Below are 53,368 nucleotides of genomic sequence, written 5' to 3' on the forward strand. Positions count from 1 at the left end.
TGGGGCTTTGCATCCCTGAAACTAGGAATCTCCGATTCCGTAGTTGAAGTATCCCTGAAAGGGACAATTCGCCTAAAGGAAGCGGAGCTTCCAAGACTCATAGGTAAGCGAGCATCTCGCTGTCTGCGAGAAGAAATTCACCTCTGTGAAAAAAGTTCACGTATTGAAGCTTTCAAAAGAATGGAATGTTTTGACTTTCGCGTTAGCGACCGACGCCCGGATGGGTTCGGACAAATTTCTGGAAATTTGGCTGAACGGACGCCGAAAGCGATAACGCTAGGGAGCGGCCCGCCGCAGGCGGGAAACGCCCGGAAATAGCGAACTTTGTGAAAAATTTTTAAATGCGAAGATTTCGTGGAATTTTGTATAAGCCTTAAAATTTTTAGCTCGTCAAATGGAAATGTCGCTCGGTTTGCACTTTCTCTTTGGGCGGGAGAAGGCGTTTTTCATTTCGGAAATTATATTCTAGGCGAAGCGTTCACAGGAAAGGAAAGAGATGAAAAATAGATCGTTTGCGAAACAGGAAATGGAAGAGTCTTCGGCAAAACTGGCGGTTCTTATCGATGCGGATAATGCACAGCCTTCGGTTTTCGAGTATCTGCTTTCGGAAATTGCCAAATACGGCGAAGCGACGGTCAAGCGGATTTACGGGGATTTCACTTCTCCCCAAAGCGCCCAGTGGCGGGCGATTCTCAATGAATTCGCCATCAAGCCGGTTCAGCAATTCGCCTATACCAAAGGGAAGAATGCGACGGACAGCACGATGATTATCGATGCGATGGATTTGATGTACACACGCCGCTTTGACGGTTTTTGCATTGTTTCCAGCGACAGCGATTTTACGAGCATTGCCACCCGGATTCGTGAAGAAGGCCTGCTGGTTTACGGCTTTGGCAAAAAGACGACTCCCGAAGCGTTTAAAAATGCCTGCCATGTATTTGTCGATACGGAAATTTTTGCGCCCTCGAAGCCGGAAAGAAAATCGGCGAATAGAAAGAATTCCGAAAAACACGAATTTTCCCAAACGGGGCCCTCCCTGCCCTCGAAAACCGTTAAAGCTATTGCGACCGCTTTAGAACAATCCAGCGACGATACCGGCTGGTCGCATCTCGGGACTTTCGGCAGCATTTTACTCAAGTTGAAATCGGATTTTGATCCGCGCCAATACGGATTTAAAAAGCTGAGCGAGTTTGTCAAAGGCCGCAGCGATTTGTTTGAAATTCAAGAACGCAAACAGGCAAATTCCGAATCCATTGCTCTCTATTTGCGCCCCAAGAAATAGCGGAAGCATTGCTGTTACAAAAATGAAATTTTTTAGCGTTTGCTTTTTGCGGAAGAAGGCGAAATTTTTTGTAGTCCCCAAAAAAACAAGGGATTTTCAGAAATTCAAATTCTTCTTTTTTTAATTTTGGGACGAATTGCAAAAGAGGAATTTTCATGTTTACCCATAAAACGAAAATTGTCTGCTCCATGGGCCCGACCACTGCCGACGACGCAATCGTTTCCCGCCTGATTCTCGCCGGGATGAATGTTGCCCGGTTTAATTTTTCGCACGGGACTCACGAATCCCATTTGGAAATGATGGATCGGGTGAAGCGGGTTTCATCGGCGTTGAATCGCCCTATCGCGCTGATGCTGGACACGAAAGGTCCCGAAATCCGGACGGGGAATACGGCGAAGAATGCTCCCGTTTTGATTCAAAAAGGCTACAGGGTTTTGGTTTCCGTCGATGGTTGCGAAACGGTGGCGGCGACGGAATCCGAACCGGCGCGGATGTCGGTGTCGTGGACGGATTTGCCCCACCGGGTTCAAAAGGGAAATCGCATTCTGGTGGCCGACGGGCTTTTGGAATTGGATGTGGAAGATTCGGATGGTTCCACGGTTTTTGCGGTTGCCAAAAATTCCGGGGAAATTTCCAGCAAGAAAAATGTGAATCTTGTGGGGCTTCACGCCGGGCTTCCCATCATGAGCGAGCAGGACAAGCTGGACATCAAGTTTGGCGTGGAACAAAACGTGGATTTTATCGCGGCCAGTTTTGTGAGTTACGCCAGTGAGGTTCAGGAAATCCGTCGCTACCTGGAAAGCCTGAATTCCAAAGCGCGGATTATTGCCAAAATCGAAAACGAGGAAGGCCTGAACAACATTCGGGAAATCGCCGAAGCGGCGGACGGCGTCATGATTGCCCGCGGGGATTTGGGAGTGCAGCTGCCCACGGAAAAAATCCCGCTGGCGCAAAAGCATATTATCCGGGTTTGCCGCCAGTTTGGAAAGCCGGTCATTACGGCGACGCAAATGCTGGAATCCATGATTTCTCACCCGCGCCCCACCCGTGCGGAACTGACGGATGTGGCCAATGCGATTTTTGACGGCACGGATGCGGTGATGCTCTCCGGGGAAACCGCCAATGGCAGCTATCCCATTGAAGCGGTGGAGACGATGGTGCGGGTGGCGGTGACGGTGGAATATTCGCCGGAGTATTACAAGAAAATGCGGGAATCTTTTGAAATGGATTTGCGGGGGGACATCAGCCGGATTGTTTCCCAGAACGCTTACCAGACCGCCCGGGATGTGAGTGCCACGGCGATAATCACTCCCACCCTCAGCGGCAATACGGCCCGTATGGTCAGCATGTTTCGACCGGAACAGCCGATTCTGGCGGTGACTCCCCATCAGCAGGTGGAACGCCAGCTGCTTTTGAATTGGGGCATTTTCCCGCTTTTCGCAAAACTGGTGACAGGCTCCGATGACATGGTGCAAAATGCCATTAAGAGTGCCCACGACGCGGGAGCCGTTCGCATTTCCGATAGAATCGTGATGGTTTCCGGTTTTCCGCTGTCGGCTTCCGTGGTGAATACGATTCGCGTCCTGTATGTGGGAAACATCTTGGCTCGGGCGGATTTTGGCGGGGTCGCCAGCGAAGAATTTCCCCGGGCCACGGGAAGGATTTTACGGGCGAACTCGCCGACGGAAGCTTACTTGCTCCAGCGCAAAGAAAGCGACGAGATTCTGCTTTGCCCTACGCTCACCGAAGAATACATTCCGGTTCTTCGCCAGGTGCGAGGCGTTATCGTGGAAGGGGAATGCAAGATTCCGCCGGACGTGCTTTCCATTGTCAATCCCCGCTTGGTGTGGCTTTCGGCGGTGAAAGACGCCATGCGGATGCTGGAACCCGGATTCGCGGTGACCATCGACGGCAAGAGCCTTGTGGTTTATGAAGGACGCTTGTAATTTTCTGGCTACAGACGGCAATTCTCTTTTTTGTTTCGTTTTTCCAAGCTTCTTGAAATCTAACTTCGCATTTTTCAAGGAGCGTGGCGGGGTAGCCTTGACGCAAGTTGGTGATTAGCGATTAGTGATTAGTTCGGCAACCGGTTGCTGAGCCTGTCGAAGGGCAGGGAGCGGTTGGGTGTCGGAACTGATAACTGGGTTCCCCTTGTGAAAGCCCCCCCTCTCGACACTACCATTTCATTCCTCCCTATAAATTCAAAATTTTTCAACTATAAAGCGTGGCGGGGGATAGGGTGAAGGGAAAAGGGGCTGCCCATGAGTCTTAAGAGTTTTACTCTTTTAGACGAATTGTCCCTGGAAGGGAGTCTTTGCAACTTGGAAGCCCCCTTATCCCTTCCGCCCGCTGGCCTACAAGGCATCCCTGAAACTAGGAATCTCTGATTCCGTAGTTGAAGTATCCCTGGAAGGGACAATTCGTCTAAGGGAACAAGTTCCCAAGACTCATGGGGCTTTGCACAATTCGCCTAAAGGAAGCGGAGCTTCCAAGGCTCATGGGCGTAAGCGAGCACCTCGCAGTCTGCGAAAAGAAATTCCCCTTGTGAAAAAGAAATTCACGCTCTGAAAAAAAATTTATTTGAGAGTATTTGGTGGAAGATCGTATATAATTCCCAAAACTTTCTGCGGCAACAAATTTTCACGTACACACGGGGCAAAATTTCTGCGGCGGGTAATTTTCACGTGAAAACGCGCTAAAACCGGTTTGCTTCGACAAGCTCAGCAACCGTGCTTCGACAAGCTCAGTAACCGTCTGTCTCCGTTTGATAAACCCAGGGACCGGTTGGAACTTGAAACTGATAACCGAGTTTCCCCTTGAGAAAAGAAGTTCTCCTTTTTGAAAAAAATCCTAATTGCGAGTATTGGGTGGAGGATTGTCCATCATTCTCGTTTTTTGCGTGAGGGATAGCAGTGGCGAAGCCATTCGGACTCGCGAAGCGAGGCTGAACGGACGCCGGGCTCTGGATTTTTTGATTTGAATTGCCCGGCGATAACGCCATAGCCCGACCCGCCGCAGGCGGGGGACGCCCATTCCGTTTTTGCTTTTTTGCCTTGTGTAAAATCGATGTAAAGTCTGTGAGAAATTTTTTCAAAAGCTGCTCGGACGCTCTTGTTCCGGCGCGTTTTCCCGTTTAATTTTGGGGCATGGATATTTATGTAATCGTTATCGGAATGCTTTTTCTTTTGGCCGTTTTCGATTTGATAAACGGCGTGTCGAACGATGCCTCCAATTTTTTGAATTCGGCGGTGGGCTCCAGGGCTTTCGGTTTCAAGTTTCTGATTGCGATTGCCGCAGCGGGGATTTTAATCGGCGCTTCTTTTTCGAGCGGGATGATGGACGTGGCGCGGCATGGGATTTTTCAGCCGCAGCATTTTACGTTCGCAGAAATTATGGCGATATGCGCGGGTGCTATGCTGACCGATGTGATTTTGCTCGATATTTTTAATATGCTCGGCCTTCCGACTTCGACGACGGTTTCGATGGTCTTTGAACTTTTGGGCGGGACTTTTTCCCTTTCGCTGATCAAGCTGCATCGGGGCGCGGGTGAACTTTCCCTTGGCGACTTGGTCAATTCGGAAAAGGCGCTGTCGGTGATTATCGCCATTTTTACGTCGGTCGCCGTCGCTTTTGTCTTTGGCTGGATTGTCCAGTGGATTTCCCGCGTCGTTTGGACGTTCCGTTATAAACCTCGGGAGAAGTATTTTATCGCCGTATTCGGGGGGATTTCCTTGTCGGCGATTTTCTATTTCGTCCTTTTTCAAGGGCTTAAAGGTTCGGCGATTGCGGTGCCCGAAGTTTTGGCGCAGAACAGGCTTGGTACTTTTCTAGGCAGCTTTCTTGTTTTTGCGGCTTTGTCCGAACTCCTCTTCCTGTTGAAGCGCAACGTGTTCAAGCTGATTGTCGCAGCGGGAACCTTTTCGCTTGCACTCTCCTTTGCCGGGAACGATCTGGTGAATTTTATCGGAGTGCCACTTACCGGGCTTTCCGCTTTTATGGCGTATGCGGATAGCGGGCTTTCGGCGGATCAGGCGATGATGACGGCGCTCTGCGCTTCGGAAAAAAGCCTGTGGTGGATTCTTTCTTTGGCGGGCGTCATTATGGCGGTTTCGCTTGCGACTTCCCGCAAGGCGCGGAATGTGATTCGCACATCGGTTTCGCTTTCGAGCCAGTCTTCTTCGGAGGAATTGTTCGGCACAAGCCCTATCGCCAGGGCTTTCGTCCGTTATGCGGATCTTTTGTCGTCGGTGGTGCGCGGAATCGTCCCGTTTAAAATTCGGAATTTTTTGAACAGGCGCTTGGATGCCCGACGATTGCAGCTCGAAGAAAGCGACGCCGCGTTCGATTTGCTGCGGGCTTCGGTGAATTTGATGCTCGCTAGCATTCTGATTTCGCTCGGCACGTTTTTCAAATTGCCGCTATCGACGACCTATGTGACATTTATGGTCGCTATGGGTTCTTCGCTGGCGGACAAGGCGTGGGGGCGCGAGTCTGCGGTCTATCGCATCACGGGTGTTTTCTCGGTGGTCGGCGGCTGGTTCTTTACGGCGTTTGCGGCGTTCGTGTGCGCCTTCATGGTGAGCGGCATGATTTTTTGGGGTGGCATTCCGGTGGCCTTCCTGCTTTTTGGTCTGGTGGTTTGCATTCTTGTGCGCTCGTCCGTCCGGTATCGAAAAAAAGAGAAAGAAAAGGAGGCGGCTCCCGGAGAATTTCAAACGATTATGGAAGAAAAGGATTCGCAAAAAATTCTGCCGATGGTTCAAGCCTATTATTCTAAAGGCTGGGGCTGGTTCCTCGTGTTTGTGGAAGATTCCGTCCTCGATACGCTGAAAGCTTTGGCAAACGAGGACTTGGAGATGTTGCGCTATGTCCGGCAAAGGATGAAGCAGGAGTATAAGACGCTGCACCGCTTGCGCCACGAAGGATTTGCCTGTTCGCAAAAAATGTTCCACGAAGAAACGCTGGCAAAAAAATTTTTCCTTTACCAGGCGAACGATTTCGCGATGTCTCTCTATTTCAGTTTGGAACGCGTCCATAAGCCGTGCCTGAATCACGTCGATAATCACTTGACGCCTTTGGGAGAATCGCAAAAAAAGGTCCTGCTGGAACTCGCCGAAGAAATGCGCGATGGCATCGAAGATTCCGCCCGCATGATTTTGGAAAACGACTATTCGGATTATGCGGGGTTGCAAAATCGGCTTCGAGCGCTGGGGGCGAAAATCGTCGGCATTCGGAAAACGGCTATGCAGCAAAAGGTGCCTGAAAATCAGATGGTGGCGAGCGTCAATCTGCTTTTTTTGACCGTCCTTTACGAGTGCCGCGCCATTCTCGATGCTACGGGCTATTTAAACAAGTCCTCTAAAAAAATGATGACGGATTTAGTCTAGATTTTTGGAAAACGCATTTTTAAAGGTCGCCCAAAGGATGCTTCGATGATTTGTGTGGTAGAAGACGACAAGAATATCCGGGAAATGGAAGTGTATGCGCTCCAGAGCGCGGGATACGAGGTGGTTTCAGCCTCTTCTGCGGACGAGTTTTTTTCGGTTCTGGAAAAGCGGGTTCTTTCTCTGCTGATACTCGACGTGATGCTTCCCGGAAAGGACGGTTTTGCGATTCTTGAAGCTTTGCGCAGGGACAATCGCACGGCTTCTGTTCCCGTGATGATGGTGACTGCCAAGACGACGGAACTGGACAAAATCCGCGGGCTGGATTCCGGAGCGGACGACTACTTGACCAAGCCTTTTGGCATTATGGAATTTTTGGCTCGTGTGCGCGCATTGTTGCGCCGCGCCGAAAAGCGATTTGAAAATCGGGAATCGGAAGAATCGCGCCGCATTTGTCTGGGCAAAATCGAAATCGACGACTTGCGGCATGTCGTCACGGTGGAAGGCGAACCGGTAGAATTGACTTTCAAGGAATACGAAGTTTTGAAATTGCTTTGTTCCCATCCGGGAATCGTTTTTGGGCGAAACCAGCTGCTGGAAAAATGCTGGGGAATTGACGCCGCTCTGGAATCGAGAACGGTCGATATGCACGTCAAAACGTTGCGAAAAAAACTGGGAAGCGTCGGCGATTACATCAAGACGGTTCGAAACGTCGGTTACAAGGCGGAAAGTGGGGAAAACGGTGAAGGAAAAACTGAGCTTTAGTCTTTTCTATGTCGGGCTTCTTGCCGCCCTCATCGCCATGCTTTTGACGGCGGGCGCATTTCGCACGGGAATTGCGAATCAGGCTGTTCAAGATTTAAAACAGCAGGGAGCGATAGTCGCCAGCGCTTACGGGTTTATCGATTCCGTCGCGGATTTGGAAAAATTGGCGACGCCCTCTTTGCGCATCACATTGATTTCGCCTACGGGAGATGTCCTCTTTGAATCCGACGCCAAGGACAAAACGCTGGACTTGCATCTTTCCCGCGCGGAAGTGCGTGCTGCTTTGCAGAATGGTGAAGGTTCGAGCTACCGTCTTTCCCAGACTTTGGAAACGGGAGTGTATTATTACGCCCGGCTTTTGCCCGACGGCAATGTCTTGCGCCTTTCCGTTCGGAAAAGCATTGCCTTTTCTGTCCTTTCCGATGTCTATCCCAAACTGGCGATTCTCTTGGCTGCGATATTTTTGCTTTCCCTGTTCTTTGCCCATATTCTTTCCCATCGTTTTGTGGAACCGATTCGCCGTCTGGCGGAAAATCCGGATTCGCTCCAGTTTCCGGAAGGGGATTTGCTTTATCGGGAACTCGCTCCGTTTGCGCGGCAGCTCAAGCGGGAAAGGGACAATACGCTGCGGGAAATGTCGCGCCTGAAATTTGAAAGGAACCGTTTTCGCACGCTGATTGAAGAAATGTCCGAAGGCATGATTTTGCTGGATTCCCAAAGCGACGTCGTCCTGGTGAATGGTGTCGCCCGGGAAATGTTCGGCGTCGATGGCGATTTTTCGGGAAAGCCTTTGCGCGCTTTTTCAGAACGCCCGGAACTTCTCAAGGCGGTGGAAAAGGCTTTGAACGGCGTCAAGGAAGATGCGGAAATTCAGCTTGCAGGCAAGGATGTCCGCCTCATCGCCAGCCCTGTTTTGGTCGGCGGCGAAGTTTCGGGTGTGATAGCCATCCTGCTCGATGTCACCGAAAAGAAAAACCTCGCTCTCCTTCGGGAAAGGTTTACAGCCAATGTCTCGCATGAATTGAAAACGCCGCTCACATCGATTGCGGGCTATGCGGAAATGATGGAATCGGGGATGGCGAAAAGCGAGGACATTCCGGAATTCGCCGGGAAAATCCGCAAGGAATCGGCGCGTCTGATTTCCCTCACCAACGATATCCTCAAACTTTCGGAACTGGACGAACTCGACCCGAATGCTCTTCGCCTGGAAAAATGGAACCTGCGGGAAATTGTCGGGGAAGTCGCCTCTGAACTGGAATCTTTGGCGAAAGCGCGGAACATTTCCATAACTCTTCCGCAACGGGATTTTTTCCTGCGGGTGGATAAAAGAAAAATCTTTGAAATGCTGTATAATCTGCTGTCGAATGCGATTCGTTACAATAAGGATTCGGGAAAAGTCGCCGTTTCCTTTGAAGGGAATGCGGTCGTCGTGAGCGACAGCGGCGTGGGGATCTCAGAAGAACATTTGCCGCATATTTTTGAACGCTTTTACCGCGTGGACAAAAGTCGTTCCAAGGAAACGGGCGGCACAGGACTTGGGCTCGCGATTGTCAAGCATATCGCCGAAATTCACCGGGCGAAAATTTCTGTCCATTCCGTTTTCGGCGAGGGAAGCCGCTTTCGGGTCGAGTTTCCCGCGGAATCGGTTTCTGGCTAACCGCCCGTCGTACTATCCGGCGCGTCAGTTTTAAATCGTCCTTCGCATTGCAAAAAACTTTGCAAATATCTTTTTCCCGCTTTTCCACCGGCGAAATTTTTTTTGTATAGATTAGGGGAAACGCGGTCTTATTATGGATAAATTGTCTCCCTTTCAATTTTTAGATTATCGTGAATATCTGACGGCTTTTTTTGAAAGCAAAAAGGCAAAGTCCCCCTGGTATTCCTATAAGGTCTTTGGCGATGGGGTCGGGCTGGATCAGAGCCAGGTTTTTCGGATCCTTCAAAAGAATTTGCACATCTCCAAACGCGCTCTTCCGCGTTTTATCGAATATCTGAAATTAGACGAAAAGGAAGCGCAGTATTTTGAAAAGCTGGTGGAATTCGGGCGCGCTCGCCGGGAATCCGACACCCGGCGGCTATTTGCCGAAGCATTGGCGTTGAAGGGGGCGACCAGTCGGGACCTTAAAGCGGACCAGTATGAATTATACGCCTGCTGGTATCACAGCGCAGTGCGGACGCTGTTGGGCTTTGTTCGCATTCGGGATGACTATGCGGCTTTGGGAGCGATGGTTTCTCCGCCGATTTCCGCCGACGAAGCAAAAAATGCTGTGACTCTGCTCTCCCGTTTGGGGCTGGCTGTGCGGGATGCCGAAGGCTTTTGGAAACTTTCGGATTTGACATTAAGGGCGGGAGGCGCAGCATTGCAGGCGAAACGGGTCCGGGCGTATCAGGCCGAATCGATGAAATTGGCTATGCAGAGTCTGGAAATCCACGATAAATCGAAACGCGACATCAACGTGATGAATATGGCCTTGGACGAATCCGCATTTCGGGATTGTCTTGCTATCTTGGAGAATGCGCGCGACGAAATTCGGGCCCGGGTCGAAAAGGTCCATTCGCCGGATAGGGTCATGCGTTTGGCGACGGCGTTTTTTCCGGTTGCTTTTTCAAAAGAGGTTTCGTCTTCATGAAAAATGCGGCAGTTTATCAAATGTTTTTCCTCTCGCTCTGCTTGGGGCTTTTCTCTTCGTGTTCCGAATCGACGCAGACCAGCGGAGGCATTTGGGACGAAACGCAGAACACTCTCGCCGTCCGCATCCGTTTGGCTTCTGGGGAACCCGCCGTGGCGGCAAAAGTCCGCTTGGTTACGGAAACCGCCATCGTCGAAGACAGTGCCGTTGCCGATGAATCGGGAATCGCCCGGTTAAAGCGCCCTTCGCAGAACGGCTTCATCGAAGTCCAGGAAAAGTCCGGCGTTGCCCGGAATCGGGTTTTGGCAGGGGATTCCCTTTTGACGGATACATTGAAAAAACCGGCGAGTTTGCAGGGAAAACTGGTCGTGCAAACGGCAATGCCTCGGCGGCTCTTTCTGTTTGGAACGTCCTATGCTGCGGAAGTTTCCGAATCGGGCGCATTTCGTTTTGAAAACATTCCGGATGGGGAATACGCCGTACTTTCGGAAGGGGAGTCGGAATATGTTTTTTGGGAAACTCTTGTTGCTGACGGCAATGCTGCCGCGGAAACGGAACTTGTAGAGCCTTCCCCAGACAGTGTTCTCGTCGAAGACTTTGAACGTTCCGTGGCGACAAATCGCTTCGCCGCATTGACGGGGGCAAGCTGGTGGTTTACATCTTCGGATTCTTTGAGCCACGTCGAACCGGAATCGCCAACGGACGCTTTAGTGCGTTCCCCGGAAAGCTTTGAAACTTCGCAGAGTGCCCATTATACATTTGTCGTCGATACGACTTTGGCAGATGCCTTTGCCCTTTGCGGCTTCGATATCGGCGTTTCGTTTTGGCAGGACTCGACTACCTCTTACGATATGTCTCAAACGGACAGCGTTTCGTTTTACATTCGGGGCTCTGGCCACGTCGTCATGCAATTTGCGGGATTAAACGAAGCCGGTGAAGTGGAATCCTGGGACTTTGAATTTGACATTCCTTCTTCCACGGAATGGGTTCGGGTTGCCGTGCCGCCGTCGGGAAATGAAACTTGGGAAAAGATAAAGTCGCGGATGCGGATGATTACTTTCCTTTCGACAAGAAATATGGATTTGTGGCTGGATAAAATCGTTTTTCACGGTGTCTCCGCACAGGATTTGTTCCGGGATTTGCTCGGGCGTTAGTATTTTTTTGGGGGCGGGGGCGAGTCTAAAATAATTCCCGGCGACCCGTCGTGTATGATAGAATCGGTGGAGAGTCTTTGAAAATTCTCCGATAAAGTTCAAATACTTTATTGGCTTGGAAGCGCCTATTTGTAAATCGGAATGATTTTGTGAATTTTTATATTTGAAAGGAAAAGGAGTTTGCAAAAAATGACAAGTATTCATCAAAGAGAGCACCTGCAATCTCAGATTTGGAAAATAGCCAACGAAGTTCGAGGAGCCGTGGATGGCTGGGATTTCAAGCAGTTCGTTTTGGGAACCTTATTCTACCGTTTCATTAGCGAGAATTTTGCGGACTACATAAAAGGCGGCGACGATAGTATTGACTACGCTTCGTTAAAAGACAGCGTGATAACGCCGGAAATCAAAGATGATGCGATAAAGACAAAAGGGTATTTCATCTATCCGAGCCAGCTGTTTGTCAATGTGGTCAAAAATGCCAACACCAATCCGAATCTGAATACAGACTTGAAAGCCATCTTTGATTCCATAGAAAGTTCTGCCAATGGTTATGCCTCTGAAAAGAATATCAAAGGACTGTTTGCCGATTTCGACACCACAAGTACGAGGCTCGGCAATACGGTGGAAAGTAAGAACAGCCGTTTGGCTGCCGTCCTAAAAGGCGTAGAAGGATTGAACTTTGGAAATTTCGAAACGCATGAAATAGACCTTTTCGGCGACGCATACGAGTTTCTGATAAACAATTATGCAGCCAATGCTGGAAAGTCTGGAGGCGAGTTTTTTACTCCGCAGAATGTATCAAAGCTCATTTCCCGGCTTGCCATGCACAGGCAGGAAACCGTCAATAAAATCTACGATCCGGCGGCGGGTTCGGGATCGTTGCTCTTGCAGGCAAAAAAGCAGTTTGAAAATCGCATCATCGAAGATGGATTCTTCGGGCAGGAAATCAATCATACGACATACAATCTGGCTCGTATGAATATGTTCCTGCACAACATCAATTACGATAAATTCAACATCGCGCTTGGCAATACGCTTACCGAGCCGCAATTTGGAGACGAGAAACCTTTTGATGCCATTGTCTCCAACCCGCCCTATTCGGTAAATTGGATTGGCTCGGACGACCCGACGCTCATCAACGACGACCGCTTTGCTCCAGCCGGAGTTCTAGCTCCGAAATCAAAAGCCGATTTCGCCTTTGTTCTCCATGCGTTGCATTATCTTTCCGGAAAAGGTCGTGCTGCCATCGTTTGCTTCCCGGGCATCTTTTATCGCGGCGGTGCAGAGCAGAAAATCCGAAAGTATCTGGTGGATGGCAACTATGTGGAAACGATTATTTCCTTGCCCGCCAATCTTTTTTATGGTACTTCCATAGCGGTGAATATCCTTGTCCTTTCCAAGCACAAAACGGATACGAAAATCCAGTTTATCGACGCAAGCGGTGAAGGATTCTTTACAAAGGAAACCAACAACAATGTGCTGGAAGACAAGCACATCGAGAGAATTATTGATATTTTCGATAAGAAGGAAGATGTAGATTATATCGCGAAATCGGTTGATTATAAAGACGTCGTCGAGAATGATTACAATCTGTCGGTAAGCAGCTATATTGAAGCGGAAGACACTCGCCCGAAAACCGACATCAAGGAACTGAACGAGCAGATTCGCCGCATTGTGGCTCGAGAGAATGAGTTGCGCGCAGAGATAGATAAGATAGTCGCGGAATTGGAGGAGGCGAGGAATGAACAAACTGGATGAATTGCGGTCGAAATTTTCGACCACAAAAGGTCTGTGAAAAGCAGGATGCTACGGCGGAACGAATGTTCGACAAGCTCAGCGACTGAACATTGAGTTTAGGTTAGTGTGTTTCGGCTATGCTTAGTAACCATTCGTCGAACCAGTCGAAATGACCGCAAGGAGATATAGCAAATGAGTAAACTGCAAATCAGAAACAGCACGGTCGATTTTCTTGTCTTTACGCGCGACGCAAAGGAAGAGGGAATTGAAGTGCGTGTGCAGGAGGGCGATGTCTGGCTTACGCAAAAGGCAATCGGCGAACTTTTTGAAGTTGACCGCAGCGTCGTCGCAAAGCATTTGAAGAACATTTTTGAAACAGGCGAATTGCAGGAAAGTGCAACTTGTGCAAATTTTGCACAAGTTGCCGACGACGGCAAAGTAACGGTGGAAATTGCAAAAGCGTTTGCCGAAAGCGAATTTGAAAAATACCGCGTAACGCAAGACCGGCTGTATCAAAGCGATTTTGACAAGATGATGCGGGAAATTTGCGAAAAGGAAACACACCATGGCGAATGAAATAGAATACAAGAAAACGGAAAACCTGCTTGAAGACGCGAAAGTCATTATCGAATCGGCGCAGAAGTTTGCGTATTCTGCCATCAATTTTGCAATTATACAGAGAAACTGGCTCTTGGGAAAACGAATTGCAGAAGAGAACTTGCATGGCGAAAAAAGGGCATCTTACGGAAAGCAAGTCATCAAAAAACTTTCCAAAGAGTTGACGGATTTATACGGCAAAGGATTTGACGCAAGCAATCTTTACAAGTATTTCGATTTTTATCAGACATTCCCGAATTTAGACACACTGCGTCTAAATTCTTTGTCATGGTCGCATTACAGAATCTTGTTGCAAGTGGAAAATGCAGAAGCACGTTCTTGGTATGAAAAAGAGGCGGCGGCGGAAATCTGGAGCACACGCACTTTGCAGCGCAATGTTTCTTCGCAATATTACGAGCGCACATTGCTTTCGCAGCACAAGGAACTTGTAAAAAGTGAAATGCAGGAACTTACCAAACCGTTGCAAAGAAAACTGGAGTTTATCAAAAATCCGGTTGTGACGGAGTTTTTAGGACTTTCGCAAAACAATGATTTTACGGAAAGCAAACTTGAAAGTGCCATCATCTCAAATATTCAGAAGTTTTTAATGGAACTCGGCAAAGGCTATGCGTTCGTTGCACGGCAACAGCACATCCACACCGAAAAAGAAGATTATTACATAGACCTTGTTTTTTACAACTACATTTTGAAGTGCTTTGTCCTTATCGACCTGAAAACATCGAAAATCACCCACCAAGATGTCGGGCAGATGGATATGTATGTGCGGATGTATGACGAGTTGAAACGAAGTGACGGCGACAATCCTACTTTTGGCATAATTCTTTGCTCTGATACAGATGACGATATTGCAAAGTATTCCATTCTGCACGGAAACGAAAAACTTTTTGCTTCAAAATACAAGCTGTATCTTCCTGATGAGGAAAGACTAAAAGCCGAGATAGAAGCGCAGAAAGAAATTTTCAGACTTCAACATAACACGAATAATTAACGGGAGAACAACAAATGAGCCCTTCGGCAAGCTCAGGGAACGACAGACAACCGGGCATTGAGCCGTGTCGAACTAGTCGAGGCATACCAACCACATAAAGGAGAAATGACAATGCAAAATGAAAAGGCGGCAGAATTACAAACAAATTTAAGAAGTAGAATATATACAGTCCGCAATGTGCAGATAATGCTTGACTACGACTTGGCAGAAATTTACGGATATGAAGTCAGGGCGCTCAATCAGCAGGTAAAACGCAATATAAACAGGTTCCCGGAAGACTTTATGTTCCAGCTTACAAAAGATGATGTTGATGCGGTGAAATCACAGATTGTGACATCACGGAAACCCGGATTCTTTGAAGGTCAAGACGGAGGAACAAGAAAACTTCCCAACGCATTTACGGATTTGGGAAAAAATGCTTTGCATTTGAAATACTTGACTCTTCATTGATACCGATGATTTTACAAAATATAGAGGAGAACGACAAATGAGCAAATTGCAAAGAAATCTGCCGGCAGAGGCTGATTTAAACGAGTTGGCAAATAACATAACGTCTTTGGTAACAGGTGCAAAGGCACATCTATTCCAGTCTGTCAATACGACGTTAGTTGAAACCTATTGGAATGTAGGAAAATATATTGTTGAGTTTGAACAGAAAGGAAATGCTAAAGCTAAATACGGAACGGCTTTGTTGTCATCGCTTGCAAAACTGCTGCAAATAACGCTGGGGAAAGGATATAGCCGTCCGAATTTGAACAATATGCGTAAATTCTATTTGCTTTATCCGATTTGTCAGACAGTGTCTGACAAATTAAGCTGGTCGCATATCTGTGAACTTATAACCATAGACGATGATCTGGAACGCTGTTTCTATGAAAAAGAATGTATAGCAGAACAATGGAACGTGAGATCGCTTCGCCGACAAATTGACAGTGCCTTGTATCTTCGGCTGGCGGCAAGCAGGGACAAAGAAGGTGTGTTGCAATTGTCACAAAAAGGACTGGCAATACAACAGCCGGAAGATGTGATAAAAGATACATACACGCTTGAATTTCTCGGATTGCCGGATAAGGAAAAGTATAGTGAGCAGGATTTGGAACAACGTTTGATAGACAACCTCCAAACATTTCTATTGGAGCTTGGCAAGGGGTTTGCTTTTGTAGGCAGGCAATACCCGCTTACAATCGGCAATCGTCACTACCATGTAGACTTGGTCTTCTATCACAGAATTTTAAAGTGCTTTGTCCTTATCGATTTGAAGAAAGATGCAGTCAAGCATCAAGATATTGGGCAGATGAATATGTATATGGGTTACTTTGCCAAAGAAGAAAACACTGCTGGCGATAACCCTCCCATAGGAATTATCTTGAGCCATCTGAAGGATGAACTTCTTGTTGAATATGCCACATACGGAATGGATTCCCAATTGTTCGTGGCGAAGTATGAATTGTATTTACCGAACAAAGAAGAATTGAAAAAATTGGTGGATGATGTTCTGAATCAAAACAAATAAATAGGACAAAATGAAATGAGTAAACTAGATGATTTGATAAAGGAACTTTGCCCGGACCTGCCTGCCGTCTACCTGTCGGACAGACAGGGCAGGCAGGCGGTGTGGAATATCGAAAATCTGCCTTCGGATGAAAATAAATTTTATACATACGTTTTGATTTGTGAAAATGGCTGCCTATACAAGGGCTTTACTAATAATCTAAAAGCGAGATTTAAACGTCATTGCGATGGAGACGGTGCAGAATATACAAAGAAATACAAACCATTGGGAGTTGTTTATTTTGAAAGCTTTGATACGGAAAAAGAAGCCGTTGAAAGGGAAAAATACTTTAAATCCGGATGCGGCAGAGAATGGCTAAAGGGAAAAATAAGCGAGGTAATTTATGAGCGGAACAAATAATTATTTAGAAAAATTATTTCCTGAACTATTAGACGGTGTTGAATATAAAACACTGGGGGAAGTGGCAACTGTAAATCGTGGCGTTCGGGTAACGAGAGATATTCTTAACAAGGAAGGAAAAATACCTGTTTACCAAAACGCACTGACACCTTTAGGATATTTTGATAAATCAAATCGCAAAAAAGATACGACATTTGTAATAAGTGCAGGTGCGGCAGGTCAAATTGGATATTCTGAAATAGATTTTTGGGCTGCGGATGATTGTTTTACATTTGATGATTTAAATGGAGTTTGCTCTAAATATATTTATTACTACTTACAAACAAAACAATTGTATATAGATTCAAATGTTCGGAAAAGTAGTATACCGCGTATTAGTAGAGGTGTATTTAATAAGTTGCAACTCCCTGTGCCGCCTTTGGCGGTGCAAAGTGAAATAGTCCGCGTGCTGGACTGTTTCACTTTGCTTACAGCAGAGCTTACAGCAGAGCTTACAGCAGAGCTTACAGCTCGCAAAAAGCAGTACGAGTACTACCGCGACGCGCTTCTAACGCCGGGCGCGGACACAGGGGAAGCGGCTTCCTCCACCGTCATTGCGAAAAACGGCAGTGCCACCGTCATTGCGAACCCCGAAGGGGTGAAGCAATCTTTGTACGCTCGCTTCGAAAAAGATTGCTTCGCAGCCGCTCGCAATGACGGTAAAGCAGCCGCTCTAATGGGGCGGGATGAAGTAATATGGAAAACGCTGGGAGAGATTGCAACGATTATAAGAGGCGGAAATTTCCAAAAGAAAGATTTTGTTGAAAATGGTTTGCCGTGCATTCATTATGGGCAGATGTACACGCATTTTGGAACTTGGGCAAACAAAACGCTCACCTTTGTTTCAAAAGAAGTTTTTGAAAAATCCAAAAAGGCAGAGCCGAACGACATTGTAATGGCTGTTACGAGTGAAAATGTCGAAGATGTCTGCAAATGCACGGCATGGCTTGGAAACGTGCCGATTGCCGTAAGCGGACACACCGCAATTATTCATCATAATCAGAACGCAAAATACTTGTCATATTATTTTCAAAGTTCCGGTTTCTACACTCAGAAAGTAAAACTTGCACACGGAACAAAAGTAATCGAAGTTACTCCCGATAAACTGAAAGGCATCACAATCCCCATTCCACCTCTCGCCGTGCAGGAACGCATAGTCCATGTTCTCGACAACTTTGACGCCATCTGCTCCGACTTAAAAATCGGGCTTCCCGCGGAAATCGAGGCACGCAAAAAACAATATGAATATTACCGCGATTTGCTTCTGAATTTTGAGCCGCTTGGCACGGTTCTTGCGCAAGCAAGCAAGCAAGCAAGCAAGCAAGCAAGCAGTAATTAGCCTCTATCAGTATGTGTTCGGGTATGCGGTCGTGCAGCTGGGAGATGTGGCGAAATATTCAGACACCCGCATAAAAAATTCCGAGTTACTGCCTTTTACCTATGTAAGCGTAGAAAATCTTTTACAACAAAAACAAGGTGTCGAATTTTCTGATAAAATCCCGGAAGGCAACAATTCAATCGAATACAAAAAGGACGATATTCTGATAGGAAATATTCGTCCTTATCTAAAAAAGATTTGGAAAGCGGATAGAAACGGCGGAACAAATGGAGATGTTTTGACGATACGAATCATTGACGAATGCAAGGACGTAATTACGCCGAACTATTTATACTATCTACTTTCTTCGGATGATTTTTTCAACTATGATATGCAATTTGCAAAAGGCGCAAAAATGCCGAGAGGTTCAAAGGAAGATGTTATGAATTTTGAATTTTCAGTTCCCCCCCTCGCCGAGCAAGAACGCATTGTCAAAATCCTTGACCGTTTCGACTCACTCTGTAACGACATTGCTTCCGGGCTTCCCGCGGAAATCGAGGCACGCAAAAAACAATATGAATATTACAGAGACAAACTGCTCTCGTTCCGCACTTGAGCGGTTTCCCCCTCATTGCGAGCAGTACGTCATTGCGAGGAGCGTCAAAGACATAGCAATTCATACGGACTCTTCGTCATTGCGAGGAGCAAAACAACGAAGCAATCTTGGCTGGCTTCCCGTCCTTGCGAGGCGCGCTAGCACCGTGGCAATCTTGTCAGCAGGAAAGGATTGCTTCACCCTTTCGGGGTTCGCAATGACGAATACCACCAGTCGCCCCGAAGAGTGCTAGCACCTCTCGTCCTTGCGAGGAGCGTCAAAGACATAGCAATTCATACGGACTCTTCGTCCTTGCGAGGCGCAAAGCAACGAAGCAATCTTGGCTGGCTTCCCGTCCTTGCGAGGCGCGATAGCACCGTGGCAATCTTGTCAGCAGGAAAGGATTGCTTCACCCCTTCGGGGTTCGCAATGACGAATACCACCAGTCGCCCCGAAGAGCGCTAGCACCTCTCGTCCTTGCGAGGAGCGTCAAAGACATAGCAATTCATACGGACTCTTCGTCCTTGCGAGGCGCAAAGTAACGAAGCAATCTTGGCTGGCTTCCCGTCCTTGCGAGGAGCAAAGCAACGAAGCAATCTTGGCTGCTTTCAAACGCCAGGCGCAATGGCGGAAAAAATCGCTAAACCTAGCGAAGGTGAACGTCAGAATGGTCTTACATTGCCTATATTGGTACCATTCTAAAAATGTGGGAAACATCAAAAGGAGGAACGAATGAGCAAAAAGTCTTTCGTTTACATTATGACAAATTTTACCAATACCGTATTGTATGTCGGCGTTACAAATGACCTTGTCCGTAGAGCCTATGAGCACAAAAATAAACTGTTTGAGGGATTTACAAAACGCTATAATGTGACAAAGCTTGTGTATTTCGAAATCTTCGATGATATCACGCTGGCCATTCAGCGAGAAAAGCAATTAAAGGCCGGCTCCCGGCAAAAGAAAATCGAATTGATTGAAAAAAACAATGCAGAATGGAAGGATTTATACGAAAGCATTGTTCAATGACGGCAACCCTCAAGAAAGATTGCCGCGCTCCGCTCGCAATGACGAATACCACCAGTCGCACCGAAGAGCGCTAGCACCACTCGTCCTTGCGAGGAGCGTCAAAGACATAGCAATTCATACGGACTCTTCGTCCTTGCGAGGAGCGTCAGCGACACGGCAATCTCACCCGCCCCCCGTCCTTGCGAGGAACGTCAGCGACACGGCAATCTCACCCGCCCCCCGTCATTGCGAGGAGCGTAGCGACGTGGCAATCTTACCCTCAAAAAAAGGATTGCTTCACCCTTTCGGGGTTCGCAATGACGGCAGCATTCAAGAAAGCCGAGATATCAACCGATCGAACAGGAATTCACATTCTTTTTGGGATATTATTGTATCTTTAAAGAAGATGAATTTGTTTTTATTGTCACAAAGGTGAATGATGAGCACAGCAACAAAAGAACCCATAACCGAAGCGTCCGATATAAAAAAACGCCAATCGATATATTCCAAGGCGGGTATTGCTGCTTACAAGAAGGCTCTCTCAAGCGGGGTTCCAGTCTGTTTTACTGAAGGGACTGTTATCTATAAAATGTTCCCGAACGGAAGAAAATTGAATATCGGTCAAGTAAACCCACCGGTGAAACTTGCTCAAAAAAAATTCTCCATATGACAAAGAAGCGTTTTAGAGTATTTGCAGGGCCTAATGGCTCTGGCAAGTCCAGTTTATACGATTTTCTCGTGAAGCAGAAGTATTTCACGGAACGACTAGATGTCAATGCAGATAAGATTGCGAAAGATTTAAGGCTAAAAGGCTTTAATATCAAAGACTGGCCTATTTCATGTAGCATAGATGAATTTCTTGTTTCCGCAGCTCGGAATACACGCCCTGGCAATGGCATAACCATGGATTATATTCAGAAGAAATTGGGACTTGAAAAAGGTCTTTTTACATGGAATGGTAAAAAAGACTACAAAACCATAAATACCGTGGCAGCCTACCTTGTAGATTATCTGACGGCGAAGATGCTTGAAACTGACGGTACTTTTTTCTATGAAACTGTTTTTTCGCATCGGTCAAAATTGCAATTGTTACAAGATGCGAAAAACAAGGGATTCAAAATTTACCTCTACTTTGTATCCACCAAGGATCCGACAATCAACTGGGAACGTGTTAAAAGCCGTGTAAAACAAGGCGGTCACAAAGTTCCCAAGGAAAAGGTCGTCAGCAGATACTATCACTCTCTTGAAAATCTATATCCGGCATTAAAAATTGCAGACCGAGTCTATTTTTTTGACAATTCGGAATCGGGCAAGACTTCCTACTTGAATTTCGCCGAATGCAGGGAGGGCAAGATTTCCTTCACAGAAGAAGTAGTGGAAGTCCCAGAATGGTTTAGCAAATACGTGATTGAAAAGATAAAAGTTGTTTAATTGCTATATTCTCGGTAAAAATTCAGCCATATCGCAGAGGGTTTTGCATGCAGTATAACACCATCGCAGAAACAAACCATTTTATCGTTCTTGACGACTATACCAAACATAGCGAACTGCACGAACCATCTGTTGCATATCAGACCGAAGCGAATCTTGAAAAAGAGTTTATCCAGGATTTGGTCAGTCAAGGCTATGAATACCGCAAGGACATTTCGACTCCCGAAGCTTTGCTCTCGAATGCCCGGATGCAGATTCAGTCCCTTAATGATATGGCGTTTACCGATAAGGAATGGAATCGGTTTGTGGAAGAATATCTGGACAAGCCGGGAGATTCGCTGATTGATAAAACCCGCAAGATTCACGATAACCACATTTACGATTTTGTCTTTGACGATGGGCATATTCAAAACATCTATATCGCCGACAAGCAAAATATTGCCCGAAATAAAGTGCAAGTCATCAACCAGTTTGAGCAAGTTGGAACGCAGGCGAATCGCTACGACGTGACGATTTTGGTGAATGGCTTGCCGCTTGTCCAAGTGGAATTGAAAAAACGCGGCGTCGCTATCCGCGAGGCTTTCAATCAGGTGCATCGTTATAGCAAGGAAAGTTTCAATGCGGAACATTCGCTTTTCAAGTATCTTCAGGTGTTTGTCATTTCAAACGGCACGGACAGCCGCTATTTTGCCAATACCGTGGAGCGCAACAAGAACAGCTTCGACTTCACGATGAACTGGGCAAGGGCTAATAATGCGCCGATAAAAGACCTGAAGGATTTTACGGAAACCTTTTTCCAGAAAAACACGCTGCTGAATGTGATTTTCACCTATTCGGTGTTCGATGTAAACAATACCCTGCTCATCATGCGCCCTTACCAGATTGCCGCGGTGGAGCGGATGCTCTGGAAAATCCAAAGTTCTTTTATGGCAAAAATATGGAGCAAGCCGGAGAGCGGTGGATTTGTTTGGCACACTACAGGTTCCGGAAAAACGCTTACCAGCTTTAAGGCGGCAAGGTTGGCTACACGCTTGGATTTTATCGATAAGGTTTTCTTTGTCGTGGATCGCAAGGATTTGGATTACCAGACGATGAAGGAATACCAGCGGTTTTCGCCCGACAGCGTAAACGGCTCGGAAAGCACGGCGGGTTTAAAACGCAATATCGAAAAAGACGACAACAAGATTATCGTCACCACGATTCAGAAGTTGAACAACCTGATGAAGAGCGAAGACAATTTGCCGGTCTATCAAAAGCAAGTCGTTTTCATTTTCGATGAATGTCATCGCTCCCAATTCGGCGAAGCGCAAAAAAATCTAAAGAAGAAATTCAAAAAATTCTATCAGTTCGGTTTTACGGGAACGCCGATATTTCCGGAGAACGCTCTCGGAGCAGAAACGACAGCCAGCGTGTTTGGCCGTGAATTGCATTCGTATGTTATTACCGATGCCATACGCGACGAGAAAGTGTTGAAGTTCAAGGTCGATTACAATAATGTGCGTCCGCGATTCAAGGATGTTGAAACGGAGCAGGACGAAAAGAAACTAACCGCTGCCGAAAATAAATTGGCCCTGTTGCATCCTGCCCGTATTCAGGAAATTTCACAATACATTCTGCAAAATTTCAGAATCAAGACGCACCGGAACCAAGGCGATAGCAAAGGATTTAACGCCATGTTCGCCGTGAGCAGCGTCGATGCCGCCAAATGCTATTACGAAGAACTGAACCGCTTGCAGGTGGGCTTGGAAAGACCGCTGAAGATAGCGACCATATTTTCTTTTGCCGCAAACGAAGAACAGAATGCCGTAGGCGACATTCCCGATGAAACTTTTGAAGTGTCGGCAATGGATTCTAGCGCCAAGGAGTTTTTGGCAAAAGCGATTGGTGATTACAATGGAATGTTTGGCACAAGCTTTGGCGTAGATGGCAAAGAATTTCAGAATTATTACCGCGATCTTGCCAAGAAAGTGAAAAATAGGGAAGTGGATTTGCTGATTGTGGTGGGAATGTTCCTGACCGGTTTTGATGCGCCTACATTGAACACTTTATTTGTGGATAAAAACTTGCGCTATCACGGATTGCTCCAGGCTTTTTCACGAACCAACCGCATTTATGACGCCACCAAGACTTTCGGCAATATCGTCACTTTCCGCGATCTTGAAAAGCACACCATCGACGCCATTACTTTATTCGGCGACGAAAGTACCGCCAATGTCGTGCTAGAAAAGAGTTACAAAGAATATCTGGAAGGTTTCAAAGATCTTGTTTCGGGCGAAGTGCGTAAAGGCTATGTCGATATCGTCAAGGAATTGAAAGAAAAATTCCCGGATACAGATAACATCGTGAAGGAAAAGGATAAAAAGGAATTTGTCAAGCTGTTTGGCGAATACTTGCGCGCAGAAAATGTGTTGCAGAATTATGACGAATTTACAGCTCTTCGGGATTTCCAAAAGATAGATGCCAATAATTCGGAAGCCGTTGAAGCTTTCAAGGCGGCGCATTTTGTGACGGATGAAGACATTGAAAAAATGCAAAAAATAGAAATGCTTTCGGAAAGAGTCGTTCAGGATTACAAGTCCGCTTACAACGATATTCGGGAATGGATTCGCCGGGAACAGCGTGGAAATGATTCTGAAAAATCAAAAATAAATTGGAATGATGTCGTATTTGAAGTCGATCTGCTGAAATCGCAAGAAATCAATTTGGATTATATTCTGGAACTGATTTTTGAACACAACAAAAAGAAAATGGACAAGTCTTCGCTTATCGAAGAAATCCGTCGAATGATTCGTTCAAGCGTCGGCAATCGCGCCAAGGAAAGTCTGATTGTGGATTTTATCAACGATACCAATCTGGATTCCATTGGCGACAAAACGGAAATTATAAAAGCGTTTTTTGAATATGCGCAAAAGGAACAGCAAAAAGAAGCGGCGGATTTGATTGAAAGTGAAAAATTGAACGAAAGGGAAGCGAAGCATTTTCTGAAAATTTCTTTAAAGCGGGAATACGCCAGCGATAACGGAACGGATTTCAATAGCATTTTGCCTAAGATGAGCCCGCTAAATCCGCAATACCTGACAAAGAAGCAGACGGTGCTGCAGAAAATTGTGGATTTTGTCGAAAAATTTAAAGGTGTCGGCGGGGAGGTTTAACGGGGGCATTTTCCCGCCCGCAAATCCTTTTGGTCGGGCTGTTTCATGAATGTAATTTTCTATATTCTCGCCGAGGTTTGTATGAAAAAAATTCTTTTATTGCTTTTGCTTGCGCTTTCCGTTTCCTTTGCGGAAAATTTGACCATTCAAGGGAAACTGACGGAAATCCCGGGCAAGATGCCGCCGAACGATTTGTACAATTACGTCTATATTTTGAAGTATAAAGTCACGAAAGTGCTCGAAGGGAAATTTGCCGGCAAGGAAATTCTGGTGGGCGTCTATAATCCGCTGACTCCGCGCGGAGCATCTGCCGATAAAATGGCCAAGCTTTTCCAAGGGGATGTGCGGGCGTTCAAGGCGGGCGATTCCCACGTTTTGAAACTGCTCCCTCTGGAGGGCAATTATTCGGGTGCGGTCGAAGACGAATATTTTGACGACGAATCGGAACGCTATTTGGCGGTCGAAGTTTTAAAGGCGAAGTAATTTGGTTTTCTCGTCCCAGATTTTCCTTTTCTACTTTCTTCCGCTTTTTTTTGCCGGCTATTATTTTTTGCTCTGGCGAAAGGCGAAGCATTCCTCGCTGAATTTTTTCATCACCGTATTCAGTTACATTTTTTACGGGTGGATGGAGCCGCGGCTCGTCCTGCTGATGTTCGGGACGACTCTTTTGAATTATGTCGCTGGCAAATGGATTTCTGCGCCGGGAGCTTCGTCTTTGAAGCGCAACTCTTCCTTGACGATTTCGATTCTGGTGAATTTGGGAACTCTCGGCTTTTTCAAGTATTATATGTTTGCGATGGGCGGGGTCAATGCGGTCGTCCAATCTTTGGGCGGGGAGCCGTTTACCGTTCTGCGGGTTCTGTTGCCGGTGGGCATTTCCTTTTACACTTTCCAGGCGATGAGCTATACGGTGGATGTCTGGCGCGGGGATGCGCCCCCGGTCAAAAATTTTGCGACTTTCGCCTGCTATGTTTCGCTTTTTCCGCAGCTGGTCGCCGGGCCGATTGTCCGCTATAACACTGTCGCCGAAGAGCTGGATTCCCGAAAGCATTCGTGGGAAAATTGGATGCGGGGCATGACCTATTTCTGCCTGGGGTTCGCTAAAAAAATTTTGATTGCGAATCAGGTCGGGGTGATTGCCGACCGTGTGTTTGAAGCGGATTCTCCCGGCATTTTGAATGCCTGGTGGGGCTCTCTCGCCTACATGATGCAGATTTACTTTGATTTTTCCGCTTATTCCGATATGGCCGTGGGACTGGGACTCATGCTGGGTTTCCATTTCCCGCGGAATTTCAACGGGCCGTATCGTTCGGGGAGCATTTCCGAATTCTGGAGCCGCTGGCACATCTCGCTGACGACGTGGCTTAAGGACTATCTCTATATCCCGCTTGGGGGGAATCGGGTCGCTCGCTGGCGGGTCTATCTGAATCTTTTTTTGGTGATGTTCGCGTCGGGAGTCTGGCATGGGGCGGCGATGACGTTTATCTGCTGGGGACTTTATCATGCGTTCTTTATGATTGTGGAACGCGTCAATGGAAAACGCGCTCTCTATTTCAAATTCCCGCGCCTTGCGCAAGTTCTTTTGACGCAGATTATCGTGCTGTTTGGCTGGGTGCTTTTCCGCGCTGCCGACATTTCGTCGGCGTTGAAAATGTGGAAATCCATGCTGGGGCTTTCCGCTGTGAATCCGGCGGATCCGATTCTTTTTGCCGAAGTGTTCACGCCGACTTCCGTCGTGTTTATGCTGTTGGCTCTTGTCTATGCGTTTTCGCCGATTCGGGCTTTTGAATGGTGCCAAAAAATCAGCGTTCCCCGGTTAGTGACGGCGTTTGCCCTATTTGCGTTTGCCGTTCTCGCCCTGTTTACGCAGACTTATAATCCGTTCCTGTATTTTCAGTTCTGAACCCGTTTGAGAATGCAGCGGTAATCGGCTTTTTGCAGAAAATCTTCCTGGTGCTCGATGGCGATGACGGTATGTCCGTTTTGGCAGAGTTCCTGAATGAGGGCGAGCATTTTGTCGATATCGCTTTTGTGCAGTCCTCGCGCGGGTTCGTCAAAGAGAAAAAGAGTGTTCGGGAATTTGGCGCGGGCAAGTGCCTGCGAAAGTTTGAGGCGAGCCGCTTCTCCGCCGGAAAGGTTTGTGGTGGGCTGCCCCAATCGCAAGTAGCCAAGCCCGGTTCGGATAAGCGGGGAAAGCTTGTCGGTGAATTTGTTTGCAAAATGGAAAATCGTAGCGGCTTTTTCGATGGTCAGGTCCAGAACGTCGGCATAGGAAAGGGTTTTGAATCGGATTTCCAGAATCTCGTCGCGGAAGCGTTTTCCTTGGCAGACGGGACAGACGCTTTCTTCGTAACCGGACGGGTCGCGAATGACGCCTTCGCCCTTGCAGGTTTCGCAACGCCCGCCGGGAATTGCCGTGCTGAATCGGGACGGGGAATATCCCTTGATTTTGCTTTCGGGAAGTTGGGCGAAGAGGTCGCGAAAAAGCGGTGCGATGCCGATGGCGCTCGCGATGGTGCTGCGTCGATTTTTGAAGAATCCGCGAGAGCTCAACAAGGAAATGTTTTGAATCCCCAGCGTTTTAAATTCGCCGCGAAAAAATCGGGGGAGAATGTTCTGGAATAAAAGAGTGCTTTTGCCGCTGCCGCTTTCTCCGGAAATGACGCTGAACTTGCCTATGGGAAAGTCGGCGGATACGGGCAGCATGTCGTAAAGGCGGAAGTTCTGGACGGCGATGCGGGATGGGGATTTGCCAGCGTTTTTCGTCGCTTGCGTTTTTTTCGCCAGTTCCCGCAACCATTTTCCCGTGGGGGAATCCGCTTGGCGAATCAGTTCTTGGGGCGTTCCTTGAAAAAGAATTTCGCCGCCGAGTTCGCCGGACCCTGGGCCCATTTCAATCACTTTGTCCGCTTTGCCGATCAAGTAGGGATTGTGTTCGATAAGGACCAGCGTGTTGCCTCGGTCGCGGATTTCTTCAAAGATTTTCCACAGCTTTTCGACATCGGTTTTGAAAAGCCCGCAAGAAGGTTCGTCCAGACAAATGCACATCCCGTCCAAGTGTCCTGTCGCCAAAGGGGAAAGTCGCAAGCGGCTGAGTTCGCCTCCGGAAAGGGTGCTGCCGATGCGTCCCGCTCCCAAATAGTCAAGCCCGATTTTGTTTACGGCTCGAATGCGGGCGAGCAGCGTTTCGGCTGTGCTCTTCAGGTATTCCGGCAGAAGGCCTTCAAAAAGATTTTGAAAACGCGATTCCAATTCCGAAAAGGAGGATTCCAAAATTTGCTTCCAGCTCGTTTCGCGAATGCTGGAGGCGAGAATTTGCGGTTGCAGGCGGAGACCGCGGCAATCCGGGCAAAGGCTGAGGCAATGTTCGCCGCTTTCCTTCGCCGACTCTTCGATTTCGCCGTCACCGTTGCAGGTCGGGCATTTAAAACGCGGGGAATGCGGGGAAAGATCGGCGGGATCGATAGGAGTCGCCGTCGTATCGTGTTCTGCGCAATAGGGAACCGTGCTGAAAATTTCCTTTTTTTTCCCGTCGTCCAAAATCACTTGTGTGCGGGAAAAACGCAAAGTGGCATCTACCGCTTCGGCGATGCGGGTCCGGACTCCTTCGCGGATAACGACGCGGTCCAGTACGACAAAGATTTCTTGCGGTTTTAAAAGGCGTTCGGCGGAGGTCAGGTCGCCCAGGGAATAGTTCACCCCGTCGGCGATAATCCGGGCGTAACCTTGCGAGAGAAGAGTTGCGGAATTGGCGTCCAGCGTCAGCCCTACGGATTCGATTTTGGCCAGAAATTGCAGCCGACTGCCCGGTTCGCTCTGGCAAATTTTGACGATGATTTCTTCGCGGGAAAAACTCCGCATCGGTTTTCCGCATACAGGGCAGGCGGGACTTGCCAAAGCCGCCCAGAGGATTCGCAAGGGAAGGCCGCACTCGGAAAGGGAAAGCGGGCTGGACTTTGCCGAAGCTTCGCCACGGGATGCCGAAATGGCGATGCTCGGATGAAGCCCGTCGGCGCTGTCGAGGGGAATGCTGGTTTTTCCGCCCAGGATCCGGATGGCAAAAGGACTGAGCGTTTCCAGATAGCGCCTTCGGCTTTCGCCATGGAGAACGTCCATGACCAGAGTCGATTTTCCACAGCCGGAGGGACCGCAGACGACAGAAATTTTTCCCAGAGGAAAATCCACATCCAGATTTTTCAGATTGCGGAGGTGGGCTCCGCGCAGGGAAATCGGGCGTTCTTCGGCGGGCTTCAGAATTCGCTCCAGTTGATAAAGACGGCTCCGAAGGGCGTATTGAAATCGCCGTTGGAAAAACCGTCTTCGGAAATGCCCAGGAAGAATCGATAACCGCCGCCGATACCGATTTCGAGGGTACGGGTGATTTTATAGTTGAAGTGCAGAGCGGCGTCGCCCATAAAAAATCCATCGTCCGCTTTGGAATTTTCGGAACCCTGCTTGCTGATGTTTGTGAATCCCGCACCGGCGGTCAGCGGAACGGAAATCGAAAAAGCGTTGTAGGCAAAGGGCTTCAGCTCGGTAAAAATGCCCAGCGATTTGTAGTCCACCGAAATTTTTTTCCCGCCTTTTTGCAGATTGACGTCATTTGCGACCGTAGAGGCGTATAATCCCAAGCGAAAGAGCGGATGGAAAGAAACGCCGCCGTGGATGGAAAAAGCAATCGATCCGTCTTCGAGAAGCAGGATGTTGTTCGCTTCAAATCCGACAAATGTCTTGACCGTTTTTTCGGAACGCGCCACTTCGTCCGTGTCGGTGAGAACGGTGATTTCGGCATTTGCCGTGGAAACGCCTAACGCTAGAGCTAGAATCCAGAATGTTTTTTTCATAGGTTCCCTTCGGTTTTCACCCAGTTCCATTTTTTGGAACCCGATTTCGGCCAGGAATAGATGGTCCACACCAGACAGTTCCCGTAGAGCATGATTGCCCAAAAGCCAAAGGCGAAAAGCAGCACAAGCGGAATGAACGCCAGCGACCCGTAAAACAGCGACATCCTGCTGACCAGGTTTTTTTGCAGCATGATGAGGATGATCAAATAACCGCAGGTGCAGACCCAAATGCCGAGGCTCACGACCAGCGACGGCCAAAAAAGTTTTTTATACGAATAGTGGCCTTTCCGGTAGGGGAGCAGGTAGAGGGCGAAAAAAATGAGAGCGACAAAAATCACGTTCATCGTAAACGTCCAAAAAGTGCTCATGATTTGAGGAACGGTTTCGGCGGTTAGAAACTTTCCGTTGTGCGCGATATCCAAAAGCCCGATTTTCAGATGATTGACGAACATGGCGAAAAAGGCGAAGCCTAGAGCGGCGATTAAAAGCAGCGGCGTGTAGGCGACAAATTGCTTGAAGAACGGCCTGGATGTCTGGTTTTCCCAGACGACGTTCATATTGACTTCCAGATTGCCAATGGCAAAGATGTAAGTGATGAACAGCGATATGGAACCGATGGCGCCCAGGGTCTGCAAATGGATGTGCTCGGTATTTTCCAGAAGCGGCATGATGTCGTCCAGTGGAAGCCCGAGCGAAAAGAACTGGTCCAGAACGGGCAGGTAGGTGTTGAAAAAAGAGCCCAGCCCCAAAGAAAGCGAAATCGCGGTGAGCAAAATCAGAAAAGGAATGACGGCGAGAAATGACGTGTATGTCATCGCCGCAGCCCGGATGGTGCCGTGATGAAAAAGAAACGCCTTTGTCGAAACGATGATCACGCGAAGCGGAATGGGCCATTTGTGGGTGATTCTGTCTATCTTCTGTTCAAGAGGCATTTCGCAGGATTCCTAAAATCTGAAAAGTAAATATTAGCAAAGTTTGTTATACTTGTTGTGTGAAAATTCGAGTTTTTTCCTGCTTGCTGCCTGTTGTATTTCTTTTCGCCTGTGGTGGAGAATGGGTCGCTGAAGAATCGTCGAAAGTTTCTTGTGATATTTCGGATGTGCCTTTTTCGACCGCGCAAAAAATTTCCCTTTCTGCGGATGGAGAAAAGCTTTATATTTTGGACCGTTACGGCCATGCCTACGCGTATTCGCGGAACGAGGCGAGAACTTGCGCTTATGAATTGGACAGGACTCCGGAAAATCCCGACGGCGAAATTCCGGTATCGATGGCGGAGAATATCGAAAAGGTCGGATCGTTCCTGTATTATTACGACGGCATTTCCGTTTTGCGCTATGACGATGCGGAGTTTTCTTGCGATATTTCTTTGAATGCTTTTGCGCTGACTCCCTCCTTTGTTTACTATGCGCCCTCTGCGGGACTGGGAAAAAATCGCATCACGGCGACGGGCTGCGTCAAAACAAATGTTTCCTTTTCTGCCGCGCGGGTGATGACTTTGGACGCTTCTGCGGACAGGATTGTCACCGTGGAAACTTCTGGAGCCTTGTCGGATCCGCCACAGCGTCTGGTGATTTATGATGAAGAGGGGAATGCGCTCGCGCGTTCCGCTTTGGCTGCGGACGATGTGAATAATTCCCTGCATTTTTGTTCGGCGACCCGGGTGCGTTTTGGCGCGGCTTTTGTGGCGCTTCTCGATGTGAAATGCGGCTATCTCGGCGTTTTTAGTTTGGACGGAGAATTGATGCATCGTCTGGATCTTTCGGAAATGGGAATTCGCAACGCTGTGGATATGGACATTGCCCGGGACGATCTTTTCCTTTTGACTTCCAGTTCGGTCTATCCGCTTTATTTTTTGGATTTCTCGTCGTTCGCTTTTGGCGAAGAAAGAATGTAGATTGTGACTATATGCTCAAGTTCAGCTTTTTAATCAATCCGATTAGCGGAGGCGGACAAGGAAAATCCATTCTCAAGTTCGTTCCCGAAATCATGCATTCCATGGATTTTGACGATGCGGAATGGAAAGCGGAATTGACAGAGGGGAGTCGCCTGCGGGAACAGATCCGGGAATGCGCGGAAGAAACGGAAACGCTGATAGCGGTTGGTGGCGACGGCACGATGTCCACGATTTTATCCGTCATGCTGGAATCGGGACTTGCCGATAAAGTGCGGCTCGGCTTGATTCCGCTGGGTACCGGAAACGATTTGGCGCGAGTCTTGAATTTATACGAAACCTTTGTCAATAAGGGACTTCTTTTTTTGGTGAGGAAGCTTGTGCAGGCAAGGCACAGGCCTTTCGATATTTGGAAAGTCAATGGGAAATTTGTGCTGGCGAATTATTTTTCGAGCGGAATCGACGCCCGGATTGCGCACGATTTCAATGCGGACAGGGCTTCCGGAAAAATTTCCAGCTCGTCGGTTCTGGCAAATAAAATGCACTATGTGAAACGATTTTTTGCGGACCGGCGGCATTGCCTGGGCGAAGCGGAACTCCGTTTTTGCGACAAAGAAGGCTGTTGGAAATCCCGGGATGTGTCCGGTTTTCGGACGGTGATTGTCGGCAATATCCCGAGTTTTGCTTCGGGGGCGAATCCTTTTGACGGCGGCGATATGGCGGACGGGCTTTTGGAAGTCGTTCCCGTTCCCAACATGAATTCTTTTTTCGGCGCTTTGGCACTTGGAACTTTTCCGCTCGTCGGAAAACTTTACAAGCGTTTCTTTTTAAAAACCTATCATGCGAAAGAAATCATTTTGCGGACTTCCCAACAGGAATTTCACCAGCTCGACGGCGACGATTTGACGCACCGCGTCGGCTCGGAGATTCGCATTGAATATGGATGCCGCGTGCAAATGCTGACTCTGGAACCGGGAAACCGCTTTCCTTCGAGTAGAGAAAACAGGGCTGTTTTATGAAAATGACGACGGCGGAAACGCTGGCCAATTGGCTCGGCACGAAAATCGAATACCAGCAAAGTCCAACGAATTTTGCGATTTCGGGATTTGCCCCGCTTTCCATGGCTCAAAAAAATCAGGTTTCGTTCTGGACGGGAAAATCGGTGGCGGGGGAATTGCGCAATACCGAAGCAGGACTCCTTCTGGTTCCTAAGGATTTTGCGGGTGCGCCTTCTGTCGGCGCTTTGGCGCGGGTGGAAAATCCCTATGCGGCGATGGTCCGTGTGGTCGAATTTCTCCATGAAGAAGAAGCGTTGCCGCGTTGCGTGCCCGCTTCGGCAAAAGTACACGAGTCTGCGGTCGTCGAGGGCGTTGTCGAAGAAAATGTGCAAATCGGGCCGCATTGCGTGGTCATGCGAGGCGCAAAAATCGGGCGGGGAACGGTTTTAGAGGCCAATGTGACCGTTTACGGAAATGTGCAAATCGGAGAAAATTGCGTTTTGCAGGCGGGAGTTGTCATCGGTTCGCGCGGCTTTGGATTTTACACGGACACGGATGGCGTGCGAAAAATGGTTCCTCACCGGAGCGGAGTCCGCATTGGAAATTTTTGTGAATTTGGAGCCAATTCTGTTGTGGCGGCGGGTTTTCTGTCTCCGACAACCATTGGAAACCATTGCCATTTCGATTCCTTTGTGCAAATCGGGCACAATTGCCGTGTGGGAAACAATGTGTATATGGCGTCCCAGTCGGGGCTTGGCGGGACGACGCTTGTGGAAGACGATTGCGAATTTGCCGGGGGAGCGCAAATTGCGGGGCATTTGACTATTGGGCGCGGGGCGGTTATCGCGGCAAAAGCCGGAGTGACCAAAAGTGTTCCTGCGGGGGCGTTTTATGCGGGTTTTCCTGCCGAACCGGTTGATCGGTGGCGCAGGGGAATTGTCGCCGTCCGTCGTCTAGCGGAAAAGAAGTAAACTTTTTGCGAACAAATTTTAGGGAAAAGTCTTGCCCACCATTCCCCTTTTTAAAACCACCCGTCGAATACAGGAGAAGCGGCTTCTAGCCGCTTTAAATCTAGCCGTGCAAGGAAGGACGGCCAGCCGGCAGTCAGGACGGTCTCCCGACCGTCCTGAAGTCTGGAAATATGCAAAAGCATTTCTCGCCAATTCCGACATTCCACTCCCCTTCAGAAAAGCAACGCCAAGCGGCGGGGACCCATGAGACTTAGGAACTTGTTCCTTTAGTCGAATTGTGCCTGAAAAGGCTGCCGCTTCTCCCAGGAGCCTCTCCCTGTCAGCGAAAAGTCTGAAATTCCATTTCGCATTTCAGAAAATACCGACCGGGAAAAATCCCTCTAAAAAAATACAACGTCCCGCATTCCTTCTAAAGATACACAAGACGTAATTTTGGACGACTTTGGAGGAAAGCCGCCTATAATTTTCCCGCAAAAAAATAAAAAAACGTAATTTTGGTGACACTTTTTCTTTCCTCAGGTGTTTAAGAGGCATGAACAAGCAAAGTTTTGCGGAACGTGAAGCCTTTTCCAAATTGTACGAAGCTTATGCGCCCATGGTTTACCGCCGTTGCGTTTTTATGCTGAAGGACGAAGCGGAAGCCGGAGATATGATGCAGGACGTTTTTCTGCGGATTTTTTCCCGCCGGGATTCCCTGGATTTATCGGCCCCTTCCAGCCTGCTCTGGAATACGGCCACAAGGCTTTGCCTCAATCGGATTCGTGATAATATCCGTCATGGAGTGCACGTGGCAAACGACGATTTGCTTTTGCAGATTGCCTCTGCCCGTGACGAATTTGACGATTACGAAGCCAAAGGCGTTCTGGCAAGAATTTTTGCGAAAGAACCGGAATCGACGAGGACCATGGCGGTGCTGCACTATGTGGACGGCATGACTCTTGAAGAGACCGCGGAAGCCGTGGGGCTTTCTGTCAGTGGGGTTCGCAAGCGTTTACGTTCTCTAAAATCCAAGGTCAAGGAGGTGAAGTGATGAAATTTGACGCTCACATTCCAGAGATAAAGCTGGAAAAGTATCTACTGGGGGAACTTCCCGAAAAGGAAATGGAAGAAATCCGCCATCGGGCAGAAAAGGACGATGTTCTGCGTTTCCGTTTGCAAGCGATGCGGGAGCAAAATGGGAAAATCCTCGCAGAGAATCCCTTTGAAAATCTGGCGGAAAAATTTTATGCTGCGGAAAATGCCCGGCCCGCAAAAATTTCGGGAGAGTTCCTTCCGCTGTTTGTAAAAGTGGCGGCAGCCCTTGTGCTTGCCCTCGGTATTTTTACGGCGATTTTCACTTTTGGGAAATCCGAAACCCTTTTGCTTCAGCCGGAAAACGCCGGAAGTTCGGATGTGGCCATGGCGGAAACCCGGATTAAGGGAATGCAGGCCCGGATGGAAGTCTGGAAAAAAACGGGGGATTCCGCAGTGCAGCTGCAGGCCAACGATTGGGCGCGGGAAGGCGACGAATTGCAGCTTCGCTATCTGGTTCCCGAAAAATGCTTCGGCTTGCTTTTCAGCATGGACGGAAACGGCGTGCTGACGGTGCACTTGGGAAATGGGGATAAAGCGGTGGCATTGGAACCGGGAAAAATGACGACTTTGCCTTTTGCCTACAAATTGGACAATGCGCCCCATTTTGAAAAATTCTTTTTATTGACTTCGGCGGATGCATTTTCGGTAGATGGCTCGGATATTGACAAATCCCTTGCTCAGCCGAAAGTTCAGACCATTTCTTTCACCCTTCGCAAACAGGAAAAATAGGAGGTAGCCATGAAAAACTTTTTCCAAAAATATGTGAAATCCGCCATGGAAAATTTTCCTGGCGACTCGAATGCGCTTCTTTTTTGTCTTTTCGGATTTTTGATTTTCTGCGTTCCGGCTTTTGCGGCGAATGCGCCCGCTTCCATTGAACGCTACGTCTTCGCCATCAGCGCGAACGACGGCGGCAAGGACCGCGCCACTCTGCGCTATGCTGAAAGCGACGCCAAGGCTTTTGCTTCGGTGCTCAAGGAATTGGGCGGCGTTCCCCAGAAAAACGTACTTCTGGTGCACGAACCCAGCCTTTCCCAGTTGAACGCCCGCTTTGACCAGCTGGACAAAATGATTCGCCAGGCAAAGGGGAATAGCGGCAGGGACGAAGTGCTGGTGTATTACAGCGGCCACGCCGACGAAAAGGGACTCCGCCTGGGTTCGGAACTTTATGTGTGGAGCGAATTTCGCAAACGGGTGGATGCCTTGAGTTCCGACGTGAAAATTGCGGTTATCGATGCGTGCGGCTCTGGAGCGATTATCCGGGCCAAGGGCGGAGTTTCCGTTCCCGCTTTTATGATGGACAAGAGCAGTGATATGAAGGGCTACGCTTTTATTACCAGCAGCACCCAGGACGAATCCAGCCAGGAAAGCGACAAGTTGCAGGGTTCCTTCTTTACCCATTCGCTGGTGAGCGGGCTTCGCGGTGCAGGGGATGCGAGCGGCGATGGGAAAGTGACCCTTTCCGAAGCTTACCAGTTCGCTTTTAACGAAACCCTTTTGAAAACGGAAACCACCATGGGCGGCGCTCAGCACCCCAGCCGGGATATGAATCTGATGGGCACGGGCGACGTGGTGATGACGGATTTGCGCAGCACCAGCGCGGGGCTGGAATTGAATGAGGATGTGGATGGTCGCATTTTTGTCCGGGACGAAAACGGCGTTCTCGTTGCGGAACTTTACAAAAAATCCGGACGTGCCATGAGCCTTGGGCTTCCGGCTGGCAAATACACGGTGCGCTTGGAATGCCCTGCGGAATACAAGGAAACGGCTGTGGCTCTGGTGGATGGCAAGCGGGAACACGTCGGTGCGAACCGCTTTCAAAAGGTGGCTGCGGAAGAAACGGTTTCCCGCGGGAATTTGGATAAAAATTGTGCTGCTGGCGATACCGTCAAGTGCTCCTTGGATTCTCTGGATCATCACGGCGTTTCTCGGGTCTCCTTCAATGTGGTGGATATCGAAAACAAACCTCGCAAAGGGACGCAACTGGGATTCTTTGTGACAGTCAGCAAGGATTACATGCTGGGGAGTCAGGTCAGCCTGCTTGCCAACATCGCCGATAAGGAAATGCACGGAGTTCAGATGAGCGCGCTCTCCAATATCGCCGACGAGCATCTGGAAGGGGCACAAATATCCAGCGTCTTCAACTATGCAAATAGCTTTGACGGACTTCAGCTTTCCACGGTGAATGTATTAAGAAATTCATCTCAGGGCGTGCAGATTGGAACTATCAACGTGGCGACGGATTCCGTTAAATCTTTACAGTTGTCGGTTGTCAATGCCGCCGCTTATGCAAAAGTTCAGGTGGGTGCTGTGAACGGAGTCGGCGCTTCTGGTACGCAGGTCGGCGTTGTCAATGGTGCGGGAAAAGCCGACGTCCAATTATCCACACTCAATGCAGCGGGAACTTCCGGCACGCAGGTCGGCATTGTCAATGTGACCGGAAAATCCACAGGCCGGCAGTGGGGCGTTATCAACGTGTGCGGCAACTGCGAAAACACTCCTATCGGTCTTATCAGTTTTGTCGGGAACGGCGTCTGGTCCGCTTCGGGAATTTTCAACGAAATGGGAGGAACGGGCATCAAGGTGGATTTGGGAACGGCCTATTTCTATACCAGCTTTGAATCGGCTCGCAATTTCAAGGATGACAAATTATTTGAACGCTATGACCGAATTTTTGAAACCGGTTTTGGCGTGGGAACGCACTTTGGCAGATACGGCAGCCATTTTGAACTGGAATACATGTTCCTGAATGTGACCAGCAAATATGCGGACAGCTTTGGCTTTGTCAGCAAGGATGAAAAAACGGCCTTCCACCATCGTGTTCGCTTTGGCGCAACCTACCAGCTCTTTACCGGCGTAGGACTTTCCGGAGGCGTTTCCCTGAATTTGGCGACCAGAGGTTACGCCGACAAAAATCCGCTGAAACCTTTGGGCGATTACCATGCCGACTTCGGTTCGGAAACTCGGGACGGGCGCGTTTGGCCGGGCTTCTATGCCGGGCTGACCCTCGGACGATTCTAATTTACTCCTCTAAAAAATCGAGAGCAACTATCGCTAGCGGGAAACTTCCAACAAAGCCCCGCAGCTCCAAATCTCAGACAGCAGGTCTCTCGATTTTTCTTCATTAAAATTTTTAAGAAACCTCAATTCAAAATTTTTCTGGGTTCAAAAGGATAAAGTTTTTATCCAAGGGATAGCTGTATGCATATTCGATTTTTTATGCTGATTTTGCTCTGTGCAATGGGCTTGTTTGCCACCGAAATCAAGGATTCTTCTTCCCGGAAAACGGAGCTGGAAAACCGCTTTTCCTTTGTGGGCATTTTCTTGCCGCACCAGTCCTTGCGCAATTCGGAATCCCTGCACAAGTGGCCCTTTTTTCTCACGGCGTCGCCCATGGGTTGGAATACGAGCTTGCGGGCGCAGCGGGATTTTGGGAAGTGGATAACGCCCAAGGCTTCTTTGAACGGGGATCTTTTTCTGTTCGGACTCGGGATTCGGAGCGACCTCTCCTTTGAATTCTTGCACCTTTTGGAAGTGGGCGTTCAAGGGAACGTCAGCACGGCCATCAATTATGGGAGCGTAGCGACCTTCATGGGAACCTACAATCCGGAAAAAAAGGACTACGATTGCGATGCGTTTATGACGCGATTCCTTTTGGGCGTGAACTACCATGCGACGTTTTCCATCCCGCTGATGGCGTTCCTTCCCAGGACCGCCTGGACGAAATGGATTTTGAAAGCAGAGGCTTCGTTGAATTATTTGCATTATACGGGCGCAGACGATGGGGATGTCTGGATTGTTGGAACGGAGATTGCAGCAAATGGTTACAAATGGCAATACGGGGCGACCTTTGTTTGGCCTTTGCCGTTTGCGCATTTCCCCATGGCGATGGTCTCCTATGGCGTTCAAGGGATTATGCACAAGTCCGACTACGACACGGTTTATGATCCCTATGACCCGGAATTCAAGCGAATCCATGTCACTCCGCAAATCGTCATCAAGTTAAATGAAAATTGGGCGGGAATGTTGATGGCGTCCGTTTCCCGCAACCGGAAATACCGAAACCGTTATGAAAGCAATCAGGAACTTTTGCAGGAACGGACCGGGCACGAGTGGCTGCTGTCGGCGGTGACTCTTGTTATCAGTCGAAAGTTTTGAAATGAAAGCGGTTATTTGCTGGTCGATAAAAAGGGAAATTATATACAATCTTCCTTCAAATCCCCTCAAATAAATTTTTTTCAAAGCGTGAATTTCCTTTTCACAAGGGAAAATTAGTTCTCAATTCTCAGTTCCAACTTCCTGTCGAACTAGCCGAAGGGCACTAACCACTAACTTGTAGGAATACTTCAACTGCGGAATCATAGATTTCAACTTTTAGGGAACCTCGGAGGCGGCTGCCGTTTTTCCTAAGAATTCTAACAACTGACAACTAGCCACTATCTACGGACTTCTCTTCCTCTTTGCTCTTCGGAGAGCGGAAATCCTCGTTTTCAACAATCTGCCCCCCGAACTTATTCCATGTTTTCTTTTCGGAATTTTATTTTTATGGCGTCTTTAAGGGCAATTAAGGTAAACGCTGTGTGTCAAAGATCGAATCCCATCCATTAGAACCCTTTTTGCCGCAAGGCACGAAATTGCTGATGCTCGGCAGTTTTCCGCCGCCGCAGAATCGCTGGTGCATGCCCTTTTACTACCCGAATTTCAACAATGATATGTGGCGGATTTTGGGAAAGGTCTTTTTTGACGAACGCGAACATTTTGTGCTGCCCGCCAAAAAATGTTTTGACAAGTCTTTAATCGAAAGTTTTCTGAAAAAAGTCGGCATCGGTATTTTTGACACGGCTTCTGCGGTCATTCGGGAAAAGGGAAACGCTTCGGACGCATTTCTTCAGGTGGTGACGCCGACGGATGTGCGCTCTATGCTTTTGAAAATTCCACATTGCCTGGCGGTCAATACGACGGGGACTTTGGCGACCGAAACGGTTTGCGCGCATTTTGGAATCGAGGTTCCGCGCGTGGGGGAAAAGGTGCCGTTCTTTCTTGGCGAACGCAAACTTTTCCTTTATCGGACGCCGAGTTCTAGCCGCGCCTATCCGCTCGCATTGGAAAAGAAAGCGGCCGCTTACCGGAAAATGTTCGAAGAACTCGGAATGCTTGCGCTTTAGACAACCTATCAATTTACCCAAGCCGTTTTTAAGCCGCCATCAATCGTCGGCTTAAAATTGGAAATAGATGAACGGCGGCGAGTCGGCACTGGAAAACTGGTAGATGATGACGCAAGAAATGACCGCGCAGACGATAATCGCCCAAAGGGGAAGTTTGCAGAATACAATCCGGTAGAATCGTTTAAATCGGTCGGGAAGCCAATGGATGAGCATTCCCAACGCAAAAACCAGAATAATGGAAAGGTGGGAGAACGCCATTTGGGGAAGGAGCGAAAGGTCCCAAGGGCTTCCGATTTGGTGAATCATATTGCGGGCGGTTTCCCAGGCGACTTGATTCGCTTCGGCAGGGTCGAGATTGGAACCGGCTCGGAAGAACAGGCGCGTCGAAGTGATGAAGATGAATGTCAGAACGACGTTCCAAGCAAAGCGTAGGCGGGGGAGCGCTTTTTGGAAAAAAAGTCCGTAGAGCAGCTTGGCGTAAATACCTGCAAAAATGAGTCCGCTCCAGACGGCGACAATTCCCCAAAGCGGCGTGTAATGCCATTTGCAGGCAATGGCCGCGATGGCGGCGATAAAGAACATCAGGATGGCGCGCACTTCGATTTTCTGCTTGCTCCATTGCGTGTTTGCTATCATTCCGAGTCCGTTCAGTCCGCCCCAGATGATGAAATTCCAGCTGGCGCCGTGCCAGAGTCCGCCGATAAGCTGCGTAATCATGGCGTTCATGTGTTTGGCGATTGTCTTGCGGGAGTCCTTTTTGAAGAATGCGCTCAGACCGAGAATCAGGTAAAGAATCCCCAGGGCGAGAGCGACCCAGACGCTTCCCGAAAGCATAATCGCAATGGCGGAAATGATTGCCGTCCAAAAGAACGTGCCGAATCCTGCGCCCCGGTTTCCGCCGAGAGGAATATACACGTAATCGCGTAGCCAGCGGGAAAGGGACATGTGCCAGCGATGCCAAAATTCCGAAGGCTTGTCCGCCTTGTAGGGGCTGTTGAAGTTCTGCGGCAGATGAAATCCCATGAGAAGGGCGACTCCCGTGGCGATGTCCGTGTAACCGGAAAAATCCGCATAGACTTGCAGCGAATAGGCGAAGAGGGCGAGCAGATTTTCAAAACCGGTGAAGAGCAGCGGCGTTTCAAAAACCTTGTCCACAAATTGCGTGGCGAGAAAATCGCTCAGGATGATTTTTTTGGCGAGCCCGTTCAGAATCCAGAAAACGGCGATGCCGAAAGCATGGTGCGAAAGGAAAAATTTTCGGTGCAGCTGGGGAATGAATTTGTCGGCGCGGATGATGGGGCCGGCGACGAGTTGCGGAAAGAAGGTCAGGTAAAATCCGAAGTCAAAGAGATTGGAAATCGGTTTGACGGTCTTTTTAAAGACATCGACGCAATAGCTTATCGCCTGGAAAGTAAAGAACGAAATGCCCACGGGCAAAATAATCTGATCGACGAGAGAATGGGCATGGAAAAAGTGATTTCCAGCGGCGGCAAAGAAATTATAGACTTTCAGGTCGATGCCGAAAAGTTCCCGAAGGACGTCCAGAAAAAAGTAGGCGTATTTAAAATAGCCGAGAGTCAGCAGATTGATGATGACAAGGACGACCAGCGAAAAGATTTTTTTCCCGCGGTGATCAATCCGGTAAAGAATGTGCCCGCCGATAAAATTGGCCAAAACGCAGAAGGCGAGCAACACCAGATAGCTGCCGCTGGTTTTGTAGTAGAAAAAGAGGCTCGCAAAAAAGAGGAAGGCGTTGCGAAGCAGAATCTTGCTGTGCACCAGGGCGAACAGCGCAAAGACGACGGCAAAAAATGCCCAAAAATAAAACTGCGTAAAAATCAGCGGTTTAGAGGGATCGAACAGGAACAGGCTTTGAAGAAGGCTTATCGGATCCATCATTTTTTGACCTTCTTGGGTACGGTTCGTTTGGATTTGGTTTTCGTGCCTTTCATTTTTTTGGCGGGGGAATTGGCCGTTGGCAAATTCCCGATAGCGGGAAGATTCTGGGGAATTTGCGTGACTTTCGGGGATTCCGGAAGCAAGATCTCCTTGATGGCATCGTAAAAAAGATCGCCCAGAAGTTCATAACCCGCATTTTTGAAATGCACACGGTCTTTTTTGGCGTAGTCCGCAAGCTGCCAGATTTCCATGGATTTGAAACCGCCCATGATGCCGTATAAATCCCAGAAACCGCCTTTGTATTTTTGCGCCAGTTCGCGCATCGCCTGGGCGACGAGAACGCTGTTCAAGTTGGGCTGATTGGAAGACGTCAGATAGCAGTCGTTGTTCGATACGAAGAGGAAGGCGGCGTGGGGCGAGACCGATTGGATGCGCGAGAGGAGAGTGTCGTAATGCGCCTTGAAAAGGTCGGGATTAAAGATATTGACATTCGCGTCGTTGATGCCGATGGCCAAAATGACCAGATCGGGCTTGGAATATTGCAAATCCCGTTCCAAATTTTCCAAGGAGAGATAGGCGTTCAAGTCCGCGCCATTGACGCCGATGGAGTTATAGGTGAGGCCTGGAAGCGTGTCGCTCAGAAGAATTCCCGTCAAGGTAAAGGAAACCGGAGCCGAAAAAAAGAATGACGAATCCGCAAACAGGGAGTCCACCTGCGGGGACGTGAGGTTCGCGAAAATTTTTCGGAAGTTTTTTTCCTTCTCGGCATTTTCCCAAGGGAAGGTGAGAATCAGCGAATCGGCGCGTCGGGGGAGCGAAAAAACGAAACTGCTGGACGTGGAATCGTATTTGGGCTTGTACTTTTTTCCGTTTTCGGCCAATTGCAGAACCGGTTCCGTCGAATCGGTCGAAGTGCCAAAGACCCGAACCTGCGTAAAATTCCAAAAATCTTCGCCCGGAATTCGCGTGTTGAGGACGATACGGATTTCGGCGTCCGGGTCGATGGTGGTGACTTCAAACCCCATAAGCCCCAAGGGATGCGGACGCTCCTTGAAAACGCTGCGTTTCCATTTGAAGTGGCCCTTTTTTCGGGAAACGTAACTGATGGGGGTGTTGGAATTGGCCGCCGTATAAGGAAATACGAATCCTCTTCCGGCGGCGGGAATCTGGAGGTCTTTGACCAGTCTTGCGCGAACCCGGTTCGAAATGACATCCGCTTGGATGTGGGACCCGCCGAGATGCAATATGTTGATGTTGCCTTGACCGGTGTAATTCAGGGAATCCAGTTTGTGGAGAAATGGGGCAAGGGCGGCGTTGCCTGCCGGAAATTCAATATGGTTCAGGCTGGTGTCTATCGGCAGATTTACCGTTTTGACAGAGAGCGAATCCGCCCAGATGCAGGTGGCGAAAAAAAGCAGCGATACGAGAAAAGGCGTCGCTCGCAAAATCATGGTTCGCTTTCTCCGACGTTATCCAAGGAATCTTCAGTGGAAATTTGATGGATGGGTGTCAGAATCAGCGTGTCGTTTTGCGCGATCAGCGTGTCGGCTTTTGCCGTTTCTTTTTTTAACTGCTGGATTTCTTTGAGCTGGTCGTTTCCGATGTCGTGCTTCTTGCGGAACTGGTAATAGTCAAAGTGGAGCTTGATCGCATTGTAGAAAAGTTCGCCCATGCGCGCTGCGCCGTTGCGGGTGAAGTGGATGTAGTCCGGACCACCGAGCTTTTGCTGGACCCAGGATTTCATCGAATTGTGCCCGCCCATGACGCGATACATATCCCAGTAGGCGCATCCGTTTTTGAGGGCGATTTCCCGGATTTTTTCGACGGTCATTTTCAGGCTTGGAAAGCTGGTCCATTTGCCATTGATTTTTTTGGACATGTCCGCCGGACCGATGAAGAGAATGTCGGCATCGGGTGCCGCTTTGCGAATGGCTTGGATTTGCTTTTCCAGAATGCGTTCCACCCAGTCCAGATTGCTCGAATTGACGCTGGGAACCAGATTGCCTCCGTATTCCAAAAGAATCAGTTTGGCGTTCATCGCTTCCAGTCCAGTCCCCAGAAGCGCATTGTCCATTTTGGTAAAGATGGTTCCGGAGCTGCCGCGCATCGCCACGTTATCGACGGCGATTCCGGATTCCGCGTCCAGAGCGATAGTGTAAAGTTCCGCGTTGCCGGAAATGGTGAGGGTGAGCGATTCGGTTTCGTGCTGCAGATTCCAGGTGTAAACGGACATTCCGGGAAGCGTCGTGATTTCCGGGTCGTTCGCCTGGAATTTCCGCTTCTTTTCGCGCACAAGAGGCGGGAGCGTGTCCTGCGGAATCGTGTCGGAGACAACGGCGGAGTAAATCAGTCTGGTTTTCAGATTGGCCTTGTTGGCGAGCAGGCGAACCTTTTGGAATCGTCCCGCTTGAGGGAAGCCTTTTTGGTGCAGACTCTTTTTGAACGAAAAGGTGGCGCTTCCGTGCAAGTCCGTAACCTGCGCCAGGGGACCATATTTGTTATGGCGGGCGTGTTCCTTTTCAGGGCCGAAAATGCGGTGTCTTTGCAGGCTGCCCACGCTGTGACTTCCGATGACGAACGTCGGGATGTCGGCGAGGGGCGGAAGCATTCCCGGGCCGGAGCCGCCCCAAAGGGTTTGTGCAGATTCTCGGATGCTCGAAGTGATGCGGTCGCCTTCCAGCTGGGAATCGCCGTAGTGGACAATCCGGACGACTTCTCCGGAGTCTTTCGCTTTGGACACGCGGTCAAAGAAACGGTCGAACCAGCCGGGATTGCTGTCGGGAAAATCGAATCTTGTGGGACCGTTGTCGAAAAAGTCTTCGTAAAAAGCCAGCGAGTCCGCATATTCGGCGAATTTTCGTGCGCGGGTTTCGGCGAGCATTTGCCGGATCTGCTCTTCCGGATCCACTTGGAGGGAATCTTCCTGCGGGTTTTGCGGAAGATTTTCGAGAAGGGACGGAAAGCGGAGCGTCAAAGAACCCACGGAAATGCCATTGCTCGGGAAAAAAAGCGAAATGAGCCCCAGCAAGGCAAAAACGGCAAGGATGGCAAAAAGGGTGCGAAAAGGCGACATGCGTCTTTTGCCCTATTTGACAAGCTGCGTGATTTCGTGGATGGAGCCCGCGCCGGAAGTTCCCGATGCGAGAATCTTGTATTCGAATCCGCTTTCGGGAGCCTTGTCGCCATCGACATAGACGACGATTTTGGCGCCTTGGGCATTGGCCTGTTCCATCTGTTTGCCGAGCTTTGCCGCGGAAAGCGGATGATTGACGTTGAATCCCAGATTGCGGAGCTTGCTCGCTACGGCAAAAATCTTGTCCAGATCGTTGGTGAAGCTTGCTACGAAAAAATCGACGGATTGTTTGGAAGAGGGGAGAAGGCCGCGTTCTTCGAGGAGATTGGCCAGCACGACGTCGCCCATGCCAAAGCCGACCCCGGGGACTTTCTGCCCGCCGAGTTTTTCCGTGAGGCTGTCGTAACGTCCACCGCCGGCGATTGCCCGCATGGATTTGCCCTTGTCAAAAACTTCAAAAACGATCCCGGTGTAATAGGCGAGTCCGCGGACAATGGAAAGGTCGAGGGCGACCGAGTTTCCCGCTCCAGAAACTTCGAGGGTGTGGAAGAGCTGCCGGATTTCGTCGAGCGCGGCTTTCGATTCGTCGCTTTGAATTTTGGCGGCGACGTCGTCGATGCTTTTGCAGTCCATCAGGGAGTCGAGCTTGCTTGTCTGCTCGTCGGAAAGCCCCGCGTCGGCAAGTTCCGCGTAAAAATCCTTCTTTTCGATTTTCAGGCGGCGATCCAGAACGGGATAGACTTTGGAAACGTCGGCGACTCCGATTTCGGAAAGGTAGGCGTTCAGCAGTTTTCGGCTGGAAACGCCAATGCAAAAGTCGTCGTCTTTGAGACCGAAATCCTTGAGCATGGAGGCGATCGCCGAGAGCAGGTCCGCTTCCGCATAGATGCTTTCTGTGCCGATAATGTCCAGATTCAGCTGGAAGAATTCCCGCAGACGTCCTTTCTGGGCGCGTTCGTAACGGAAAAGGCGGGGCATGCTGAACCATTTGAACGGCTTTCGGAGGGAGTTGCCCTTTTGAATGACCAGACGGGCAAGAGTCGGCGTCATTTCGGGGCGGAGCGCGATGTGGCGGTCGCCTTTGTCTTTAAAATCGTAGAGCTGGCTAACGATTTCTTCGCCGGATTTTCCGGTGTAAAGTTCCAGATGCTCGAACATGGGACCTTCGTATTCTTCGTAGCCAAAACGGAGAGCGGCTTTGCGCCAAGTGTCAAAGATATAGTTTTGAATCCGCATGGATTCGGGATAAAAATCGCGCGTTCCTTTGGGAAGCGGTGGAGTCTGCATCTTGAGGTTGTTCATACGCACGCAAATGTAGAATTTTTCTACATTTAATGCGCAATGGCTACAAATGCGAAACCAGAAATTTTACTTGTAAACGATGACGGATACACAAGCGCCTATCTCGAACGATTTGCGCGAGCGCTTTCGGAAGTGGCTAAAGTCTATGTCGTCGCTCCCAAGACGGAACAGAGCGGCGTTTCGCATTCCTTTCAAGGTTTTGCAGGGCATTCGCTGGAAAAAATTCCGGGCAAAATCCCGGCGGATTTTTATGCGCTGGACGGATCGCCGGCGGACTGCACCAAGTTCGGCTTGCAGGAGCTTTTCAAGGATCGCCCTATCGAGTGCGTTTTTTCGGGACCCAACCACGGGGAGAACGCGGGGGTTTCGTCGCTGTATTCGGGAACGGTCGCCGGAGCTCGGGAAGCGGCGCTTTGGGGTGTCCCTGCGGTTGCGCTCTCGCTCTGTTTCGGGGCGACTTCCGTTATGGAAAACGAGGCCGCGCGGTTTGCGCAAAAAATCATCGAGGATCGGCTCTATCGCACGATGCCCGCCCATTCTTTCTGGAACGTGAATTTTCCCGACGAAAAGAAGGCGCCTTTTGCCGGCTACCGGGTGGCGAGGCAGAGCGTTTCCATGTTCACGGACCATTACGAAAAAAAAGACGGCAAATTCTTTTTGGATGGCTGCAAATTGCCCGAAACCTTTGCCGCCAATTCGGACGATCTGGCTTTGCACAGGGGATATGCGTCTATCACGCCGATGACGGTGGATCAGACCCTGGAAAGCGACCTCTCCCCGCTATTTCGGCTTGTTCAACAGAATTTTTAAGACAAAAATCGAGGAAAATCAATGGCTGATGAAAAAATAAAATTGACTCCGGGAATGCATTACGATTCCCTCATCGAACGCGAAATGCAGGACTGCTACCTGCGTTATTCCATGAGCGTGATCGTTGCTCGTGCGCTGCCGGACGTTCGCGACGGACTGAAGCCGGTGCACCGCCGGGTGCTGTTCGCCATGCACAAGCTGGGACTGACTGCGGACAAGGCGACCATGAAGTCGGCGCGTATTGTCGGTGAAGTCATCGGTAAATACCACCCGCACGGGGACGCCGCCGCTTACGATACGCTGGTCCGGATGGCCCAGGATTTTTCGTTGCGCTATCCGCTGGTTCGCGGGCAGGGCAACTTCGGTTCTGTCGATGGCGACAGTGCTGCCGCTATGCGTTACACCGAAGCCAAGATGACCCGAGTCGGCGAATTGATGCTGGACGACTTGGACAAAGAAACCGTGGACATGGGCAAGAACTACGACGAGACTCTCGACGAGCCGCTGGTTCTTCCTGCTGCGTTGCCGAACTTGCTCGTGAACGGCTCTTCGGGAATTGCCGTCGGTATGGCGACGAACATCCCCCCGCACAATTTGCGCGAAGTCACGCGGGCGATTCATGCCTATTGTGAAAACAACGACATTACCGGCGAAGAACTTTTGAATTACGTCTCGGGACCGGATTTTCCGACGGGCGGCATTATTTGCGGTCGAGCGGGTATTCGCGATGCTTATCTGACGGGGCGTGGAAGGGTTCGTGTTCGCGCCCGTGTCGAAATTGAAAAGGACGCCAAAGGCCGGGAACGTTTGATTATCAGCGAAATCCCGTATATGGTGAACAAGGCTCTTCTCGTCAAGAACATGGCGGATCTGGTTCGCGACAAGCGAATCGATGGCATCAGCGACATCCGCGACGAATCCGACCGGGAAGGGATGCGCGTCGTCGTCGATATCAAGCGGGATTTCCAGGGCGACATCGTCCTGAACAACCTGTACAAGTACACCCAGCTTGAAGACACGTTCAGCATTTACAACCTCGCTCTGGTGAACCGGACGCAGCCGACCCTTCTTCCGTTGAAGGACATGATTCGCTACTATGTGGATCACCGCTTGGAAGTCATCCTTCGCCGGACGCAGTTCGATCTGAAAAAGGCGCAGGCCAGAATGCACATTTTGGAAGCGCTCCGCGTGGCGTGCAGCAATGTCGATGAAGTCGTTGCGATTATCAAAAATTCAAAGAGCACCGAAGATGCCAAGCTGAATTTGAAAGACAGATATGCGTTTGACGACATCCAGGCGCAGGCCATTGTGGATATGCAGCTCAAGCGCATCACGGGGCTGGAAATCGAAAAACTCGAAAACGAATACCAGCAGCTGGTCATTACGGTCCAGGATTTGGAAGACATCATCGCCCGTAAGGAACGCCGGGTGCAGATTCTTTTGGAAACCCTCGATGCGATTACCGAAAAGTTCGGGGACGAACGTCGTACTTCGATAGAAAACGCCGTGCAGGACTACGATTCCGAAGACTTGATCCCGGAAGAGGAGCAGGTGATCACTTTGAGCCGAGAAGGCTACGTGAAGCGGCTTCCCATCGGGACTTTCAAGGCGCAGAATCGCGGCGGCAAGGGAATCATCGGTGCAGGCCTTAAGGACGAAGACAATATCCAGTCGATTTTCACGGCGAGCACCCACAGCTACCTTCTCGTGTTTACGAATAAAGGTCGGGTCTATTGGACAAAAGTGTACAACCTGCCGGAAGGTTCGCGGAACGGCAAGGGCAGACCGATTGTCAATTTTGTCAATCTGACTACGGGCGAAAAAGTTTCGGCGATTGTCCCCGTGCGCAAATTCGGCGGCTATAATTGCCTCGTTTTCGCCACTAAAAATGGCGTTATCAACAAGATGGATTTGAAGGTCTTCTCGAATCCGCGCCGTTCGGGAGTCAATGCGATTTCCCTGGACGAAGGAGACGAACTGGTGAAGGTCCTCTTGGTGGGCGTCACCGCCGAAGAAATGGAAGCTTCTGCCCGTGGCGAAGACATCGACGACGATGCAAATGTTGCCGAAGTGGAAGAATCCGATGTGGAATCCGCCGACGAACCGGTGGACAGTTCGAATATGGCGAAGGACTTGTTGATGCTGGCGACAAAGAACGGCCAGGCGATTACCTTCCCGATTTCGAGCTTGCGCACCATGGGACGCGGGACGCATGGTGTTCGGGGCATCCGTTTGATGGACGCTGACGAAGTGATAGCCCTGTTGTGGCTTAAATCCGAGCGCAAGGTTCTGACCATTAGCGAAAACGGCTATGGCAAACGTTCTGAGCCGGCGGCGTATCGCATTACGCGTCGTGGCGGCAAGGGAGTTCGCAATCTGAACATCACCGAAAAAACGGGCTGTGCCGTATTTGTCGATAGCGTTGCCGACGACTACGATTTGATTATCACCAGTCGTGAAGGGCAAGTGATTCGCATTCCTGTAGAAAGCATCCGTTTGACCGGGCGTGTTTCTCAAGGCGTAAAAGCGATTACCTTGGCAGAAAATGACAAGGTTCAGGATGCGACGGCATTGCCTAGCGATGACGATATCGAACAGGAAAGTGTCGAGGCGCAAGCTGGAGCGGAAAGCTCGGAAGGAGAATCTCCGGTAGAAATTGCCGAGGATGTCCCCACTCCGGAAAACCCTGCGGACGGCGAATCCGAAAACTAAAGCGCATTTCTTTTTGAAATCCTGTGCACGACTTCAGCGGCTCTCTCCGCTGCCGGAATGCATAGGATTTTTTGTTTTATAGACTGTAGATTCAAGGGGCGCAGAAAGGAAATTGCGCCTTTGGGATGCAACAGTTTTCTCCCCATTTTAACTTATATTTCCCTTGTATGTCTATCCATTTTATCCATCCGAAAAAGTCCGTCAATTCCGCATTTTTGAAATTGCCTGTGTCCGTTGAAAATATGGAGCGGTTCAGCACGTCGCTTGTGAACTTGTCCAAAAAACGCAACCCCGAACGGGATGAAGAATATCACAAGGGGGAAATCTGGAAATTCCTGCGGGGGATTTTCGAGCCGGATTATTCGGTGCAGGTAAAGCGTCCCATCGACTTGGCGATTTTCAATGGGAACGATACCAACGCAAAACCCGCCGTGATCATCGAAGTGAAATCCCCGACGAATGCAGCGGAAATGTTCAGCGCGTCAAAGCCCAACGTGAAGTCCTTGCAGGAGCTGGTGTATTACTTTATGCTGGAATGCAAAATGTCAATAATTACAATGCTTGCGGGACAAGTGAGCATTTTTTTGAGCACAAAAAAAAGAACCCCCGCACCGATGTGCGAGGGTTACTACCATAATGGAACAACAATGAAGTTCTTTTCCGATGTCAAATATACGAGTTTCCAGTCAAAGCGTCAATAATTCCCGAACATTTTTTCAATTTCATCTGTTAAATCGCTGTTCAATAAGTGGGAGTACGTGTTAAGGGTCATCTGGATGTTGGAATGCCGCATGAGCAGCTGCACCGCCTTGATGTTAGCGCCAGACCTGATAAGGTTGCTTGCGAAAGAATGCCGGAATCGGTGGTTCGTCGCCTCGCCCTGGAACCCCTCGGTGATAGCCGTTGCAGCCGCCTTCTTTAGTACTTTCAGTTGAGCGTTTATTGCGTAAGGCTTCCAGGCATCTCCGGCTATCTCTATCTCTTTTTTGAGACGTGAGGAAACAGGAACCTTTGCCGCCTTGTTGCCTTTTCCAATTACGTACAAGTGACCGTCAATGATGTCTTCGGGCTTTGCCTTTATCGCTTCGTGGATGCGTAGGCCTGCGAATGCCATTAGCGCCCACACGATGCGATAAGTAGGTCTCGGCGCCTTATCGAGAATGCGGTCAATCTGATCGGGAGTCCAGAAGTCGCGTTCCGCCATTTGCGCTTTCCTGCTCTTGATTATTTCCGCGGGATTGCGAATGTCAAGGTCAAAGACTTCTATCGCATATTTCAAAGCCGTCTTAAGGATGTTTTTTTCGTTGTTATATGAACTAGCCTTCTTTCCCGTTCTCGTTTCGTCAAAGGCGTCAAGAAGCGCTTTCTTTTCTACGCCCGCAATGTTGAGCGTCCAGACGCTTTTCATCGTCCTAGCTACGAATTGCGCCCGATTTATCGAGTGATGGCTAGCGTTCCTGCTTTCCAGATGCTTTATATACGTATCGAACGCATCCTTGAACGTCACGCGTTTTTTGCCGTCGCCGGAAAACGTGCCCGACGCCTTCATCTCCGCAAGGCGTTCAAAAGCCTCAGCCTTCTTTGCCGTTCCTAGACTCTCGTAGCGGATTTTGCCGCTCTCCGTGTCGAAGATGCGGGCGTACCATGTCATTATCTTGCGTGCCTTGTTACGCTGGCAAAGCGATAGCCTTATCATGGCAAACCTCCTATTTCCTCGGGCGCGGCTTGACTATTTGCCGCTCAACCCATTCGTCAAGCCATTCGGGCAAAAACAAGACCCTTTTTGCGTGCTTGAAGTAGCGGATGTTTTGCCTGTACATCTCTCGCCGGACGTGGTGTACGCTGACTCCGAGCGACTTTGCCGCTTCGTCGATTCCCATGTATTGCCTGTTGTTTATTACAATCATGTTTTCCATTTTTGTCTCCTATTTGTTTTTCATTTCCCAGTTTATGCACCTGTCGCCCCAGTCGTGGAATTTCTCGTCCACGATGCAGAACGCCTCGCCGCCGTGGCATTCTGCGCACCGGTGCCCCGGAATGTCGGGGAGGTTCTTCCCTGAATGCCGACAGTTGGCGCAGCACCGCAGTTCCTCGGCCTCTTTTCGGAGCTTCCGCAGCTCTTCCATAGTCGCGTCGTAATCCGACAGCGGGATGGTGACGGCGTACGGCTCGTGGTTCAGCGGGTAGCCGCCAGCCCCGGTGAATCCGTAGTCGCTCATTTGGTCTTCCTCTCGGGGAAATTGCGTAGGCACTTCCCGGCCTTTGCGCATTCGGCAAGCCCGCCGTTGGAATGCCCCAATCTGGAGCAGTCCCAGCACGGGAAACGGGCCATCAGGCGGCGTACGGCGTTGTTGTATGCCGTCCGGTTCTTTTCGGCCTTGAACGCATTTTCCTCGTGTATCATTTGCGCCCCCTCGTCGCCTTTTGGCGGCGTTCCCACTCGTCGTAGATGGACTGCTTGCCTTTTTTTTTGGCGGCCTTCCTGCGGACGATTTCGCCGACTGCGAACGCGACGGTTATGATGGCCAATGCAGCGAAGAATGCCGCCGCCTGTTGGATGGTGATTTCGGTCATGCGGCCTCCTGCGCCTTGGCGGCTTCCTTTTTCTTGCGTCGCCATTCCCGCTTGTAGGCGTTCCGTTTATCGCGGTTTTTGCGATTCCATTCCCTTTGGTTTTCCCTGTATTTTTCGGGGTGCGCCTTTTTCCATTTCCTCTGGCGTTCCCGTTCCTTTTCCTTGTTTGCGGCGCGGTACGCTTTCGCTTTCGCTTGGCACTGTTCCTTGTGCGAGGCGTAGTAGCGTTGGTCTTTCGTTTTTCCCGGTGCTTTCGCAGAGAATCCTTCCGCCGCCCGCAATGCGGCAAGTCTGTAGAAATCGTCAGTTTTCGACATCGGCGACCCCCTGCAATTTGTCGGCGAGCTTCCGGACGGAATCCGCGAAAATCTTGTAGTAGTGGTGGTTGTCCTGTTCGCGCGCCGCCCTTTCGCAATTCTCGAGGCGTTGAATTACCGCCATGGCGAAACCGGAAAGCCGGTTCAGCTCCTCGCGGATTTCCCGTTTCTCGCCCATTACGCCGCGGAACACGTCCTCGTAGAGTTTCAGGTAATGGGCGGCGAGATACTTTTCTCGGCGTCCCACGAGCAGTCCATTGTGGATGAAGCTGCGGACGTTCACGGCGACATCCTTCGGCGGGTTGTCCGGGAAGCTGTTTTTGAACCGCCTGATTCCTTCGTCGCTGCGGGTGTTGTCGAACGGCTCATGCCATTTTCCGGCTTCCGCTTTTTCGGGCGTTTCGCCAGCTCCGGCGGAATGGTCCATTTCCGCTTCCACGAGCGCGTACAGCTCGTCCAGCCGTGCGCGTTCCTCTTCGGTTTTTATTGCGGTCATTTCGCACCCTCCGCCATCATCTTTCTGGATTTTTCAAGAAACTTCTTGGCGTTTTCGTGAAATTCCTTTTTGCGTTCATCCGGCAAATCTTTCCACCAGTCCATAGGGTCGTAGATAGACAGGAAATGATTGCCTGGCCCAAATTCTCCGCAGACATCGAGTTCGTCCTTATACATGCTTTCCGCCAGCTTTTCATCGACGGGCAAATCGAACTCTTTGACAAGTTCTTTCGGGTCTGGCGTCCTGTCGTTCCAAGATTTTTCTTCTTCTTCCGAAGCGCATTCCCAAACGTATTGCTGCATAAAAAGAACGTCCCGAAGAAATTTTGTCGCCTTGTAACGCAGCTTCATGATTTCGGCATCCAGTTTAGGGCACCCCAAATCCTTTGTAGGCTTTTCGATTGCCTGTTTGATGCGCCAAAGACGTACGTTCAATTCGTATATTTCGGCTTCGTTTACGGTCATGTAATTTGTCATGGTTCTTTCTCCTCTATTTCGTTTTCCAGCATTTCCATAGTGCGGAGAATCACCGCCCCGCACTGGGCGAGTTCCAGCATGGCGGGGACTAGGTCTTCTTTCTGGTATGCCTCGATAGCTTCAAAGACTTCCTCTAAAATGATTCTGTCGGCCATGTAGGGGGGCTTCCCGTTCTTTTCCCTCATTGCTTTAAGGTTAAATTTCACGTTCCCTGCTGAACGCTCGGATAATCCGTCCGCGAAGTGCGGGTGCTTCGACTCGGCCTCGGCAAGCTCGATTTTCATCTGGGCGATGAACTTGTTCAGTTTTTCGGGCTTCATTCCTCCACCTCCTTGCCGCAAGGCGAGCCGTCGAGAAATTCACAATCAGTTAAGAAGTTTTCCGCAGGAATTGCGTCAATGCCAAATGTTCCATCGGAAAAGCGGTTTAATAGAGTTATTGTATACTCGTTTTCTTTGCCTTTTTTTCGATACCACTTCCCCCGCAGCATTTCACGGTCTTCCCAAGTAAACGAAACCAGTTTCTTTCTCTTCGCGATTTCGACAGGGTAGAAGAAGTCGAAAAAGTTTCCAGCGTCAGACTTGAAAGGATATGGGCATCCTTCGGTGATTACATCTTTCAGCTCTTGGATGCAATCGCCTTCTTCGACCATTAGTTTCAACTCAATGATTTTGTCCGCAAAGAATCCCTTGCTTCCTACGACTGCCCTGTCTGTGTGCAGGGCGTTGATAATTTTAGACTCGTCGAATTTCATTT

Annotated in this window: 51 protein-coding genes; 33 read left to right on the plus strand and 18 right to left on the minus strand. The window is 49.4% G+C overall.

Annotation, left to right across the window (positions count from 1 at the left end; all coding sequences use genetic code 11):
* The first annotated feature begins 145 nt into the window (after nucleotides 1-145).
* The 22 genes from B5D40_RS16315 to B5D40_RS07020 all read left to right on the plus strand — a co-directional run bounded on the left by B5D40_RS16315 (nucleotide 146) and on the right by B5D40_RS07020 (nucleotide 25,913).
* Entirely contained in the window at nucleotides 146-274 is a 129-nt protein-coding gene (locus B5D40_RS16315) for a hypothetical protein (RefSeq protein ID WP_255404460.1), read from the plus strand.
* 222 nt (nucleotides 275-496) lie between these two features.
* Nucleotides 497-1,282, plus strand: a complete 786-nt coding sequence (locus B5D40_RS06915; protein ID WP_078776325.1) for an NYN domain-containing protein — start codon at nucleotides 497-499, stop codon at nucleotides 1,280-1,282.
* Between the two features lie 155 nt (nucleotides 1,283-1,437).
* Nucleotides 1,438-3,228, plus strand: a complete 1,791-nt coding sequence (pyk, locus tag B5D40_RS06920) for a pyruvate kinase (protein WP_078776326.1) — start codon at nucleotides 1,438-1,440, stop codon at nucleotides 3,226-3,228.
* 1,200 nt (nucleotides 3,229-4,428) lie between these two features.
* Nucleotides 4,429-6,669 (plus strand): inorganic phosphate transporter, encoded by a 2,241-nt coding sequence (locus B5D40_RS06925; RefSeq protein ID WP_078776327.1) that lies wholly within the window; start codon nucleotides 4,429-4,431, stop codon nucleotides 6,667-6,669.
* Between the two features lie 45 nt (nucleotides 6,670-6,714).
* Complete coding sequence (locus B5D40_RS06930; protein WP_078776328.1) at nucleotides 6,715-7,431, plus strand: response regulator; 717 nt, start codon at nucleotides 6,715-6,717, stop codon at nucleotides 7,429-7,431.
* Nucleotides 7,409-9,088 carry a sensor histidine kinase gene (locus B5D40_RS06935; RefSeq protein WP_143159518.1) on the plus strand — a complete coding sequence of 560 codons (1,680 nt, stop codon included), beginning with the start codon at nucleotides 7,409-7,411 and terminating at the stop codon, nucleotides 9,086-9,088. The genes B5D40_RS06930 and B5D40_RS06935 overlap by 23 nt, the downstream gene beginning before the upstream one ends.
* Nucleotides 9,089-9,221: 133 nt before the next feature.
* Nucleotides 9,222-10,061: a TIGR02147 family protein gene (locus B5D40_RS06940; RefSeq protein ID WP_078776329.1), complete on the plus strand. Its 840-nt coding sequence runs from the start codon at nucleotides 9,222-9,224 to the stop codon at nucleotides 10,059-10,061.
* Nucleotides 10,058-11,215: a hypothetical protein gene (locus B5D40_RS06945; protein ID WP_078776331.1), complete on the plus strand. Its 1,158-nt coding sequence runs from the start codon at nucleotides 10,058-10,060 to the stop codon at nucleotides 11,213-11,215. Before B5D40_RS06940 ends, B5D40_RS06945 begins: the two co-directional genes overlap by 4 nt.
* 189 nt (nucleotides 11,216-11,404) lie before the next feature.
* Entirely contained in the window at nucleotides 11,405-12,973 is a 1,569-nt protein-coding gene (locus tag B5D40_RS06950) for a type I restriction-modification system subunit M (protein ID WP_078776332.1), read from the plus strand.
* Between the two features lie 171 nt (nucleotides 12,974-13,144).
* A complete protein-coding gene (locus tag B5D40_RS06955) occupies nucleotides 13,145-13,528 on the plus strand; it encodes a virulence RhuM family protein (protein WP_078776334.1) in 384 nt (127 codons plus the stop codon).
* Nucleotides 13,518-14,558, plus strand: coding sequence for a PDDEXK nuclease domain-containing protein (locus tag B5D40_RS06960; protein ID WP_078776336.1), 1,041 nt, complete (start codon nucleotides 13,518-13,520; stop codon nucleotides 14,556-14,558). Before B5D40_RS06955 ends, B5D40_RS06960 begins: the two co-directional genes overlap by 11 nt.
* 105 nt (nucleotides 14,559-14,663) lie before the next feature.
* Nucleotides 14,664-15,008 carry an ORF6N domain-containing protein gene (locus tag B5D40_RS06965; RefSeq protein WP_198950999.1) on the plus strand — a complete coding sequence of 115 codons (345 nt, stop codon included), beginning with the start codon at nucleotides 14,664-14,666 and terminating at the stop codon, nucleotides 15,006-15,008.
* Between the two features lie 37 nt (nucleotides 15,009-15,045).
* Complete coding sequence (locus B5D40_RS06970) at nucleotides 15,046-16,071, plus strand: PDDEXK nuclease domain-containing protein (RefSeq protein ID WP_078776337.1); 1,026 nt, start codon at nucleotides 15,046-15,048, stop codon at nucleotides 16,069-16,071.
* 33 nt (nucleotides 16,072-16,104) lie between these two features.
* On the plus strand, nucleotides 16,105-16,470 hold the full coding sequence (locus B5D40_RS06975; RefSeq protein ID WP_198950998.1) for a GIY-YIG nuclease family protein: 366 nt from the start codon (nucleotides 16,105-16,107) through the stop codon (nucleotides 16,468-16,470).
* On the plus strand, nucleotides 16,454-17,848 hold the full coding sequence (locus B5D40_RS15270) for a restriction endonuclease subunit S (RefSeq protein WP_095849497.1): 1,395 nt from the start codon (nucleotides 16,454-16,456) through the stop codon (nucleotides 17,846-17,848). The genes B5D40_RS06975 and B5D40_RS15270 overlap by 17 nt, the downstream gene beginning before the upstream one ends.
* Complete coding sequence (locus B5D40_RS06990; RefSeq protein ID WP_198950997.1) at nucleotides 17,790-18,443, plus strand: restriction endonuclease subunit S; 654 nt, start codon at nucleotides 17,790-17,792, stop codon at nucleotides 18,441-18,443. Before B5D40_RS15270 ends, B5D40_RS06990 begins: the two co-directional genes overlap by 59 nt.
* Nucleotides 18,444-19,154: 711 nt before the next feature.
* Nucleotides 19,155-19,448 carry a GIY-YIG nuclease family protein gene (locus B5D40_RS06995; RefSeq protein WP_198950996.1) on the plus strand — a complete coding sequence of 98 codons (294 nt, stop codon included), beginning with the start codon at nucleotides 19,155-19,157 and terminating at the stop codon, nucleotides 19,446-19,448.
* Between the two features lie 415 nt (nucleotides 19,449-19,863).
* The gene (locus B5D40_RS07000) at nucleotides 19,864-20,097 is read left to right on the plus strand and encodes a hypothetical protein (protein WP_078776339.1); all 234 of its coding nucleotides are present in this window, start codon (nucleotides 19,864-19,866) and stop codon (nucleotides 20,095-20,097) included.
* The gene (locus B5D40_RS07005; RefSeq protein ID WP_078776340.1) at nucleotides 20,094-20,858 is read left to right on the plus strand and encodes an ATPase; all 765 of its coding nucleotides are present in this window, start codon (nucleotides 20,094-20,096) and stop codon (nucleotides 20,856-20,858) included. The genes B5D40_RS07000 and B5D40_RS07005 overlap by 4 nt, the downstream gene beginning before the upstream one ends.
* 47 nt (nucleotides 20,859-20,905) lie before the next feature.
* Nucleotides 20,906-24,010, plus strand: coding sequence for a type I restriction endonuclease subunit R (locus B5D40_RS07010; RefSeq protein WP_078776341.1), 3,105 nt, complete (start codon nucleotides 20,906-20,908; stop codon nucleotides 24,008-24,010).
* 81 nt (nucleotides 24,011-24,091) lie between these two features.
* Nucleotides 24,092-24,493, plus strand: a complete 402-nt coding sequence (locus tag B5D40_RS07015; RefSeq protein WP_095849636.1) for a hypothetical protein — start codon at nucleotides 24,092-24,094, stop codon at nucleotides 24,491-24,493.
* A 1-nt stretch (nucleotide 24,494) separates the two neighbouring features.
* Nucleotides 24,495-25,913: an MBOAT family O-acyltransferase gene (locus B5D40_RS07020; protein ID WP_078776342.1), complete on the plus strand. Its 1,419-nt coding sequence runs from the start codon at nucleotides 24,495-24,497 to the stop codon at nucleotides 25,911-25,913.
* Here B5D40_RS07020 and B5D40_RS07025 read toward each other — a convergent pair.
* From B5D40_RS07025 to B5D40_RS07035, 3 genes are all read right to left on the minus strand, one after another.
* Complete coding sequence (locus B5D40_RS07025; RefSeq protein WP_233134232.1) at nucleotides 25,904-28,195, minus strand: excinuclease ABC subunit UvrA; 2,292 nt, start codon at nucleotides 28,193-28,195, stop codon at nucleotides 25,904-25,906. The two genes, B5D40_RS07020 and B5D40_RS07025, sit on opposite strands and share 10 nt — an antisense overlap.
* A 65-nt stretch (nucleotides 28,196-28,260) precedes the next feature.
* Complete coding sequence (locus tag B5D40_RS07030) at nucleotides 28,261-28,854, minus strand: hypothetical protein (RefSeq protein ID WP_073306158.1); 594 nt, start codon at nucleotides 28,852-28,854, stop codon at nucleotides 28,261-28,263.
* Nucleotides 28,851-29,786, minus strand: a complete 936-nt coding sequence (locus B5D40_RS07035) for a YihY/virulence factor BrkB family protein (protein ID WP_073306157.1) — start codon at nucleotides 29,784-29,786, stop codon at nucleotides 28,851-28,853. Before B5D40_RS07035 ends, B5D40_RS07030 begins: the two co-directional genes overlap by 4 nt.
* A 59-nt stretch (nucleotides 29,787-29,845) precedes the next feature.
* Between B5D40_RS07035 and B5D40_RS07040 the strand changes: the two genes are divergently transcribed.
* The 3 genes from B5D40_RS07040 to B5D40_RS07050 are packed head-to-tail and all read left to right on the plus strand — an operon-like array spanning nucleotide 29,846 to nucleotide 32,714.
* The gene (locus B5D40_RS07040; protein WP_078776345.1) at nucleotides 29,846-30,748 is read left to right on the plus strand and encodes a hypothetical protein; all 903 of its coding nucleotides are present in this window, start codon (nucleotides 29,846-29,848) and stop codon (nucleotides 30,746-30,748) included.
* Between the two features lie 11 nt (nucleotides 30,749-30,759).
* Nucleotides 30,760-31,764, plus strand: a complete 1,005-nt coding sequence (locus tag B5D40_RS07045; RefSeq protein ID WP_078776346.1) for a diacylglycerol/lipid kinase family protein — start codon at nucleotides 30,760-30,762, stop codon at nucleotides 31,762-31,764.
* Entirely contained in the window at nucleotides 31,761-32,714 is a 954-nt protein-coding gene (locus tag B5D40_RS07050; RefSeq protein ID WP_078776347.1) for a UDP-3-O-(3-hydroxymyristoyl)glucosamine N-acyltransferase, read from the plus strand. The genes B5D40_RS07045 and B5D40_RS07050 overlap by 4 nt, the downstream gene beginning before the upstream one ends.
* A 50-nt stretch (nucleotides 32,715-32,764) precedes the next feature.
* On the opposite strand, the gene B5D40_RS15620 is transcribed toward B5D40_RS07050, so the two are convergent.
* The gene (locus tag B5D40_RS15620) at nucleotides 32,765-32,920 is read right to left on the minus strand and encodes a hypothetical protein (protein WP_158222080.1); all 156 of its coding nucleotides are present in this window, start codon (nucleotides 32,918-32,920) and stop codon (nucleotides 32,765-32,767) included.
* 326 nt (nucleotides 32,921-33,246) lie between these two features.
* Here B5D40_RS15620 and B5D40_RS07055 point away from each other — a divergent pair, with 326 nt between their 5' ends.
* The 5 genes from B5D40_RS07055 (at nucleotide 33,247) to B5D40_RS07075 (ending at nucleotide 38,953) form a co-directional block, all read left to right on the plus strand.
* A complete protein-coding gene (locus tag B5D40_RS07055; RefSeq protein ID WP_078776348.1) occupies nucleotides 33,247-33,744 on the plus strand; it encodes an RNA polymerase sigma factor in 498 nt (165 codons plus the stop codon).
* Nucleotides 33,744-34,517, plus strand: a complete 774-nt coding sequence (locus tag B5D40_RS07060) for a hypothetical protein (protein ID WP_078776349.1) — start codon at nucleotides 33,744-33,746, stop codon at nucleotides 34,515-34,517. The genes B5D40_RS07055 and B5D40_RS07060 overlap by 1 nt, the downstream gene beginning before the upstream one ends.
* 9 nt (nucleotides 34,518-34,526) lie before the next feature.
* A complete protein-coding gene (locus B5D40_RS07065; RefSeq protein ID WP_078776350.1) occupies nucleotides 34,527-36,809 on the plus strand; it encodes a caspase family protein in 2,283 nt (760 codons plus the stop codon).
* Nucleotides 36,810-36,989: 180 nt separating this feature from the next.
* Nucleotides 36,990-37,946 carry a hypothetical protein gene (locus tag B5D40_RS07070; protein WP_143394369.1) on the plus strand — a complete coding sequence of 319 codons (957 nt, stop codon included), beginning with the start codon at nucleotides 36,990-36,992 and terminating at the stop codon, nucleotides 37,944-37,946.
* A 482-nt stretch (nucleotides 37,947-38,428) separates the two neighbouring features.
* Entirely contained in the window at nucleotides 38,429-38,953 is a 525-nt protein-coding gene (locus tag B5D40_RS07075) for a DNA glycosylase (RefSeq protein ID WP_078776352.1), read from the plus strand.
* A 51-nt stretch (nucleotides 38,954-39,004) separates the two neighbouring features.
* Here B5D40_RS07075 and B5D40_RS07080 read toward each other — a convergent pair whose 3' ends face one another.
* Genes B5D40_RS07080 through hisS form a run of 4 tightly spaced genes read right to left on the minus strand, consistent with a single transcriptional unit; the run spans nucleotide 39,005 to nucleotide 45,227 of the window.
* Complete coding sequence (locus B5D40_RS07080; RefSeq protein WP_078776353.1) at nucleotides 39,005-40,852, minus strand: MBOAT family O-acyltransferase; 1,848 nt, start codon at nucleotides 40,850-40,852, stop codon at nucleotides 39,005-39,007.
* On the minus strand, nucleotides 40,849-42,303 hold the full coding sequence (locus B5D40_RS07085) for a GDSL-type esterase/lipase family protein (protein ID WP_073304605.1): 1,455 nt from the start codon (nucleotides 42,301-42,303) through the stop codon (nucleotides 40,849-40,851). Before B5D40_RS07085 ends, B5D40_RS07080 begins: the two co-directional genes overlap by 4 nt.
* Entirely contained in the window at nucleotides 42,300-43,925 is a 1,626-nt protein-coding gene (locus B5D40_RS07090) for an SGNH/GDSL hydrolase family protein (RefSeq protein WP_078776354.1), read from the minus strand. Before B5D40_RS07090 ends, B5D40_RS07085 begins: the two co-directional genes overlap by 4 nt.
* A 12-nt stretch (nucleotides 43,926-43,937) precedes the next feature.
* On the minus strand, nucleotides 43,938-45,227 hold the full coding sequence (hisS, locus tag B5D40_RS07095; RefSeq protein WP_078776355.1) for a histidine--tRNA ligase: 1,290 nt from the start codon (nucleotides 45,225-45,227) through the stop codon (nucleotides 43,938-43,940).
* A gap of 39 nt (nucleotides 45,228-45,266) precedes the next feature.
* Between hisS and surE the strand changes: the two genes are divergently transcribed.
* The 3 genes from surE (at nucleotide 45,267) to B5D40_RS07110 (ending at nucleotide 49,450) form a co-directional block, all read left to right on the plus strand.
* Entirely contained in the window at nucleotides 45,267-46,037 is a 771-nt protein-coding gene (gene surE, locus B5D40_RS07100; RefSeq protein WP_078776356.1) for a 5'/3'-nucleotidase SurE, read from the plus strand.
* 21 nt (nucleotides 46,038-46,058) lie between these two features.
* Nucleotides 46,059-48,749: a DNA gyrase subunit A gene (gene gyrA / locus B5D40_RS07105; RefSeq protein WP_078776357.1), complete on the plus strand. Its 2,691-nt coding sequence runs from the start codon at nucleotides 46,059-46,061 to the stop codon at nucleotides 48,747-48,749.
* Between the two features lie 167 nt (nucleotides 48,750-48,916).
* The gene (locus tag B5D40_RS07110) at nucleotides 48,917-49,450 is read left to right on the plus strand and encodes a DUF7149 domain-containing protein (RefSeq protein ID WP_078776358.1); all 534 of its coding nucleotides are present in this window, start codon (nucleotides 48,917-48,919) and stop codon (nucleotides 49,448-49,450) included.
* Here B5D40_RS07110 and B5D40_RS07115 read toward each other — a convergent pair.
* From B5D40_RS07115 to B5D40_RS15630, 10 genes are all read right to left on the minus strand, one after another.
* Nucleotides 49,444-50,445, minus strand: coding sequence for a tyrosine-type recombinase/integrase (locus B5D40_RS07115; protein WP_078776014.1), 1,002 nt, complete (start codon nucleotides 50,443-50,445; stop codon nucleotides 49,444-49,446). The genes B5D40_RS07110 and B5D40_RS07115 overlap by 7 nt on opposite strands.
* A gap of 10 nt (nucleotides 50,446-50,455) precedes the next feature.
* Nucleotides 50,456-50,665: a helix-turn-helix domain-containing protein gene (locus tag B5D40_RS07120; RefSeq protein ID WP_078776013.1), complete on the minus strand. Its 210-nt coding sequence runs from the start codon at nucleotides 50,663-50,665 to the stop codon at nucleotides 50,456-50,458.
* 9 nt (nucleotides 50,666-50,674) lie between these two features.
* Entirely contained in the window at nucleotides 50,675-51,001 is a 327-nt protein-coding gene (locus B5D40_RS07125) for a hypothetical protein (protein ID WP_143394367.1), read from the minus strand.
* Nucleotides 50,965-51,153, minus strand: coding sequence for a hypothetical protein (locus tag B5D40_RS15275; RefSeq protein ID WP_143394366.1), 189 nt, complete (start codon nucleotides 51,151-51,153; stop codon nucleotides 50,965-50,967). The genes B5D40_RS07125 and B5D40_RS15275 overlap by 37 nt, the downstream gene beginning before the upstream one ends.
* Entirely contained in the window at nucleotides 51,150-51,323 is a 174-nt protein-coding gene (locus B5D40_RS15625; RefSeq protein WP_158222078.1) for a hypothetical protein, read from the minus strand. The genes B5D40_RS15275 and B5D40_RS15625 overlap by 4 nt, the downstream gene beginning before the upstream one ends.
* On the minus strand, nucleotides 51,320-51,640 hold the full coding sequence (locus B5D40_RS15910) for a hypothetical protein (protein WP_078776011.1): 321 nt from the start codon (nucleotides 51,638-51,640) through the stop codon (nucleotides 51,320-51,322). Before B5D40_RS15910 ends, B5D40_RS15625 begins: the two co-directional genes overlap by 4 nt.
* Complete coding sequence (locus B5D40_RS07135; protein WP_078776010.1) at nucleotides 51,627-52,136, minus strand: hypothetical protein; 510 nt, start codon at nucleotides 52,134-52,136, stop codon at nucleotides 51,627-51,629. Before B5D40_RS07135 ends, B5D40_RS15910 begins: the two co-directional genes overlap by 14 nt.
* Nucleotides 52,133-52,612 (minus strand): hypothetical protein, encoded by a 480-nt coding sequence (locus B5D40_RS07140; protein ID WP_078776009.1) that lies wholly within the window; start codon nucleotides 52,610-52,612, stop codon nucleotides 52,133-52,135. Before B5D40_RS07140 ends, B5D40_RS07135 begins: the two co-directional genes overlap by 4 nt.
* Nucleotides 52,609-52,932, minus strand: a complete 324-nt coding sequence (locus B5D40_RS07145) for a hypothetical protein (protein ID WP_078776008.1) — start codon at nucleotides 52,930-52,932, stop codon at nucleotides 52,609-52,611. Before B5D40_RS07145 ends, B5D40_RS07140 begins: the two co-directional genes overlap by 4 nt.
* A partial coding sequence (locus B5D40_RS15630; protein WP_078776359.1) for a hypothetical protein occupies nucleotides 52,929-53,368 on the minus strand: 440 nt, incomplete at its 5' end. The genes B5D40_RS07145 and B5D40_RS15630, both read right to left, overlap by 4 nt.

It is taken from the genome of Fibrobacter intestinalis, from assembly GCF_900167415.1.
Taxonomy (GTDB): Bacteria; Fibrobacterota; Fibrobacteria; order Fibrobacterales; family Fibrobacteraceae; genus Hallerella; species Hallerella intestinalis.

Coding starts and splice junctions, on each gene's coding strand:
- B5D40_RS07055 (WP_078776348.1), top strand. CDS start 33,247: ATGAACAAGCAAAGTTTTGCGGAACGTGAAGCCTTTTCCAAATTGTAC.
- B5D40_RS15910 (WP_078776011.1), bottom strand. CDS start 51,640: ATGTCGAAAACTGACGATTTCTACAGACTTGCCGCATTGCGGGCGGCG.
- B5D40_RS07045 (WP_078776346.1), top strand. CDS start 30,760: ATGCTCAAGTTCAGCTTTTTAATCAATCCGATTAGCGGAGGCGGACAA.
- B5D40_RS07000 (WP_078776339.1), top strand. CDS start 19,864: ATGATGAGCACAGCAACAAAAGAACCCATAACCGAAGCGTCCGATATA.
- B5D40_RS06995 (WP_198950996.1), top strand. CDS start 19,155: ATGAGCAAAAAGTCTTTCGTTTACATTATGACAAATTTTACCAATACC.
- B5D40_RS15625 (WP_158222078.1), bottom strand. CDS start 51,323: ATGACCGAAATCACCATCCAACAGGCGGCGGCATTCTTCGCTGCATTG.
- B5D40_RS06940 (WP_078776329.1), top strand. CDS start 9,222: ATGGATAAATTGTCTCCCTTTCAATTTTTAGATTATCGTGAATATCTG.
- surE (WP_078776356.1), top strand. CDS start 45,267: ATGGCTACAAATGCGAAACCAGAAATTTTACTTGTAAACGATGACGGA.
- B5D40_RS07080 (WP_078776353.1), bottom strand. CDS start 40,852: ATGATGGATCCGATAAGCCTTCTTCAAAGCCTGTTCCTGTTCGATCCC.
- B5D40_RS15270 (WP_095849497.1), top strand. CDS start 16,454: ATGAGCGGAACAAATAATTATTTAGAAAAATTATTTCCTGAACTATTA.
- B5D40_RS07035 (WP_073306157.1), bottom strand. CDS start 29,786: ATGCCTCTTGAACAGAAGATAGACAGAATCACCCACAAATGGCCCATT.
- B5D40_RS07090 (WP_078776354.1), bottom strand. CDS start 43,925: ATGTCGCCTTTTCGCACCCTTTTTGCCATCCTTGCCGTTTTTGCCTTG.
- B5D40_RS07135 (WP_078776010.1), bottom strand. CDS start 52,136: ATGACCGCAATAAAAACCGAAGAGGAACGCGCACGGCTGGACGAGCTG.
- B5D40_RS07050 (WP_078776347.1), top strand. CDS start 31,761: ATGAAAATGACGACGGCGGAAACGCTGGCCAATTGGCTCGGCACGAAA.
- B5D40_RS07030 (WP_073306158.1), bottom strand. CDS start 28,854: ATGAAAAAAACATTCTGGATTCTAGCTCTAGCGTTAGGCGTTTCCACG.
- B5D40_RS15275 (WP_143394366.1), bottom strand. CDS start 51,153: ATGATACACGAGGAAAATGCGTTCAAGGCCGAAAAGAACCGGACGGCA.
- B5D40_RS07010 (WP_078776341.1), top strand. CDS start 20,906: ATGCAGTATAACACCATCGCAGAAACAAACCATTTTATCGTTCTTGAC.
- B5D40_RS06960 (WP_078776336.1), top strand. CDS start 13,518: ATGGCGAATGAAATAGAATACAAGAAAACGGAAAACCTGCTTGAAGAC.
- gyrA (WP_078776357.1), top strand. CDS start 46,059: ATGGCTGATGAAAAAATAAAATTGACTCCGGGAATGCATTACGATTCC.
- hisS (WP_078776355.1), bottom strand. CDS start 45,227: ATGAACAACCTCAAGATGCAGACTCCACCGCTTCCCAAAGGAACGCGC.
- B5D40_RS06955 (WP_078776334.1), top strand. CDS start 13,145: ATGAGTAAACTGCAAATCAGAAACAGCACGGTCGATTTTCTTGTCTTT.
- B5D40_RS07110 (WP_078776358.1), top strand. CDS start 48,917: ATGTCTATCCATTTTATCCATCCGAAAAAGTCCGTCAATTCCGCATTT.
- B5D40_RS06930 (WP_078776328.1), top strand. CDS start 6,715: ATGATTTGTGTGGTAGAAGACGACAAGAATATCCGGGAAATGGAAGTG.
- B5D40_RS07005 (WP_078776340.1), top strand. CDS start 20,094: ATGACAAAGAAGCGTTTTAGAGTATTTGCAGGGCCTAATGGCTCTGGC.
- B5D40_RS06965 (WP_198950999.1), top strand. CDS start 14,664: ATGACAATGCAAAATGAAAAGGCGGCAGAATTACAAACAAATTTAAGA.
- B5D40_RS07120 (WP_078776013.1), bottom strand. CDS start 50,665: ATGGAAAACATGATTGTAATAAACAACAGGCAATACATGGGAATCGAC.
- B5D40_RS07060 (WP_078776349.1), top strand. CDS start 33,744: ATGAAATTTGACGCTCACATTCCAGAGATAAAGCTGGAAAAGTATCTA.
- B5D40_RS06970 (WP_078776337.1), top strand. CDS start 15,046: ATGAGCAAATTGCAAAGAAATCTGCCGGCAGAGGCTGATTTAAACGAG.
- B5D40_RS07070 (WP_143394369.1), top strand. CDS start 36,990: ATGCATATTCGATTTTTTATGCTGATTTTGCTCTGTGCAATGGGCTTG.
- B5D40_RS07015 (WP_095849636.1), top strand. CDS start 24,092: ATGAAAAAAATTCTTTTATTGCTTTTGCTTGCGCTTTCCGTTTCCTTT.
- B5D40_RS06945 (WP_078776331.1), top strand. CDS start 10,058: ATGAAAAATGCGGCAGTTTATCAAATGTTTTTCCTCTCGCTCTGCTTG.
- B5D40_RS06950 (WP_078776332.1), top strand. CDS start 11,405: ATGACAAGTATTCATCAAAGAGAGCACCTGCAATCTCAGATTTGGAAA.
- B5D40_RS07085 (WP_073304605.1), bottom strand. CDS start 42,303: ATGATTTTGCGAGCGACGCCTTTTCTCGTATCGCTGCTTTTTTTCGCC.
- B5D40_RS07115 (WP_078776014.1), bottom strand. CDS start 50,445: ATGATAAGGCTATCGCTTTGCCAGCGTAACAAGGCACGCAAGATAATG.
- B5D40_RS07140 (WP_078776009.1), bottom strand. CDS start 52,612: ATGACAAATTACATGACCGTAAACGAAGCCGAAATATACGAATTGAAC.
- B5D40_RS06925 (WP_078776327.1), top strand. CDS start 4,429: ATGGATATTTATGTAATCGTTATCGGAATGCTTTTTCTTTTGGCCGTT.
- B5D40_RS07075 (WP_078776352.1), top strand. CDS start 38,429: ATGCTCGGCAGTTTTCCGCCGCCGCAGAATCGCTGGTGCATGCCCTTT.
- B5D40_RS06915 (WP_078776325.1), top strand. CDS start 497: ATGAAAAATAGATCGTTTGCGAAACAGGAAATGGAAGAGTCTTCGGCA.
- pyk (WP_078776326.1), top strand. CDS start 1,438: ATGTTTACCCATAAAACGAAAATTGTCTGCTCCATGGGCCCGACCACT.
- B5D40_RS07065 (WP_078776350.1), top strand. CDS start 34,527: ATGAAAAACTTTTTCCAAAAATATGTGAAATCCGCCATGGAAAATTTT.
- B5D40_RS07145 (WP_078776008.1), bottom strand. CDS start 52,932: ATGAAGCCCGAAAAACTGAACAAGTTCATCGCCCAGATGAAAATCGAG.